The sequence below is a fragment of the Pseudomonas sp. TNT3 genome (genome assembly GCF_010095445.2).
GTDB lineage: Bacteria > Pseudomonadota > Gammaproteobacteria > Pseudomonadales > Pseudomonadaceae > Aquipseudomonas.
The window spans coordinates 56952-112516 of record NZ_WFGV02000014.1; the positions used below are offsets into that span (position 1 = coordinate 56952).

Genomic DNA, 55565 nt, shown 5'->3' on the forward strand with positions numbered 1-55565 from the left:
TTGCATGTAACGGTTTAAGCGCGATCTGTTGATCTTGCAGGCACAAAAAAGCCCGACTCAATGGTCGGGCTTTTTCATTCCTGAAGCTGTGCTTATTTAGCACGGCCTTTGTAGGAACCGCCATCGCGGGTATCGATTTCGATCTTGTCACCGATTTCGATGAAGTCAGCAACTTGCAGCTCAGTACCGTTGCTCAGCTTGGCAGGCTTCATCACCTTGCCGGACGTGTCGCCACGAGCCGAACCTTCGGTGTAGTCAACGACGCGCACGATAGTGGTCGGCAGCTCTACGGATACCAGACGCTCTTCGAAGAAGATCGCTTCGCAAACATCGGTCATGCCTTCTTCAACGAAAGGCAGAACGGCTTCGATGTCTTCAGCGTTCAGCTCGTACATGGTGTAGTCAGTGGTGTCCATGAACGTGTAGGTGTCGCCGCTGATGAAGGACAGGGTCGCTTCTTTGCGGTCGAGGATCACGTCGTCCAGCTTGTCGTCAGCGCTGTAAACGATCTCGGTCTTGTAACCGGTCAGCAGGTTTTTCAGCTTGGTCTTCATGATCGCGCTGTTACGACCAGACTTGGTGAATTCAGCTTTCTGAACCAACCATGGATCGTTTTCGAGACGGATCACGGTACCGGGTTTCAGTTCTTTACCAGTTTTCATTGCGAATATCCGAATTTGGATGGGATTTACAAAAATCTAGGCCGCGTATCATATCCAATTTACATAAAACTGTACCAGCGCTGCGGCAAGATCATCCTGCAAGGCCTGTTCCAGACACCACGCTTGCGCATGTTTTTCCAGCTCCGGCCCGTGTTTACGGGTGGATTGCCAGTGGTCGGTCATTTTCTCACCGGCATTCCAGGCGCGCCAAAGGCCGCTGATCGCGTCGCTGGCAGGTGCCGACAGGCCCTTTGTGTACAACGTGAGGAACGCTTCGAGCTTGTCGAGGTGAATATCCTCGTCTTGCCGGTAGATGTGCCAGAGCAATGGCCGCCCCGCCCACTGGGCGCGGACGAACGAATCCTCGCCCCGCACGGCATTGAAGTCGCAGCACCACAGCAACAGGTCGTATTGATCCTGCCGGACGAATGGCAGCACTTGCACCGTCAACGCATCGCGCACGTGCACGGCACCGGCCATCAACCCCTCGACACCGAGCCAGCGCTCCACATCACCGAGAATCCGCCCTTCAGGTACCAGCAGATGCGTGGGCATCGGATCGGTCGCCATGGCGTCGAGCCAACTTGCGAGCCCGGTATTTTCGTAGGCGAACAACGAGATCAACTGCGCTCCCGGCAAGCGATCAATCCCCAAGCCCTGCAGAAAGGTTCGCTGTGCTTCAGCATTCTGTTGAAACTGCTGACGCCGCTCCAGCAAACCGCTTTCACGCAGCAAACCGCCGGTCCCCTTGCGGAACCCCGGAAAGAAAAAGAACTTCTGCACGTTCTTGTATTTGACCGACGGCAAGCCGTGACAACCAACGACCCAGTCTTCAGCACTCAGATAATCAAGGTTCAACCACAGCGGCGGTTGTCCCCGAGTGGCCATGGCATCCATGTAAGGGCTCGGCAATTGGCAGGCAAAAGCGGCAATGACCACATCGGCGGATTCGGCAGGTTGCCAGTCGACGGGCCAATGTCTGACCTCGACACCTTGTTGCCATTGTTGCGAACGCGTGATGTCGATGTCAGGACACAGGCGCTCGAAGGCGCGCAGATCATCAACCCATAAACGCACAGCCACATCGTGCTCGGCCACCAGCTGTCGAGCCAGGCGCCAGGTCACACCGATGTCGCCAAAGTTATCGACCACGGTGCAAAAAATATCCCAGCGGGTTTTCATTTCAGGCATTCCAGGCTCCCGTTGGCAAAGGCGGCGATTGTCCGCATAAATGACTCCGTGCAGAAGAGCCGACGCCGATTAATCTTCATGCGACAATCGCCGCTCGCCCGCCATCATCGCCAGGAGGCAGCCATGCCCTACCGTCCCGCCACCCGCCGCCCGATTTCGATACAGCTCAACGTGCTGAAACTGAGCGGCAGTATCGCCCTGGGATTATGGTTGGGATTTATCGCCATAGCGCTGACCTGCTGGCTTGCCTCGCGCCTGTTTTTTCCGGAGCAACTGACGCCTGTCACCTCCGCTGTCGAGCACTGGGTCAAACCGCCCGCGCCAGAGCATGTGGAACTGCAGCCACGGCCGGACATTCCTCCACAGAGCCCACTGTTCGAACAGTACGAAGAAAACCTGCGCAAAAACGAGCAGCAGCAACGGCTCGATCAGGCGCGTGGCAGCAGCCGTAACCTGGCCAATCCGAAATGCCAGTTCTGGCTGCAACAAGATCAGAACGCGCCCAGCGAAAAAAGCCGCGCCAACGTCCAGCAATTTTGCGATTGAACATGAACAAGAAGATCGTCCACCAACTGATTCTCGACAAGCTGCGCGTCGACCTCGACATCGCCGAGCGTGCCGCGCAAACCGCCTACGAAACTGCGACTCACGAAGAAAACATTGCTGAAAACAAGTACGACACGCTGGGCCTGGAAGCGTCTTATCTTGCTGCGGGCCAAGCGAAGCGCGTTGAGGAAATCAGGCATTCACTGACGCTGTGCCAGAACCTGGCGTTGCGCCCCTATGACGATCAACGGGGCATTGAAGTCGGTGCGCTGCTGGGACTGGAAGACGAGAAAGGTCGTGAGCAGTGGTTGTTTCTGGCGCCCGACGCAGCTGGATTGAAAGTCGATCTTGTGGGGCAACTGATCACGGTTATCACCCCTCGCTCGCCCTTGGGCAAAAGCCTGCTGGGCAAGTTCGAAGGCGATGATGTGGAGATTCTGGTGGCGGGTGCTCGGCAACAGTTTTCTGTTACCGAGGTGGTGTAGGCAGCAAACCCTATTAATGAACCGGCAGTTCGACGCCGTCGAACAGCTCTTCCAGTTCCTGCTTGTTGTGGCACTGAATGGCTTTGGCCATGACTTCGCGCGTCAGGTGCGGGGCGAATTTCTCGATGAAGTCGCACATGAAGCCGCGCAGGAACGTGCCACGACGGAAACCGATCTTGGTAATGCTGGATTCGAAAAGGTCGCTGGCATCAAGCATCACCAGATCGCTGTCGAGTTTGGCGTCGACCGCCATTTTCGCCACGATGCCGACACCCAGGCCCAAGCGCACGTAAGTCTTGATGACGTCGGCGTCAGCGGCGGTGAACACCACTTTTGGCGTCAGGCCACGATGGCTGAAGGCTTCATCGAGCTTCGAGCGGCCGGTGAAACCGAACACGTAGGTGACGATCGGGTACTCGGCCAACGCTTCAAGCGTAAGTTTCGATACTTTGGTCAGCGGATGCCCCTGAGGCACGACGACGCAGCGATTCCAGCGGTAGCACGGCATCATCACCAAATCACCGAACAACTCCAGGGCCTCGGTGGCGATGGCGAAATCCACGGTACCGTCAGCGGCCATTTCGGCGATCTGCATCGGCGAACCCTGGTGCATGTGCAGGGCCACATCTGGGTATTGTTTGATGAAATTGCTGATCACCGGCGGCAGTGCATAACGCGCCTGGGTGTGAGTGGTGGCGATCGACAGGGTGCCTTTCTTCTCGTTGGAGAATTCCTGGGCAATCTGCTTGATGCTTTCAACTTTGCGAAGGATCTCGCCAGCGGTGGTGATAATGCGTTCGCCGGCCGGGGTGACGCGGGTCAGGTGCTTGCCACTGCGGGCGAAAACTTCGACGCCCAGTTCATCTTCCAGCAGTCGGATCTGTTTACTGATGCCCGGTTGCGAGGTGTAAAGGCTTTGGGCTGTGGCAGAAACGTTGAGGTCGTGGTGCGCCACTTCCCAGATGTAGCGCAGTTGTTGAAGCTTCATATGTATCCCTCAAAGCAGGTAGACGCCACGGGCATCAGCGACGGTATATAACTATATTAATGGTTTGAAGAATAAATCTAGAACTTTTTCATCAAAGTGCCAGTATTCCTGTACTAGCGATCCCCTTGACGACGACGCTCAACCAGCGGCACCAGATAGACCGGCACCCTCGACAGCTGTAATACGCGTGCAGCGGTCCTGCCCAGAGGTGTCTCCGCGCCGGCGCCATGGCTATGACTACCTACGATCAGCAAATCCACAGAGAGTTTCTGTGCCTGGTCGAGAATCACTTGGGAAGGATCCCCCTGTATCACCCGTACCGCTTTGATTCGCGCCAGGTCCTGATCCCCCTCATCCCCCAATTCTTCGCGAAAGCTGTCGAGCACCCGCTGCTCGATATTGGCGATCACCGTGTTCAGGCCCTGACTGTGAAAATCGCTTAATGCCTGTTCATCAAGGTAGCTTTGCAGCACCGACTCGGCGAACAATCCCATCGGCTCTACCGCATGCACCACATACAGGTCAGCATCGAATGTGCGCGCCATCGCCAAGGCATGGTGCATCACCAACGGTGCGTACAGGCCGAGGTCAGTGGCATACAGCATCGACCGAATCATATGACCTCCTCGAGTGCCAACATGGCGGAGATTGATTCAGCTTAGCAGTGCCTTGGCGAGTACGACGTCCGGTGTAACGCGTTGAACCGTGGGCTTAAACCTTTTGCTCGTTGCTTATGCCGTGAGGCACGTGACCGGTGGCGACCACTTCACGGGCCAACTCGCAGTGGCCGGCCTGATCGTCGAAAAACACGTCAGCGGCAAACGCTTCGAGAAACGCCGACTTGGTCAGCCCACCGAGGAACAGTGATTCGTCGAGACGGATATCCCACTCACGCAGCGTGCGGATCACCCTTTCATGGGCCGGTGCCGAGCGCGCCGTGACCAGCGCCGTGCGGATCGGGCAAGCATCGTCCGGGAACTCGCGCTGTAACAGGTTCAGGGCCGCCAGGAAGCCTTTGAACGGCCCACCGCGCAAGGGCTCGCGGGCCGATTCGCGCTCGCTGGCCTGAAAGGCTTCAAGGCCACCGGATTGATAGACACGTTCCGATTCATCGGAAAACAGCACCGCATCACCGTCGAAGGCGATGCGCAGTTCGTCGCTGGCCGCTCGGCTGGCACCGCCCGACAGAATCGTCGCCGCCGCAAAACCGGCGTCCAGCGCACTGCGCACATCTTCGGCATGGGTCGACAGAAACAGGTCACACCCAAAGGCTTTGAGATACGGATAGGGACTGCGCCCGCCGACAAACGCCGCACGGGAAATCGCCAGGCCGTAGTGGTGGATCGAGTTGAACACTCTTAATCCGGTATCGGCACTGTTGCGCGACACCAGAATCACTTCGACCCGGGCGCGACCAAGATGGGTGTTGAGGTTGAGGAGTTTTTGCACCAGCGGGAATGCATCACCGGGCTCGAGAATCTCGTCTTCGTGCTCGATCTGATATTGCCGGTAGGCTTCGACGCCGCTGGACAGATAGACCTTGTGGCTTTCGCTCAGGTCGAACAGCGCCCGCGAAGAAATCGCCAGCACCAGTTTATCGTCGATAGTTTTCGCCATGCCCTTCCCCTCTGGTGGATCGACTCAACGGTTACGTCGATCGATGAAGCTCAAACTCTGGAACAAGGCTTCGATGCGTGGCATCTCGCAACCGGCCGCCTTCGCTGCCGCCAAGGGCCGGGCATAGATTGCGGCCAACTCCAGCGGTCGTTTATGCACAAAGTCGTGGTACATGCTCGGCCAGTAGTCGGGCATCTTTTCGGTCATCATGAACAGGTGTTCGGCATAGCCTTGCGGTACCTGGTGGCCACAGGCGATAGCGCCCTGAACCACTTCGGCCATCAGCGCCTTTATCAGCTCGCGGCTATCGGTATCGGCCATCAGAGGCGTCGTGCCTGCCCCGAGCAGGACCGACAGACCGTTATAGGGAATGTTCCAGACGAGCTTCTGCCAACGGGCCTGGTGCAGATTCGGCATTGGCTGGGAGTCGATGCCGGCGGCGCGAAACAGGTCGGCGCCCTCCTCCGAGATCGCCGAACGCGACTGCTCCGAAGTGGCAGGACCACTGTGATAGCCAATGTGCACGGCGCCAAGCGCCTGATGAGTGATGACACCTGGGCTTTCGCGATGGACGCAGATGTAACACAGCCCGCCGAGTACGTGCAGCGAGTCGGGGAGGCATTCGCGCAGGCTGTCTTCCACATCAAGGCCGTTTTGCAACACCAGCACCTTGGCATTCGGCGCTGCGGCCTGAATGATTGCTGGCGCCAGATCGGCGTTGCTGGTGGTTTTGGCGCCCACCAGTAACCAGTCGCAGGGTGGCAAATCGGCGGCTGAGGAGTAGGCCTGAACCGGATTGAGCGTCAGCGCGCCATGTTGCGCGCTGTTGACCTGCAACCCGTGTTCCGTCACGGCGGAAAACTCACTGCGTAACAGAAAGTGCACATCGAAACCGGCACGGGCCAGCATCACTCCGTAAAACCCGCCGATCGCACCGGTACCGATAATGCCGATTGTCGGTTTGGCAACTGCCCCCATCATGGCAACTCCTCTGCTGTTCTCGTCAGCGCCTGAGCCACGGCGTCGTTCAGCTCAGTGGTCGTCAGGCGCGATTGCAATGCACCGAAAAACTCACCGTCGCGCACCACAAACAGCGACGGTAAATGAAAGACCTGATAACGCTCCACCAAGCCGCCATTGTTGCCGGCATCAATCCAGCACAGTCGATCGACCGCCAGATACAGTTTCGGCAATTGCGCTCGGGCGAAACGACAGCTGGCGCAGCCCACACTGGTAAAAATCACCAGCGAAACTCCGCTCATCGCCAGCAGCCGTTGGTCAGCATCGAAATCGGTCAGTTCCGATTCGACCACTATACTGGGGGAAACAATGTCAGCTGGCCGACACATGGAGTCCGTGTTCATGGGACGTTTTCTTCCTCACCCTGACGATGTGCCCGTCGAATTAACGTTGCTCAAGCATGAATGTATATCGCGGCAACGGCTGCACACTATCAGCCTCGGGGGCATGGCTTGCAATTACCACCGTGCCTGGCGCCACGGCACGGCGCTTGAGGTGCGCATGCCGACCTTGAACCCCGACCTGCGCTATCTGGGTTACGTCGCCTGGTGCCTGCGGCGCAAGCGCGGCTATCTGGTGGGGATTGCCTTTGTCGATGAGCAGATGCTGTTCAGCGCCCGGATGGGTGAGCAGGTGTGTCAGATCGAGCGATATTGCCGCCTGCATGACGCCCAAAGTGGCCTGCAGGAATCGCAAGCCCTGGCCCTCGAATGGGTCCAGCAGCACGCTGACGAGTTTTCCCACGACACCGTTCACAAGGCATTCGCCCAGGCTGTAGTCGATTAGCGGACATTATCAATTAGTGGAGAATGCCCCTAAAACCGGCGTCTGCCCATTGTCGAGCCACGGTGTAACGCGCTAAGGTTCCGCTCCCCGACGCGCTTAATTTGCTGTGCTCCGCCGCGCGGGTTCGCTGGCGGCCGGCACCCGTGACCTGACGAGTAAACGATGGCTGATTTACCGATCAACGACCTAAACGTCGCTTCCAACGAGACGCTGATCACTCCTGATCAGCTCAAGCGTGATATCCCCCTGAGCGACGCTGCCCTGCGCACCGTCACCAAGGGTCGCGAAGTCATTCGCAACATTCTTGACGGCACCGATCACCGCCTGTTTGTTGTCATCGGGCCTTGCTCGATCCACGACATCAAGGCTGCCCACGAATACGCCGAGCGCCTGAAGGTCCTCGCCGCTGAAGTGTCGGATACCTTGTATCTGGTCATGCGCGTGTATTTCGAGAAGCCACGCACCACCGTCGGCTGGAAAGGTTTGATCAACGACCCGTACCTCGACGACTCTTTCAAGATTCAGGATGGCCTGCACATCGGCCGTCAGCTGTTGCTGGACCTGGCGGAAATGGGCCTGCCTACCGCGACTGAAGCCCTCGACCCGATTTCCCCGCAGTACTTGCAGGACCTGATCAGCTGGTCGGCCATCGGCGCGCGCACCACCGAATCCCAGACTCACCGTGAAATGGCTTCCGGCCTGTCCTCGGCGGTCGGCTTCAAGAATGGTACCGATGGCGGCCTGACCGTAGCGATCAACGCGCTGCAGTCGGTTTCCAGCCCGCACCGTTTCCTGGGTATCAACCAGGAAGGTGGCGTATCGATCGTGACCACCAAAGGCAATGCCTACGGCCACGTCGTGCTGCGCGGTGGCAATGGCAAGCCGAACTACGATTCGGTCAGCGTCGCGCTCTGCGAGCAAGCGCTGAACAAAGCGAAGATCAAGCCGAACATCATGGTCGATTGCAGCCACGCCAACTCCAACAAGGACCCGGCCCTGCAACCGCTGGTGATGGAAAACGTCGCTAACCAGATCCTCGAAGGCAACCAGTCGATCATCGGTCTGATGGTTGAAAGTCATCTGAACTGGGGTTGCCAGGCGATTCCCAAAGACCTCGCCGACCTGCAATACGGTGTGTCGATCACCGATGCCTGCATCGACTGGTCCGCCACCGAAACCACCTTGCGCAGCATGCATGCCAAGCTCAAGGATGTACTGCCGAAACGCGATCGCGGTTGATCGCCACTTCTGCACGCAAAAAACGCAGACAAAAAAACGCCGGGCTAAACCCGGCGTTTTTTTATGCGTTCGATTCTTGAAACGTCATTGACTCAGCTTGGCCGCATGCCGCTGGTGACGCTCCATGTAGCGCTCCACGTAGGAGCACGACGGAATGACGGTGTAGCCCATTTCCTCGGCGTACTGCAGCGCCTGCTCGGTCAATGCCGCAGCAATGCCACGACCCCGTAGCGCGTTCGGCACAAAGGTACGATAAATATCCAGGGTCTGTTTTCCCAGATCCATATAGGTCAGGTAGGCACGATGACCGTCCACAGTGGTCTCGAACTGATGACCAGCCTGGTCATGGTGGATGGACAACGCCTCGCTCATCACTACTCCTCGCGGGTCTTGAATTCTGACCCCTACCTTACCGATGTTTTTCCGGCGAAGGAACATCTACGCCACCCCGTGCCGAATGGACACCGAGAAGAGCTGCACCAATCTCGCGCAACCGGGCACGTCTAAATAGTAGGCACCAATGGCAAAAATGCTCAAGGTGCGCTCGTCATCACGCAGGTTGGCGGGTGCGGCTCCGGGTGGTGCAGCGACTTCTCGAAACCACAGATTTTGCAGGATCGATGGCCTGAACATTGCCGGATGTTGAGACTTAAGACGAGCGCCCCTTCTTAAAGTCACCTGAACTAGCAGAAAGAGTTGAGAAGCGCTGCTCAATTCGCGAACAAAAGTGTAGACGAAATGATATAGACAGACTTTACCCAAGACCGAAAACAGGTTTCGCGAACGGGAACTTTTTTTGGGCGGATCGCTCAGATCGGGGCTTGCAGCTGGATATTTTTTAAACAGCGCAGTTAAAAGTTGCTCGAAAAAGAATCAACGCCTACAATTTTTTTTGCTTCTTGCTTCACGTCAGTTTACTTACTACAAGTAATGGGTAGTATGTACGCCGGCTATTTCCTCACTCTGAGGAGACAGCTACTTAATAGAAAGTCCTTGAAGGGGAACACGATGAACAACGTTCTGAAATTCTCTGCTCTGGCCTTGGCCGCAGTTCTGGCTACCGGTTGCAGCAGCGCATCGAAAGAAACCGAAGCACGTCTGACTGCAACTGAAGACGCAGCAGCTCGCTCCCAGGCTCGTGCAGACGAAGCTTACCGTAAAGCTGATGAAGCTCTGGCTGCTGCTCAAAAAGCACAACAGACTGCTGACGAAGCTAACGAGCGCGCTCTGCGCATGCTCGACAAAGCTAGCCGCAAGTAATAGTCCTTCGGGATTGTTATCAAGCCGACCCATTTATGGGTCGGCTTTTTTATTGCCCGCAGTTTTCTACGGGCAATAAAAAACCCGCCAACGTGGCTAACGTCGGCGGGTCCTTTTAGCCGTTACTGCTGCAAATCAACCGGTGTACTTGTCACCATTGGCGCAGCACCATTGGGCACAGCGATTTCCACTGGCAAGCCATCTTCAGCGGCGACCACATCACGTACCACATCCCAGTTCATGCGCAGGTTGTTGGTGATGTCCTCACGCTTGAGCATCGCGTTGATCACGGCCGTGTGCTTGTCGACGACCGACGGGTTGCCGTTATCGTCCAGCGGCGTGTGCGCCTCAAGGTAGACCTTGCCGCTGCTTACACCGAACTTGTACGGATCATTGATGATGCGTACCGACGTACCCACCGGCACCATGCCCGCCATTTCCAGCACATTGTTGTTAAACATGCGGAAGCAACCGTGACTGGTACGCATGCCGATACCAAACTTCTTGTTCGAACCATGGATCAGGTAACCAGGCGTGCCCAGATTGAATTTGAACGGCCCCAGGGGGTTGTCCGGGCCTGCCGGCACCACGTTTGGCAAAGGATCACCGTCTGCCAGGTGTTCGGCCTTGATCGACGCTGGAGGGGTCCATGTCGGGTTAGGCGTCTTGGCGGTGATGGTCGTGTGAGCGATAGGCGAGCCCCAGCCCTCACGACCGATCCCCAGCGGGAAGGTGTAAACCACGTCCCGGCCTTTCGGGTAGTAGTAAAGACGGTATTCAGCCAGGTTGATCACGATGCCCTCACGAGGTCCTGGTGGCAGGATGAAACGTGTTGGCAAAATGATTTCGGTACCGGCACCCGGCAACCAGGCGTCGACACCCGGGTTGGCCGCGACCATTTCCGAATAGCCCAGATCGTAGGTGGTACCAAGGTCGGCGAAGGTGTCTTCGTACTTGGCCTTGATCACTTGCACCTGGCCGATGATGTCTTCACCAGGTGGTGGGAGAGGCAACTCCAATGCTGCAACGGGACCCGCCGCACACAGAGCGGCTAGAGTCAGGCAGCGGGTGACGGCGGGAAAGCGCGGCAACATCCGGAAAATCCTTCGCATGATCGACATGGGTATAAAAACGGGATTGTACACCGGCGTTTCGGTATTCGGGGAGACGCGCCGATAGAGCGCGTCAATGCTGGAAACTTTATGGATTGCAGGACGTTTCGAACGTGCACCGCTTTCAGCGGGAGTCGGCCTTCCCCTGCAAGGAAACTGATCGACGGCTGGCTGAAGATTAAAGCTCGAACCGCAATTCCGGCCAGATCGGCGAGGTACCGCGTTTTTGCGACTCAAGAATGGCGCGACACAGCGAGCACAGGCGCTGATCCTGAAACACCCGGCGGTCAACACTCGACCAGCGAGGCTGGGCCGGCAACAGACTGCCGCATAACGTTCGGTCTGCGGAACCGCCCAACTCCAGCTGCCGGGTCACCAGATGTACGCGTACTTCCTGGCAGGCGAACAGATCCAGCTGTTCGTCAGGCTCGATCAGTTGATAGGCGAAAAGTGACCAGGCGGGACGCGGCATCGGGGGCTCCAAATAGGGGGCGCCACCTTAGCCGAAACATCGCGACTAGAAAAGCGTCAAAGCAGCGGTTTCAGTGCCGGCCAGACATTTTCCAGTAACTTGTCCTGCGCCCCTGCCGCCGGGTGCAGACCGTCGGCTTGCATCAGGTCCGGATGACCGCCTACGCCATCAAGAAACAACGGTACCAAGGGGATTTTTTTCTCGGTGGCCACATTGCCGTAGACCTCGGCAAATGCCTTGGTGTATCGAGCACCATAATTGGGCGGCAACTGCATGCCGAGCAGCAACACTTTCGCTCCACTGGCGCGGGAGCTGTCGATCATCGACGCAAGATTTTGTTGCAATTGCGTTGGCAGCATCCCGCGCAAGCCGTCATTGCCCCCCAACTCGAGGATCACCAGTTCGGGTTTATGCTCTGCAAGCAGCGCTGGCAGGCGTGCCTGGCCTCCGGCACTGGTGTCGCCACTGATGGACGCATTGACCACCTTATCGTCGAAACCTTCGCGCTTGAGCCGCTGCTCAAGCAACGACACCCACCCCAACCGGGTATCCAGGCCGAAACCGGCGCTGATACTATCGCCAACGATCAGGACTGTACCCGCCGCTGCGTTCTGGGCCATGCACATCAAGGCCAGGCCAGCACTCAAAAACCACACTCGCATCGGATTCTCCATGGGCGCAAGCATTCTCACCGCGAAGAACCTCAGCAAAGTGGTACCCAGCGCGGAAGGTGAACTGACTATCCTGCACGAACTCAGCCTGGAACTGAACAAGGGCGATAGCCTGGCTATCGTCGGCGCCTCGGGTTCCGGCAAATCCACCCTCCTCGGCTTGCTCGCGGGCCTCGATCTGCCGAGCAGCGGCGAAGTCACGCTCGCGGGCCAGGCCCTGAGCGATCTCGATGAAGACCAGCGCGCACGTATCCGCGCCGAACATGTGGGCTTTGTCTTTCAATCATTCCAGCTGCTCGATAGCCTCAACGCCCTGGAAAACGTCATGCTGCCGCTGGAGCTCGACGGCCGTAAAGACGCCCGCGAGCGTGCCACGGAACTGCTGCAACGGGTCGGCCTGGGCCAACGTTTGACCCATTCTCCAAGACAACTCTCCGGAGGCGAGCAGCAGCGAGTGGCCATTGCCCGCGCGTTTGCCGCCGAACCCGATGTGTTGTTCGCCGACGAACCCACAGGCAACCTCGACAGCCATACGGGCGAGCGGATCAGCGATCTGTTGTTCGAACTCAACAAGGAACGCGGCACGACCCTGGTGCTGGTGACGCACGACGAACGCCTGGCACATCGCTGCCGGCGCCTGATCCGACTTGAAGCCGGCCTGCTGGTCGCCCCTCTGGAGCCTTGATGGCACGCCTGCCGTTTTTGCGTTTGTTCAGCCTCGCCATTCGCCAACTGCTGCGCGACGCCCGCGCGGGTGAGTTGCGCGTGTTGTTCTTTGCCTTGCTGGTGGCAGTGGCGGCGAGTACCGCCATCGGTTACTTCGGTGCCCGTCTCAACGGCGCCATGATGCTGCGCGCCACGGAATTCCTCGGTGCCGACCTTCTGCTCGAAGGCAGTTCACCGGCAAGACCCGAACAAATCAAAAGCGGTACGGAGCTGGGGCTCGAACACGCTCAGGTCGTCGAGTTCTCCAGCGTCATTGCCACTGACAACGGCATTCAACTGTCGAGTATCAAAGCCGCCGATGACGCCTACCCCCTGCGCGGAGAACTGAAAAGCGCCCCTGCGCCTTTCGCCCTGGAAGAATCCGGTGGCGGGCCTGAATCCGGGGAAGCCTGGGTCGAAGCACGGCTGTTGACGGCGCTGGACCTCAAGATCGGTGACAGCATCGACGTCGGCATGAAAACCCTGAAACTGGCGCGAGTACTGACTTACGAGCCCGATCGGGCCGGCAACTTCTATAGCCTCACGCCACGGGTGATGATCAACCTCAGCGACCTCGCGGCGACCGGGGTGGTGCAACCCGGTAGCCGGGTCAGCTACCGGGAACTCTGGCGTGGCAAAGCCGAAGCGCTGGAAACCTATCGTCAACTGATCAAACCCGGGTTGGCCGCAAACCAGCGACTGCAGGATGCCCGCGATGGCAACCGGCAGATCGGCGGCGCGCTGGGCAAGGCCGAGCGTTACCTGAACATGGCCAGTCTCGTGGCGGTGCTGCTATCCGGTGTAGCGGTCGCCTTGTCGGCGACTCGTTTTGCTACTCGCCGTTTCGACGCCAGTGCGTTGCTGCGCTGCCTCGGTCTGTCCCGCCGGGAAACCATGGTGCTGTTCAGTTTGCAGCTGACTGTGCTGGGACTGCTCGCGAGCATCAGCGGTGCCGTTATCGGCTGGCTGGCGCAGCTCGGACTCTTTGCGCTGTTGCATGATCTGTTGCCGAGCGATGTGCCACCGGGCGGCCTGTTTCCAGCCATCGCCGGTATCGGCACCGGGCTGGTGGCACTGGCCGGTTTTGCCCTGCCACCCTTGGCCGCCCTCGGCCGTGTTCCGCCATTGCGGGTCCTGCGTCGGGACATGCTGCCCATTCCGTCCAGCACCTGGATGGTTTACGGCGCAGCCTTGGGTGCACTGGGATTGATCATGTGGCGACTGAGCCTGGATCTGGTGTTGACCTTTGCCCTCCTCGGTGGCGGCGTCATTGCCGCCGTGGTCCTGGGCGGATTGCTGTTACTGCTGCTCAAAAGCCTGCGCCGCATGCTTGCCCGCGCGTCGTTGCCGTGGCGCCTGGGGTTGGGGCAATTGCTGCGCCATCCACTCGCGGCTGCGGGACAATCCCTGGCCTTCGGCCTGATTCTGCTGTCCATGGCATTGATCGCATTGCTGCGCGGTGAATTGCTCGACACCTGGCAGAACCAGCTGCCCAAAAACGCTCCCAACTATTTTGCGCTGAATATCCTGCCGGCGGACAAGCAGGCATTTACGGATCGCCTGATCGAACTGTCCGCACAAGCGGCGCCGCTATACCCCGTGGTGCCAGGGCGTCTGATAAGCATCAATGGCGAGCCGGCTCAGGAAATCGTCAGCAAGGACTCTGCCGGTGACCGGGCGATCCAGCGGGATCTGAGCCTGACGTGGGCAGCGGATCTGCCCCCAGGCAACACACTCACGGCGGGCAATTGGTGGACAGAACAGGCTCCCGACGAAATCCCCGGCGTGTCTGTTGAAGGCAAGGTTGCCGAAAGTCTGAAGCTCAAGCTGGGCGATCATCTGGTCTTTACCGTCGGCGGGGTCAATCGCGAAGCGAAAGTCACCAGTTTGCGGGACATCAACTGGGACAATTTCCAGCCCAACTTCTTCATGATCTTCCAGCCCGGCACATTGAAAGATTTACCGGCGACCTACCTGACCAGCTTCTATCTGGCAGCCGGTCATGATCAGCAAATCGTGGACCTCTCCCGCAGCTTTCCCGCGGTGACCATCCTGCAAGTCGAAGCCCTGCTGGAACAACTGCGCAGCATCCTCGCCCAGGTCACCCTGGCGGTGGAGTATGTCCTGTTGTTTGTATTGGCGGCGGGCATGGCGGTGCTGTTTTCCGGGTTGCAAGCCACTCTGGATGAACGTATTCGCCAAGGCGCCTTGTTGCGCGCGCTGGGGGCGGAGCGCAAATTGCTTGTCAAGGCCCGAAGGATCGAGTTCGGTCTGCTGGGTGCCGTCAGTGGATTACTGGCGGCGCTGGGATCGGAACTCGTTAGCCTGGTGCTGTACCGCTACGCATTCGACCTGCCTTGGCATCCGCACCCATGGTTGCTGATCCTGCCATTGATCGGTGCCGTGTTGATCGGCGGTGCCGGGGTTTTCGGCACACGTCGAGCCTTGAACGCGAGCCCACTGACCGTACTGCGCGAGGGATGATGTAATTCACCTCGCGTCACCTCATGACCCCTGACACCGCGCGATCACTTCTGGAAAGTGAAGCGCGACCAGGTTTGGTGATTAACTGCGGCTACTGCGGATAAGAAACCTGGTTGATCCACCACAACATTTCACCGTTCGGCGTCTGCACAACGGCCTCATCGCCCACTTCCTTCTTCAATAACGCACGTGCCATCGGAGAGTCGATCGAGATGTAATCGTTGCGACCGTAGATTTCGTCATAGCCGACGACCCGAAATTTCTTGATGTCCCCCGCTTCGTTTTCAATCTCGACCCAAGCCCCGAAAAAAACTCTTCCTTCCTGCTCAGGCGAGTACTCGACCACCCGCACATCTTCAAGCCGCTTGCGAAGGTATCTGACCCTGCGATCAATTTCCCGCAGCAGCTTCTTGTTGTACTGATAGTCGGCATTTTCACTGCGATCACCCAGTGACGCTGCCCAGGTCACCTTGCGAGTGGTGTCCGGACGCTTTTCTCGCCAAAGAAAATCGAGCTCCTTTTTCAGGGCCTCATGACCTTCCTTTGTGATGATGTTGGTACTCAAGTCGGGCGTCTCCTTGGGCGATCACGAACTGGCGGGGAGTTGCGCCAGGCTTTCCACTAACCTGAAAGGCAGCGTGCACTGCGAGATTCTATCGTCTGTACGACACGCCACGAAGGAATCGTTTACGACTCAACCAGATAGCTCAGGAAACTCAATCGATTCTATTTATAGGTACAAAGTATCGGTGGTTTTATGACGCTTTTCCGAGCAATCAAAATTTAACCAGCTAACATCTTGTTACAAAGGACAAAAAATTGGCATTTTATCGTCATGCATATTGCCTTTTCCATCCGGATATTTTTTGTGGGAGGACGCCATGATCGTGCAGCAGCTGCTTCAGAAAAGCCAAACGAAGATTCGTAAGAACGGGTTATCCAACGCGATTCACCAGCTGTTGTTGAAGACGGTCAACGCCTTCATGCTGTTCAAGATACTGCGCGGCGTGACGCTGCAAAAAGTCGACAGTAAATTCCTCGACTACCCCTCGAACTTCAAGCCGATGTTTCTCAGTGAACAGATGATGCGCCACTACGCGCGCGATCCAGTAAACGAGATGCCCGAGAGCTTCATTGAAGAGTCCATAGCCAAGGGCGATCAGTGCTTTGGCATCTTCGATGGCGCGGTACTGGCCTCCTACGGCTGGTACTCGCGGCAACCCACGCATATCGATCCGCCAGAGCTGTTCCTGCACTTCGACTCGTCCTTCGTGTACATGTACAAGGGCTTCACCCATCATGACTATCGCGGTCAGCGCCTGCATGCGATCGGTATGAATCTTGCGCTCAAGCACTACCTTGAGGAAGGTCACAAGGGCCTGGTCTCCTATGTCGAGTCGAGCAATTTCGATTCGTTGAAGTCCATCTACCGCTTGGGCTACATGAACGTTGGCTCGATCTATCTGATCCGCCTGTTCGGCCGTTACCGGAGCTTCACCAGCAAAGGCTGCGAGCCCTACGATCTGGCCTTGAAAGGGCTTGTCTGATCAGTCGAGCGAACGAAACCTATCTACGATGCCGGCGCCAGCCGGCACGCTCGCTATCGGTCTGCGCTGAGATTCAGCGACGGGTGATGAGCCCCTGGCGAGCCACACGGGTCAGCTGCTTGATAACTTCCACTGCATCCTCAAGGCTTGGCGACTGAATCACCGCCAGGTCGAAGCTGTCAGTGGCGAATCGAGCAAGTGATTCACCGTCTTCGACAAACTGGATCAGGAAAGCAGCTGGACCGCCGGTGCGGCGAGGCCATCCATCGAGATAACGCAAAAGCGTCGGTTGATGTTTTCCGCCAAGCAGGATTTTTGGATTGCGCTGGGTGAGATGTGCCGTGATCGGCGCGGGACGTATAACGGGGTTTAGTGCATTCATCGTGTCGTGTCTCTGCCTCAAAAGTCTGCATGGCAGGTGAGAGGCAACACCGAACCAGCGCTTTAGCGGTATTTCGAAGCCTGTTTCAAGCTTCTATCGGCAACTGAATGAGTCACCTGGCGCCCCGCAAGTAGCTGTTTAAATCGGCGCATGAGCAGCATCCTAGAGAAGCCGACGCAGGAGTGTCAAGAATATCGAGCAACAAAAAAGGCCTGCGCAATGCAGGCCTTTTGGTTGAACCAGAGCGGTCAGCCTGCGATAGCGCGGTCCACCGACAGCTTGCCGGCACCTTCGATCAGTACCGCGATGCTGCCACCCAACAAGGCCAGGGCAAATTCATAACCGTTATTGGCCATGAACAGACCGTGGCTGATATGCACGGTAAAGATTGCCACCAGGGAAAGGAACGCCAACCCCAGTGCCGCAGGGCGAACCAACAGCCCGATGATCAGGGCAAGACCGGCGAAAAACTCGGTACCGCCGGCCAGTGTCGCCATCACGTAGCCCGGAGTCAGGCCGAGGCTTTCCATGTATTGCGCAGTGCCGGCCAACCCGTACCCACCAAACGCGCCGAACAGTTTCTGGGAGCCGTGTGCGGCAAAGATAATGCCGACGAAGATCCGCAGGACCGTCAGGCCGTAGCCGGCGCGGGTAAACAGTACCTTGTTGATCAGTGTGCTCATGCTGTGTCATCCATTTTTTGGTTTGTGTGTTGGTTGGCCGCTATCTTAATCGGAAAAATTAATGTTAAAAGCGCAAATACTCCACCATAACAATCAGTTTAGTCGATCATTTACGTGAGGCAACTTTTTGCCCCGGAGGCTCCAACGATTCCCGCTCCCGATCGAACGCCAGGTAATACTTGTTCACGCTATTAACATAGCTGACAGGGCCCATTCCCACCTGCTCCATGGCAATGCGCTCAACCTGAAAGAACCACTGATTGGGGTTCAAGCCGCGTCGTCGTGCTTCAGCGCGCATGCCTTGAACCCGTTCCGGTCCAATGTTGTAAGCCGCCAGCACGAACGCCATGCGCTCACGCTCATTGAGTTTGGGACTGGAGAAGAACTTGCGACGAATCATCGCCAGGTACTTCGCCCCAGCCTGCACGTTGGCGTCGAGCTCCTGGATATTATTGACGCCCACCCGCTGGGCTGCGGAGGGTGTGATCTGCATCAGACCGGTAGGGCCGCTGCCACTGCGAGCGTTGGGTTGCAACGCGGATTCCTTGAACGCCAGCGCCGCCAGATTGAGCCAGTCCATGCCTTGGGCATCGGCATGTTTCTGCAGCACCGGTCGTAGCTTCTCCAGCCGCTGGCGATTGGCCTTGGCGAGCGGATAGTGCACCTGATAGAGGCGTCGATAGATACGCAGGAAAGCCACATCCTGATCCGAAGGTTTCCTGTAGGTCAGCAGAAAGCGATCAATGCTCGCCCGCAACATCGACGCATCGCGGCGCACGAACCAGAACTCCTCGCCTGGATCGCTGATCAGAACCTGCCGGTCAAATCGCAGTTTCGGCAAGATCTTGCCCCACCGCTCGGCGATAGGTTGCTCGACGATGGTCAGGTGAAAAATTCCGCCCTGAACCATTTCCAGCACGTCCTCGACCGCCAGGCTGGGATCGACCCACTCGATCTTCACCGGTGGCAGTTTGTGCAGGGCGAGTTTCTGGTTGATCTGACTGACCGCGTCCCCGGCAGCGCTGCCTGTGGGCAGCGCCAGGGTTTTACCGGACAGTTGCTCAAGGCGGGTGTAACGGCGCTCACCTTTGATACCGACCAACACCAGCGGAACATTGCTGGCAATCGGCTCACTGGTACTGACGGCATGACCGGGTTGCAGATCAAGGAGCTCACCTGGCGCCACCAGATCACCCTCTCCGCGCTGTAAGGCACCGATCAGTTGATCTTTGCCTTTGGGGATAATCTTGAAAGTGATTTCCTGGCCGTCACGGGCGTGACCGTTGAGGTATTGCTCGAAGGCGCGCAGGCGATGGTATTCGACACCGATGGGCTGGCCCTGGACTTCGCCGGAGCTGTTACGGCTTTGATTGACCAGCACCCGAAGTACGCGACTGCTGCGAATTTCCGCCAAATCACGCACTTTGGCCGACGGCACCACTTGCGAAGGTCCGGCCAGACGCGCATCCGCCGGCATCGGCAGCAGCAAAGCACCACACAGCAGTAACAAAAGCGAGGGACGTATCATCCACTCTCCGAAAAGAATACTGGCCGATTTCAAGATTTCGCGAAATCGAACGACAGAAACAGAGCTGACAAGCGCGTGAAACTGGCGTCGCGGTGGCAACCTCACCAGCCCGACGTGCCGCGCGGCATCAAAAGACAGCTTCAACTCGTTGTAGTTCTTGGCTTTTCTTATAAATCTACAGCTCTGATATGCTTTCCGGCCTTTGGTCCGAGGTAGCACCATGCAACTCATCGATATCGGCGTCAACCTGACCAACCCCAGTTTTGCCGGCAAACACCAGGCGGTACTCGACCGCGCGTACGCCGCTGGCGTGTGCCAACTGGTACTGACCGGGACCAGCGTAGAAGGCAGCGAACAGGCGCTGGAGCTGTGCCAGCAACTGGATGAGAGCACTCAACGGCTGTTTGCCACCGCCGGCATTCACCCTCACTCCGCCAGCGACTGGAACGCCGACAGCGCCCAGCGTCTGCGCAGTCTGCTCAGGGAGCCCAACGTTGTGGCCGTGGGCGAATGCGGGCTGGATTTCAATCGCGATTTCTCCCCCCGCCCACAACAGGAAAAAGTCTTGGAAGAACATCTGGCGATGGCGGTCGAGCTGCAATTACCGGTGTTCCTCCACGAACGTGATGCGAGTCAGCGCTTGCTGGAAATCCTGCGTGACTACCGCGATCAGTTGCCTGCCGCCGTTGTGCATTGCTTCACCGGAGAAAAGAAAGCGCTGTTCAGTTACCTCGACCTGGATTTGCACATCGGCATTACGGGATGGATTTGCGACGAGCGCCGCGGCACTCACCTTCATCCGCTGGTCAAGGAGATCAAACGCGGGCGGCTGATGCTGGAAAGTGATGCACCGTATCTGTTGCCGCGCACTTTGCGACCCAAGCCAAAAAATGGCCGAAACGAACCGGCTTACCTGACCGAAGTGTTGCGCGAAGTGGCATTGCATCGAGGGGAAAGTGAGGAAGACCTGGCGGCCCACAGCACCGCATGCGCGCGTGCCTTCTATGGACTTCCGACGGTCGACTGACAATATACAAATCTGCGGGAGCATAGCTTGTTCGCGAAAGCTGTCATGGCGAATGACACGACCGCATCGCGAGCAAGCTTTGCTCCCACAGCGAAGATCCAGTGTGAGAGCCTGCTCCCACTCTGATCCTCATTGCGCTAAAACAGAAATCAGTGACTGCTACGCATCATTTCTTTCGGTACGTATTTACCGATCTCGAACTTGCCGATCGCGGCACGGTGCACTTCGTCCGGGCCATCAGCCAGTCGTAAGGTGCGCTGCATCGCATACATGTAGGCCAGCGGGAAATCGTTGGACACCCCTGCCCCGCCATGAATCTGGATCGCCCGGTCGATCACCCGCAACGCTACGTTGGGGGCGACAACCTTGATTTGCGCAATCTCGCTCTTCGCCACCTTGTTACCGACGGTGTCCATCATGTACGCCGCTTTCAACGTCAGTAGGCGCGCCATGTCGATTTCCATCCGCGAGTCGGCAATCTTGTCGATGTTGCCACCCAGACGCGCCAGTGGTTTGCCGAACGCGGTACGGCTCACCGAGCGTTTGCACATCAGTTCCAGCGCCCGCTCTGCCATGCCGATCGAACGCATGCAGTGGTGAATTCGGCCAGGGCCGAGACGGCCTTGTGCGATTTCGAAACCCCGACCTTCGCCCAGCAGGACGTTCTCGTAAGGCACCCGGACATTCTCGAACAGGACTTCTGCGTGACCATGCGGTGCATCGTCATAGCCGAATACCGGCAGCGGACGCACAATCTTCACGCCGGGAGCGTCCACCGGCACGAGAATCATCGAGTGCTGGGCATGACGCGGCGCATCGGGATTGCTCAAGCCCATGAAGATCAGGATTTTGCAGCGTGGATCGCAGGCACCTGAGGTCCACCATTTCTTGCCATTGATGACCCACTCGTCACCATCACGCACAGCACGAGCGGCCATGTTGGTGGCGTCAGAGGAAGCGACGTCCGGCTCGGTCATGGCGAACGCCGAGCGGATTTCACCGCGTAGCAGGGGTTCGAGCCAGCGTTGTTTCTGCTCTTCGTTGGCGTAACGCACCAGCACTTCCATGTTTCCCGTGTCGGGTGCCGAGCAGTTGAAGGGCTCAGGGCCGAGCAGCGAGCGCCCCATGATTTCTGCCAGTGGTGCGTATTCCAGGTTGGTCAGGCCGGCGCCGAGCTCGGACTCAGGCAGAAACAAATTCCACAGGCCTTCGGCCTTGGCCTTGAGTTTGAGTTCTTCCATGATCGCCGTCGGCTGCCAGCGATCGCCCTCGGCGACCTGGCGTTCGAACACAGCTTCAGCAGGATAAACGTAGGTATCCATGAACGCGGTCACGCGCTCACGCAGTTCTTGCACCTTGGGCGAATAAGCGAAATCCATGGGCAGCTCTACCTTTTAACGGGGGTTTCGAGGAGTTGTTCAGGTCATGCAATCGATGCTAGAACAGCTACGAATATTTACCTAGCCTATTCTCGGCGTGTATTAACATTCATCACCGATATATGATCGACTGATCGAGCCACCCTTTCTATAACAAGAGCAGAGAGCCCAGCGCCATGAATCTGAGCAAGGTCGACCTCAACCTTTTCATCGTCTTCGACGCGATCTACACCGAAGCAAACCTGACCCGCGCGGGGCAAATCGTCGGCATTACTCAACCTGCTGTTTCCAACGCCCTCGCCCGCCTGCGCGAAACCTTCAACGATCCGTTGTTCGTGCGCACCGCCCAGGGCATGGTACCGACCCCCATGGCACAGAACATCATTGGCCCCGTGCGCAATGCGCTTTCCCTGCTGAGGGTCTCGGTGCAGGAAAGCCGCATTTTCAACCCGCTGCAGGCGGCCAAGACCTATCGAATCAGCATGACCGACCTCACCGAGGCGGTGATTTTGCCTCCGCTTTTCCAGCGCCTGCGTCGCCTGGCCCCGACGGTAATCATCGAGAGCTTTTTGTCCAAGCGTCGCGAGACCACCAAGGAGCTGGCGGCCGGTCGTCTGGACTTCGCCGTCGACGCTCCGCTCAATACCGACCCGCAGGTACGTCACGTCAAGCTGATGGAAGACCGGTACGTGTGCGCCATGCGCAAGGGCCATCCCTTGGTGGGGAAGGAAAAATTCACCCTGGATGATTACCTGTCCCAGACCCACATCCATATTTCCAGCCGCCGCAGTGGACTGGGGCATGTCGACCTGGCGCTGGGCAAAATGGGGATCCAGCGCAAGATCGCCCTGCGCTCCCAGCATTACCTGATGGCTTCACAAGTCTTGCAACAGACTGACATGGTGATGACCGTGCCGGAGCGCTTCGCCCGCCGCAATGACTTGCACGCCTTCACGTTGCCGGTGAACGACGTACCCCCGGTGGAAACCCATCTGTACTGGCATGAAAGCACCGACCAGGATCCAGCCAACCGCTGGATGCGCGAGCAGATGATCGAGTTGTGCCAGCAGGTGACGGCGCATGAGAAGAAGCTGGACAAGGCATAGACCGTTGTAACGTAGCAGCCTCATTGCTTAATACGGAAAGTGCGTTCGCCATCAAGGCGGACGCGCCTGCTCGCGATGAGGCCTGCAAGGTCATCCAGAATTCACGCCCCTTGACGTAAACGTCAACCTGACATTAGCTTAGCGCAATGACCTTTTTTCGAGCGCGCCCATGAGCAGCCAGACCTACAGCATTTCCGACCTTGCCCGCGAACTGGACATCACCACCCGGGCCATTCGCTTTTATGAAGAGCAAGGCTTGCTGAGCCCCGAGCGGCGCGGGCAGGAACGTATTTATTCGCCCCGGGACAAAGTCAGCCTGAAGCTGATCCTGCGGGGCAAGCGCATTGGCTTTTCGTTGGCAGAATGCCGCGAGTTGATCGAACTTTACGACCCCTCCGGCGGCAATCAGAAGCAGCTGCAAACCATGTTGAACAAGATTGCCGAACGCCGCGACCAGCTGGAACAGCAGATGCTCGACATTGAGCAGATGAAGCTGGAGCTGGATACAGCGCAAGAGCGTTGTGTGCAGGCGCTGGAGCAGACGATGAAGAGCCAGGAAGCGGTCCAATAACCCCACCCATCCACACCGTGGGAGCAAAGCTTGCTCGCGATGAGGGTATGACCTTCAACCTTGATGTCGACTGACAGGCCGCCATCGCGAGCAAGCGTTGCTCCCACGGGGTCATTCGAAAATTCAGACACCACAGGTCGATTCCCATGTCCCTTCCCACCCATGTACGCCTGGTCGAAGTCGGCCCTCGCGATGGTCTGCAAAACGAAGCCCGACCGATCAGCGTCGCCGACAAGGTGCAACTGGTCGATGCACTGACCGCCGCAGGTCTGGGCTATATAGAAGTCGGCAGCTTCGTGTCGCCCAAATGGGTGCCGCAGATGGCCGGTTCCGCTGACGTGTTCGCGCAAATCCAGCGCAAGCCCGGTGTTACCTACGGTGCATTGGCCCCCAACCTCAGAGGGTTTGAAGACGCGATTGCCGCCGGGGTAAAGGAAGTGGCTGTATTCGCAGCAGCGTCCGAAGCGTTTTCCCAGCGCAACATCAACTGCTCGATCAGTGAAAGCCTGGAGCGCTTTGTGCCGATCATGGACGCCGCGCGGCAACACGGCGTGAGCGTGCGAGGTTACGTTTCTTGCGTGTTGGGCTGCCCATACGAAGGCAACGTTGAACCGGCACAAGTGGCCCGTGTAGCCAGGGAGCTCTACGCCATGGGCTGCTACGAAGTGTCCCTGGGCGACACCATCGGCACCGGAACCGCTGGCGCGACCCGCAAGATGTTCGAGGTGGTGTCGGCTGACGTGCCACGAGAAAAACTCGCTGGGCATTTCCACGACACTTATGGCCAGGCCATGGCCAATATCTACGCCAGCCTGCTGGAAGGCATCGCGGTGTTCGACAGTTCCATCGCAGGGCTCGGTGGCTGTCCATATGCCAAAGGCGCCAGCGGTAACGTGGCGACTGAAGATGTGGTTTACCTGCTCAATGGCCTTGGCATCGAGACCGGCATCGACCTGGACGCATTGATCCTGGCTGGGCAACAGATCAGTGCGGTGCTCGGGCGTCCATCCGGCTCACGCGTGGCAAAGGCTCGTAGCGCGCAGTGAGTCCTGGGTGTGTCCGGGTGTTACCGGTGCTTCGGAAATGTGGGCGGAAACGAGTAACACGGAAACAAAATGTCTGGCTTGAGCTAAGTGAAAAATTCGGCAAATCTTCAAGACGTTGATTTTAAAGGGTTTTTAAAAGTTGGCACGCCTCCTGCTATCTCTATGGCATAACAAGAATAAAAAGCGGCAAACCAATAAAAATAAGATGAAACGTATCTGACATAACAAGAACAACACGGCAGAAACGTAGCTAACAGATTTTTTTGGAGAAGGTGTTCTTTTCAGGGTGCTTTTCGGAGTAACCCGCAACCGGGCAGAGAACAATAAAACTACCTTCAGGTAGCTCCCGAACTGGTTGGATCGCTTGGCGAAAAAGCAGATCAGCGCTCAAAAAAATACGTTTGCTCTTGATCCCGGATGGGGGTCGAAAAAAACAGCGGTAAAGGGTCACGGTTTCCAAAAACAATAAATGACCGCCCCTCAATAATAAAAAAAGAGCACACGCAACGACAAATTAAAGGGGAGCTTAGGCTCCCCTTTGTGCTTTCTGGCATTTGGATTTCTGCTCAACATCGCCCTCTGACACAACACAAATCCCCGGTAGGAGCTGGCGCAGCCTGCGATCTTTTGATCTTCAAAAAAGCAAGACCAAAAGATCGCAGGCTGCGCCAGCTCCTACGGTAGCGCTTTGAGCTCCTCGATACTGATCTCACGCATCCGAAACTTCTGGATCTTCCCGGTCACCGTCATCGGAAACTCTTCCACGAACTTGAAGTACCGCGGTGTCTTGAAGTGCGCGATGCGCTCCTTGCACCACACTTGCAGCTCCTGCTCGGTAGCGCTGTGGCCCGGATGGAATTTGATCCAGGCAACAATCTCCTCACCGTACCGCGAGCATGGAATCCCGATCACTTGCACATCGGCCACCGCCGGATGGGTAAAGAAGAACTCCTCCAGCTCGCGCGGGTAAACATTCTCGCCCCCACGGATGATCATGTCCTTGTTACGCCCGGCAATGCAGACGTAACCCTCCTCGTTCATGCTCGCCAGGTCCCCGGTATGCATCCAGCCAGCCTGATCAATGGCCTCGGCGGTGCCTTGCGGATTGTTCCAATAGCCGAGCATCACGCTGTAACCGCGAGTGCATAGCTCGCCAATGGTGCCTCGCGGGACCAGGTTACCGGCCTCGTCGATAATTTTGCTTTCCAGTTGCGGCTGGGTACGGCCGACTGTGGTGACGCGCAATTCGAGTTCGTCCGACGGACCGGTCTGCAAGGACACCGGACTTGTTTCCGTCATGCCATAGGCAATCTGCACTTCGCTCATGTGCATTTCGCTGATGACCCGGCGCATCACCTCAATGGGGCAGGTCGCCCCGGCCATGATCCCGGTACGCAGACTCGACAGATCGAATTCGGCGCGCTGCGGCTGATCAAGCATGGCAATGAACATGGTGGGCACGCCATACAGCGCGGTGGCTTTTTCTTCGGCGACCGTACTCAGCGTCAACAGCGGATCAAATGCATCGTTGGGGTAGATCATGGTGCTGCCGTGAGTGATGCAACCGAGGTTGCCCATCACCATGCCAAAGCAATGGTAGAGCGGCACCGGAATGACCAGTCGATCATCAGCGGTCAGGCCAAGGCTTTCACCGACCATGTAGCCGTTGTTGAGAATGTTGTAATGACTGAGGGTCGCGCCCTTGGGGAAGCCCGTGGTGCCGGAGGTGTACTGGATGTTGACGGACTGGTCGAAATGCAGGCTTTCCTGGCGTTCGTGCAGCTGCTGCACCAATACGCTTGCGGCCAGATCCGCCAGTTGCGACCAAGGCAGAAAGCCGGAAGGCGGCTGTGCATCGAGGCTGATGACGCCGCGTAATTCAGGCAGGCGTTCGCTCTGCAATTTCCCGATGGATTGCTCTGCCAGTTCGGGCACCAGGCCCTGAAGCATGGCGTGGTAATCAGAGGTTTTGAATGCACCCGCGCAGACCAGCCACTGGCAACCCGACTGCTTGAGCACGTACTCGAGTTCAGAGCTGCGATACGCGGGATTGATATTGACCAGGATCACACCAATTTTCGCGCTGGCGAACTGGCTGATGCACCACTGCGCACAGTTCGGCGCCCAGATGCCGAGACGGTCACCTGCCTGCAATCCTAGCGCCAGAAGCGCCCTGGCGTGCAGGTCGACGGCTTCGGACAATTGCTGCCATGTGTAGCGCAACTTCTGATGGCGCACGACCAACGCTTCCCCATTCGGGTACTTCGCGACGGTGCTGTCAAACGCCTGACCTATGGTCATCGCCAGCAAGGCTTTGTCCTGAGAACCGCGGGTATAGCTGCGCTGCGGGCTTGCACTGGGTTGATCCATGACGACCCCTATTGTCTTTATTAATGGGCGTTACGGCGGCCACGATGGGAGGTCCGCTGTTCTATCTTGAACTGGCTCTACTCTCGCTCAAGTTGACGTTAACGTAAAGGGTGATTGACAGCCATTCGTCACAGGCTTACGTTAACGTAAAGGTGAGAGCTGATTCGGCGCCCTCCCAGCCCTACAAAAAAGCCAAAAGGTGACCCATGAGCTACCCATCCCTGAACTTTGCCCTCGGTGAGACCATCGACATGCTGCGCGATCAGGTCCAGTCCTTCGTCGCCAAAGAGATCGCCCCGCGCGCTGCTCAGATCGACATCGACAACCTGTTCCCTGCCGACCTGTGGCGCAAATTTGGCGACATGGGCCTGCTCGGCGTGACTGTGCCGGAAGAGTACGGCGGTGCTGGCCTGGGTTACCTGGCTCATGTGGTGATCATGGAAGAAATCAGCCGGGGTTCGGCTTCGGTGGCGCTCTCCTACGGCGCGCACTCCAACCTCTGCGTCAACCAGATCAACCGCAACGGCACTCACGAACAGAAAACCAAATACCTGCCGAAGCTGATCAGCGGCGAGCACATCGGCGCCCTGGCCATGAGCGAACCGAATGCCGGTTCCGACGTGGTCTCGATGAAACTGCGTGCCGACAATCGCGGTGATCACTACGTGCTCAATGGCAGCAAAACCTGGATCACCAACGGCCCAGACGCCAACACTTACGTGATCTACGCCAAGACCGACCTGGAAAAAGGCCCTCACGGCATTACCGCATTCATCGTCGAACGCGACTCGAAAGGCTTCAGCCGCAGCAACAAATTCGACAAGCTCGGCATGCGCGGCTCGAACACCTGCGAGCTGTTCTTCGATGACGTCGAAGTGCCGGAAGAAAACATCCTCGACGTGCTCAACGGCGGCGTGAAAGTGCTGATGAGTGGCCTCGACTACGAACGCGTTGTGCTCTCCGGTGGCCCGACCGGGATCATGCAATCCTGCATGGACCTGATCGTTCCTTATATCCACGACCGTAAACAGTTCGGCCAGAGCATCGGCGAATTCCAGCTGATCCAGGGCAAAGTCGCCGACATGTACACCCAACTCAACGCTAGCCGCGCCTACCTGTACGCCGTGGCCCAGGCCTGCGAGCGCGGGGAAACCACCCGTAAAGACGCCGCGGGCGTGATCCTCTACAGCGCCGAACGCGCCACGCAAATGGCCCTCGACGCGATCCAGATTCTCGGTGGCAACGGTTACATCAACGAATTCCCGGCCGGTCGCCTGTTGCGTGACGCCAAACTGTACGAAATCGGCGCCGGTACCAGTGAGATCCGTCGCATGTTGATCGGTCGTGAACTGTTTAACGAAACCCGCTAACCGGAGTTGCCCATGGCTATCCTGCATACCCAGCTCAACCCCCGTTCAGCGGAGTTCGCGGCCAACAGCGCGGCGATGCTCAAACAGGTCGACGCCTTGCACACCCTGCTCGCTCAAGTGCAGCAAGGGGGCGGCACCAAGGCTCAAGAACGCCACACCTCGCGGGGCAAATTGCTGCCCCGTGAACGCATCAACCGACTGCTCGATCCGGGCTCACCATTTCTCGAAATCAGCCAACTGGCGGCCTACGAGGTTTACGGCGAAGACGTTCCCGCCGCTGGCGTGATTGCCGGGATCGGCCGGGTGGAAGGCGTCGAATGCATGATCGTCGCGAACGACGCCACCGTTAAAGGTGGCTCGTATTACCCGCTGACCGTGAAAAAACATCTGCGCGCCCAGACCATTGCCCAGCAGAATCGCCTGCCGTGCATCTACCTGGTGGACTCGGGCGGCGCGAACTTGCCGCGTCAGGATGAAGTGTTTCCCGATCGCGAACACTTCGGTCGCATCTTCTTCAACCAGGCCAACATGAGCGCCATGGGCATTCCGCAGATCGCGGTGGTCATGGGTTCCTGCACTGCAGGCGGCGCTTATGTGCCGGCGATGGCCGATGAAGCAATCATGGTACGCAACCAGGCCACTATCTTCCTCGCCGGCCCGCCGCTGGTGAAGGCGGCGACGGGTGAAGTGGTCAGCGCCGAGGATCTGGGTGGCGCTGATGTGCACTGCAAGATTTCCGGGGTGGCCGACCACTATGCCGAGAGCGATGAACACGCCCTGGCCATTGCCCGGCGCAGCATCGCCAACCTCAACTGGCGCAAGCTGGGCGAAGTGCAACAACGTACGCCGATCGCACCGCTCTACAACAGTGACGAGCTGTACGGCGTGGTGTCGGCGGATGCCAAACAGCCCTTCGATGTGCGCGAGGTGATCGCACGGTTGGTGGACGGTTCGGTGTTCGACGAATTCAAGGCGTTGTTCGGGACGACCCTGGTGTGCGGTTTTGCGTACCTGCACGGTTATCCGATCGCCATTCTCGCCAACAACGGCATCCTCTTCGCCGAGGCCGCACAGAAAGGCGCGCACTTTATCGAACTGGCCTGCCAGCGCGGTATTCCACTGCTGTTCCTGCAGAACATCACCGGTTTCATGGTCGGTCAGAAATACGAGGCCGGCGGCATCGCCAAGCACGGCGCCAAACTGGTGACCGCCGTGGCCTGCGCCAAAGTGCCGAAATTCACCGTGATCATCGGCGGCAGCTTTGGCGCCGGTAACTACGGCATGTGCGGACGCGCCTACGACCCACGCTTCCTGTGGATGTGGCCGAATGCGCGCATTGGCGTAATGGGTGCCGAACAGGCCGCGGGTGTGCTGGTGCAGGTCAAGCGCGAGCAGGCTGAACGCAGCGGCCAGGCGTTCAGCGCCGAGCAGGAAGCCGAGATCAAGCAACCCATCCTTGATCAGTACGAAGAACAGGGGCACCCCTATTACTCCAGCGCCCGGCTCTGGGACGACGGTGTCATCGACCCGGCCCAGACCCGTAACGTATTGGCCCTGGCCTTGTCCGCATCGTTGAACGCACCCATCGAACCGAGCCGCTTCGGCGTGTTCCGGATGTGATTTTCTGTGGGAGCGGGTTTGTGTGGCGAGGGGATTTATCCCCGTTCGATTGCGCAGCAATCGTAGACCGCAGACAAATTCGCTCCCGCAAGGACCGTGGAGACGGACCCCTATGAACGACTTCAATACCCTGGAACTGCAAACCGATCCTCGGGGTTTCGCCACCTTGTGGCTCAACCGTGAAGAAAAGAACAACGCGTTCAATGCCGAGATGATCCGCGAATTGATCCTCGCGCTGGACACCGTGTCGAGCGATACCAGCCTGCGATTTTTACTGCTGCGCGGACGCGGCAAGCATTTCAGCGCCGGTGCTGATCTGGCGTGGATGCAGCAATCGGCCGAACTCGACTACCACACCAACCTCGACGACGCCCGAGAACTGGCAGAGTTGATGTACAACCTCGGCAAACTGAAAATCCCGACACTGGCGGTGGTGCAAGGCGCTGCATTCGGCGGCGCCCTGGGCCTGATCAGTTGCTGCGACATGGCGATTGGCGCCGATGACGCGCAATTCTGCCTGTCGGAAGTACGCATCGGCCTGGCACCAGCCGTGATCAGTCCATTCGTGGTGCAAGCCATCGGCGAACGGGCGGCACGTCGCTATGCCCTGACCGCCGAACGTTTTGGCGGCCAACGGGCACGGGAAATCGGTTTGTTGTCGGAGAGTTATCCGCTGGCAGACCTGGAGCAGAAAGTCGAACAGTGGATCGACAACCTGCTCCTCAACAGCCCGGCCGCGATGCGCGTCAGCAAAGACTTGCTGCGTGAAGTCGGCAACGGTGCACTGACCCCGGCGCTGCGTCGCTATACAGAAAACGCCATCGCCCGCATCCGCGTCAGCCCCGAAGGCCAGGAAGGTCTGCGGGCTTTCTTGCAAAAACGTCCGCCGAGCTGGCAAGCCGCAATCACCCCCAAGGAGCCACGCTGATGAGCACACCTGTTATCACCACCGTGCTGGTCGCCAACCGCGGTGAAATCGCTTGTCGGGTGATGCGTACTGCCAAGGCGCTGGGCCTGACCACCGTGGCTGTGCACAGCGCTATCGACCGCGAAGCCCGACACAGCCGCGAAGCGGACATCCGCATCGACCTGGGTGGGAGCAAAGCCGCCGACAGCTACCTGCAAATCGACAAGCTGATCGCAGCCGCCAAGGCCAGCGGCGCCCAGGCGATTCACCCCGGTTATGGCTTTCTCTCGGAAAATGCCGGCTTCGCTCGCGCTATCGAAAGCGCCGGTCTGGTCTTCCTCGGCCCACCCGCCTCGGCGATTGACGCCATGGGGAGCAAGTCCGCTGCCAAAGCCCTGATGGAAACCGCTGGCGTTCCGCTGGTGCCCGGTTATCACGGCGAAGCACAGGACCTGGATACTTTTCGCGATGCCTGTGAGCGAATCGGCTACCCGGTGTTGCTCAAGGCGACGGCGGGTGGTGGCGGCAAAGGCATGAAAGTGGTCGAGGACGTCAGCCAACTGGCGGAAGCCCTCGCCTCGGCCCAACGTGAAGCCCAATCCTCGTTTGGCGACTCGCGCATGCTGGTCGAAAAGTACCTGCTCAAACCGCGCCATGTGGAAATCCAGGTCTTCGCCGACCAGCACGGCAACTGCCTGTACCTCAACGAGCGCGACTGCTCGATTCAGCGTCGGCATCAAAAAGTCGTTGAAGAAGCACCCGCTCCCGGCCTGAGCCCGGAACTGCGTCGCGCCATGGGCGAAGCGGCTGTGCGTTCCGCCCAGGCAATCGGATACGTCGGCGCCGGTACCGTGGAATTCCTGCTGGATGCGCGTGGTGAGTTCTTCTTCATGGAGATGAACACGCGCCTGCAAGTGGAACACCCGGTGACCGAGGCCATCACCGGCCTCGACCTGGTGGCCTGGCAAATTCGAGTGGCGCGGGGTGAAGCGCTGCCGATGACTCAAGAGCAGGTTCCACTGATCGGCCACGCGATTGAAGTGCGGCTGTACGCAGAAGACCCGGGCAATGATTTTCTACCCGCCACCGGGCGTCTGGAGTTGTATCGCGAATCTGCCGAAGGTCCCGGTCGTCGTGTCGACAGTGGCGTGGAAGAAGGCGATGAGATCTCGCCCTTCTACGATCCGATGCTCGGCAAATTGATTGCCTGGGGTGAAGACCGTGAGCAGGCGCGGTTGCGCTTGCTGAGCATGCTCGATGAGTTTGCGATCGGTGGTCTCAAGACCAACATCAATTTTCTGCGTCGCATCATCGGCCATCCCGCCTTTGCAGCGGCAGAACTGGATACCGGGTTTATCCCGCGCTATCAGGAACAGCTGCTGCCGGCACCCGCCGACCTCAGTGATGAGTTCTGGCAAGCGGCCGGGCAAGCATTTGCCCAAAGCCTGAAACCTTCTACGCGCACTGATGACCCGAGTTCGCCATGGAGCAGCAGCACAGGCCTGCGTTGCGGATTGCCGAAAGAGATTACTTTGCACCTGAGCTGTGAAGGACAGGACCGGGCGCTGACGTTAGGCGATACGCGCTCGGCGCAGCTTCGGGGTGAGCAACTGCTGACCGAGCACAACGGCATGCGCCTGCAGCATCGGGCGATCCGCCGGGACGGCATCGTCTACTTGCAATGGGAGGGTGAATTGCGTCGCATCGAGTCCTACGACCCGATCAGTGCCGTCGAGGCCAGCCATAGCCATCAGGGCGGGCTCACCGCGCCCATGAACGGCAGCATCGTGCGGGTCCTGGTGGAAGCCGGGCAAACGGTGGAAGCCGGCGCGCAACTGGTGGTGCTTGAAGCCATGAAGATGGAACACAGCATCCGTGCCCCCCACGCGGGCGTGATCAAGGCGCTTTATTGCCAGGAAGGCGAGATGGTCAGCGAAGGCAGTGCATTGGTCGAGCTGGAAGACGCGTGAAATGAAGATCGGTCCTACGCATTGCCAGGACCGATCCGATTAGAATTTGAAAGTTGCCTGTACGACCACGCCGATCATTCGGCAGTCATCGGTAAACAGCATTTTCGGGTACGTGGGATTGAGCGGGACCAGGTAACGCTGACCGCCCTCTTCAACCAGCTTGCGAAAGGTCGCGCTGGCGCTGCTCGGCCACCGGGCGATCACCAGTTTGCCGGGGATCGCTTCGACGTTAGGGTCCACCAGAATCAACATGTCCTCGCCGATACTGAGACCGCTGGGTGCTGTCATGGCGTCGCCCTCGACCCTCAGCCAGAACGCCCCCTCTCGAGCATGGTAATCGGACAGCTCGAAACGCCTCTCGCCGTACACCGGCAACTCACCATCACGCACGTGTCCCGTTTCCCGCCAGTCACTGACCGGGTAGCGAAAGTAAGGGTTATATTTCTGCGTAAGAGACAGCTCGTCATCTTCTGAAGCCTCGGTTTCTCTGATGACCATCGCCACCTCGAGAAACTCCAACCCCAGTGCCTGCAAGACCCGATTCATGTCTTCAATGCTGGGCTGGCGGCGTTTTTTCAGCCAGTGCCCCACTCCACCCTGGGACATCCCGAGACGTTCAGCGAGTATCTCTTGAGTGATGTTGAGGTCACTCATCTTGGCCTTGACCAATTCAATCCATTTATCCATGTTCGGCACGATACGGCGGCTCCTGCCTTGCTGCAAAACACAACTTGTATTATTTCAGTTCTTGTAACAAATACATAACGTATTAGGATTTATTCAGGGATCTGAACCTACTACGGAGTCTACAAACACCATGACCTTACCCGGCATCGAAGCCCCCGGCATGCTCGACACAACCCTGAACTCTCCGCAAGGCAGCGCCGCTGCGCAGCGGGCACTGGACTATTACTTGAAACCCGCTGTTCTGGATGAGGTGACTGAAGAACGCTTTTTCGATGTAAACCGCAGCATCAGCGGCGAAGAAGCTCTGGTCCACGCTTCGGACTTGATGCGGTGTGCGGCTGCGATTGCCTACGAATCCGCCAGCAATCTGCAAGGCGCCAGCCGCGATCTTGCGTTCTCGACGGTCCACATGATCGACATGGCAAGGGCCATGGTTGACCGTGCTCTCAAGTCTGATCAGATCAAATAAAAAGGAAAGACACGGACGACGACGGGAAAGAATATTCCCATCGGGCAGGTAAAATCATTTGACTTGCAAACGAGAATGATTATTATTGCATCAGCTGATCGCGAGGTCAGTCGATGGACCAAGAGGCCTTAGGTCGGTCTCCTGGACTATCTCCTCATCAGGCTAATCACGGTTTTTGACCCGGCTTTTTGCCGGGTCTTTTTTTTGCCGGTTAAACCGGCTTATGGCTTCAGGCTAATGAAGTCTTTACGTGTTACAAATTCGATGGCGCGGATGATATCAAAAGAATATCCGTTGGCAAGAGAAGCCCGGCTACATTGGCCCAAACTAATGAAAATTAGCACTTGAGAATCAATCGCACAGTCTCTAAGCTGCGTCGGCGTCAAGGAAGACGCCCCCCGTTTCACCCCTCTCCAGCAGCACCAAAACCGCTTACGTTCACAGGCTCATAAGCCGCTGTTTTACCTGCGATTCCCACGCGCACCTCAAAATACCTCATCAAAAACTGTTTCTATTGGCCCAACAACCGATAGACAGTTGGACGCGTGCGGCCAATGATGAAAGCGACAGGCCTCTTATAAAAACAAAGGAGTGTCGTGAACCGCCTATGAACATCCTCTACGACGAACGCGTCGACGGTGTCCTGCCCGACGTTGATAAAAGCGCGCTGTTGCACGCACTGCAAACGCGACTGCCGAATCTGGAGATCCTGCATCAGCAGGAAGAACTCAAACCTTACGAGTGCGACGGGCTGTCAGCCTATCGCACCACGCCTTTACTGGTCGTTCTGCCGCGTCACCTGGACGAAGTACAAGCTGTACTTCAGGTCTGCCATGAACGACGCGTGTCGGTCGTCGCCCGTGGCGCCGGAACCGGTTTGTCCGGAGGTGCATTGCCCCTGGAAAAAGGCGTATTGCTGGTGATGGCGCGCTTCAACAACATTCTGCAGATCGACCCTGCCGCCCGCACCGCACGGGTTCAACCGGGTGTGCGCAATCTGGCCATCTCCCAGGCGGCTGCCCCTTATGGACTTTATTACGCGCCGGACCCTTCCTCACAGATCGCCTGTTCCATCGGCGGCAACGTTGCGGAAAACGCCGGTGGCGTGCATTGCCTGAAGTACGGTTTAACTGTGCACAACGTGCTCAAGGTCGAGATCCTGACGGTCGACGGTGAACACCTGACGCTGGGCTCGAATGCACTCGACTCCCCGGGTTTCGATCTGCTGGCGTTGTTCACCGGTTCCGAAGGCATGCTCGGGGTCATCACCGAAGTCACGGTCAAATTGCTGCCCAAGCCGCAGACCGCCAAAGTGCTGCTGGCGGCGTTCGACTCCGTCGAGAAAGCCGGTCGCGCGGTCGCAGACATCATCGCCGCGGGCATCATTCCCGGCGGACTGGAGATGATGGATAACCTGGCGATTCGTGCCGCCGAAGATTTCATTCACGCCGGTTATCCAGTCGATGCCCAGGCCATTCTTCTGTGTGAACTCGACGGCGTTGAAGCGGACGTGCACGAGGATTGCGACCGCGTGCGCCAGGTGCTGGAACAGGCCGGGGCCACCGAAGTGAGGCTCGCCAAAGACGAGGCCGAACGGGTGCGCTTCTGGGCCGGACGCAAGAATGCGTTCCCGGCGGTGGGTCGACTGTCTCCGGACTACTACTGCATGGACGGCACCATTCCCCGCCGTGAGTTGCCGGGCGTGCTGCAGGCGATTGCAGCGTTGTCGGCCGAATACGATCTGCGCGTGGCCAACGTGTTCCATGCCGGTGACGGCAACATGCATCCGCTGATCCTGTTCGATGCCAATCAACCGGGCGAGCTTGATCGCGCCGAAGCCCTGGGCGGCAAGATCCTGGAGTTGTGCGTGAAAGTCGGTGGGAGCATTACCGGCGAGCATGGCGTGGGTCGGGAGAAAATCAATCAGATGTGCGCGCAGTTCAACAGCGATGAATTGACCGTGTTCCATGCCGTCAAGGCCGCGTTCGATCCGAGCGGTTTGCTCAATCCTGGCAAGAACATTCCAACCCTGCACCGCTGCGCCGAGTTCGGCGCCATGCACGTTCACATGGGGCAGTTGCCCTTCCCCGAACTGGAGCGATTCTGATGCGCAGCGAACAGGATTTCGATGACAGCCGCGCGCTGCTGGAACAGGTCAATCAGGCGCTGCAGAACGCCACACCATTGCGCATTCAAGGCTCAAACAGCAAAGCGTTCCTGGGGCGCATCGTCGCCGGTGAAGTCCTCGACACGCGCACCCACCGGGGCATTGTCAGCTATGACCCGACTGAACTGGTCATCACCGCACGGTGCGGCACGCCTTTGTCGCAGCTCACTGAAGCATTGGACGCCGCGCAACAGATGCTGCCCTGCGAACCGCCTTCCTTTGGCGAAGGCGCGACGGTGGGCGGCATGATCGCCAGCGGGTTGTCGGGACCAAGGCGGCCATGGTCAGGTTCGGTCAGGGATTTTGTCCTGGGCACTCGCGTCATCACCGGCCATGGCAAGCATTTGCGCTTTGGTGGCGAGGTGATGAAGAACGTGGCCGGTTACGACCTGTCGCGGCTGATGGCCGGCAGCTTTGGCGCCCTTGGGGTGATCAGCGAAGTCTCGCTCAAAGTCCTGCCGAAACCGCGCCAATGCTTGAGCATCAGCCTGGAAATGGACAGTGACCGCGCCTTGCTGCGCCTGGCGGAATGGGGCCAACAACCCTTGCCGATCAGCGCCGCGTGCCACGACGGTCAGCGTCTGCACTTGCGACTGGAAGGCGGCGAAGGTTCGGTGGCGGCGGCGCATGACCGCTTGGGCGGTGAGCCGCTGGATTCTTCCTATTGGGCGGATCTCAATGAACAGCGCTTGAGCTTTTTCGATGAGGTCCAGCCGCTCTGGCGACTGTCCGTCCCCCACAACACGCCCCGGCTTTCCCTGCCGGGCACGCAAATCATCGACTGGGGCGGTGCGCAACGCTGGCTCAAATCCGACGGCGACGCGGCGTTCATTCGCCAGGTTGTCGAGGAAGTCGGCGGGCATGTGACCTGCTACAGCCATGGCCTGATCGGCAGCCCGTTCCAACCGTTGACGGCATCATTGATGCGTTACCACCGGAATCTCAAGCAACAACTCGATCCTCGGGGAATCTTCAACCCCGCACGCCTGTATGCGGAGCTTTGAGCCATGCAGACCACCTTGAGCGAACACGCCCGCCAGCTACCCCGTGCCGAAGAAGCAGAAAGTATCCTGCGCTCGTGCGTGCACTGCGGGTTCTGCAATGCCACCTGCCCGACGTATCAATTGCTCGGCGATGAACTGGATGGCCCCCGGGGCCGCATCTACCTGATCAAGCAAGTGCTGGAAGGTAACGAGGTCACGCAGAAAACCCAACAGCACCTTGATCGCTGCCTGTCCTGCCGCAACTGCGAAACCACCTGCCCGTCCGGCGTCGACTATCACAACCTGCTGGATATCGGCCGTGCGGTGGTCGATGCAGCGGTGCCGCGCCCACTCGGCCAACGGCTGCTGCGCGAGGGACTGCGTGGTGTCGTGCCCAATCCGGGTCTGTTCAAGGGGCTGGTCAACAGTGGTCAGGTGTTCCGCGCCCTGCTGCCCGACAGCCTGCGAGTCAAATTGCCGCGCAACATGGCACCCGCCAAACCACGTCCGACTACGCGCCACGCTCGGCAGGTTCTGATACTCGAAGGCTGCGTTCAGCCCGGCCTGTCGCCCAATACCAATGCGGCGACATCGCGGGTCCTGGATCGATTGGGCATCAGCATCACGCCAGCGCGGGAGGCCGGATGCTGCGGTGCGGTGGACTATCACCTGGATGCTCAGTCCGCGGGGCTGGACCGCGCCCGACGCAACATCGATGCCTGGTGGCCGAGCATCGAAAACGGCGCCGAAGCCATCGTGCAAACCGCCAGCGGTTGTGGTGCCTTCATCAAGGACTACGGGCATTTGCTCGAAAACGATCCGGCGTATGCCGACAAGGCGAAAAAAGTCAGTGACCTGGCCAAGGATCTGGTTGAAGTACTAAGCGATGAGCCGCTGGAAAAACTCGCTGTACACAGTGAACAACGCCTGGCTTTCCATTGCCCCTGCACGTTGCAGCACGCACAAAAACTCGGCGGCGCCGTTGAAGCGGTCCTGCTTCGACTAGGCTTCAACCTTACCGCCGTGCCCGACAGCCATTTGTGCTGCGGTTCGGCAGGCACGTATTCGATCACCCAACCTGAACTGTCCAGACAATTGCGCGATAACAAACTCAATGCCCTGGAGAGCGGCCACCCTGACGTCATCGTCACGGCCAATATCGGCTGTCAGTCCCACCTGGATGGTGCAGGTCGAACCCCCGTTCGGCACTGGATCGAACTGGTCGAAGCCGCGTTGCCTTGACCGACCACTGGAGATTCACATGAAAAGCAAAGCCGTGTTGAGCCAGACCGAAGTCAGCCAGATCCTCACCGCCGCCCGCACTGAAGCCCAGAACAATCAATGGGCCGTGACCATTGTCGTCGTCGACGACGGCGGTCATCCCCTGGCGCTCGAACGCCTCGACGGGTGCGCCCCGATAGGCGCCTACATCGCCACCCAAAAGGCTCGCACCTCCGCTCTGGGCCGGCGCGAATCAACCGACTATGAGGAGATGGTCAACGGTGGGCGCTTTGCGTTTTTGTCCGCCCCCCTGCTCACTTCACTGGAGGGGGGCGTGCCGATCATTGTCGATGGCCAGGTCATCGGCGCGGTGGGGGTGTCCGGCGTGAAAGCCGAACATGATGCACAAGTGGCCAGAGCGGGCGCCCACTGCATCAGATGATCGGGGGGATTTTTTCTACCCGCCTGAGCGCTTCCCAGCGTGTAAAGTACCTGCCATAAAAATCATATTCAGGAATCGACGATGGCCGTGGCTAAATCCTCTTTTGACATCAGCGCAAACTTCGACAGCGGCAACATTGAAGTGCTGGATATCAGCAATCCGCTTCACGCGCTCCTGGCCATCAGGCCAGACACGCGCAGCCCGCATTTCCAGTGGTTCCACTTCAAGGCCAGTGGCCTGCACGTCGGTCAGGAGCACTGGTTTCGCCTGAGCAATGCCAGCAAATCTTCCTACAACAAAGCCTGGGATGGTTACCAGACCGTCGCCTCCTACGACCACGTCAACTGGTTCCGGGTGCCGACCATCTTCGAAGGCGACTGCTTGCGCTTCAGCCTCGAAACCACCGCCACCCATGCCTGGTTCGCTTACTTCGAACCCTACAGCCGTGGCCGCCATGACTGGTTGATCGAGCAGGCGCTGACCAAGGCCGGCACCGAACTGCTGGCCACCGGCAAGAGCGTCGAAGGCCGGGACATTCAGCTGCTGCGCAAAGGCACCGGTGCCGAGGGCCGACGCAAGGTCTGGATGATTGCCCAGCAACACCCGGGCGAGCACATGGCCGAATGGTTCATGGAAGGCGTGATCGAGCGTCTGGAGCATCACGACGATCCCGTGTTGAACACACTGCTGGCCAGCGCCGACCTTTATCTGGTCCCGAACATGAACCCGGACGGCGCCTTCCATGGCCACCTGCGCACCAATGCAATGGGCCAGGACCTGAACCGCGCGTGGCAGAGCGCCAGCCAGGAGATGAGCCCGGAAGTGCTGTTCGTTCAGCAGCAGATGGAAAAACATGGCGTCGACCTGTTCCTCGACATCCATGGTGATGAAGAAATCCCTTACGTGTTCACCGCTGGTTGCGAAGGCAATCCCGGTTATACGCCAAGGATCGAGCAGCTCGAAACCCGCTTCCGCGATCATCTGAAGCATTTGACCAAAGACTTCCAGACCAAACACGGCTACACCCGGGACAAGCCGGGCGAGGCCAACATGACCCTGGCGTGCAACAGCGTCGGCGAAAAATTCGACTGCCTGTCGCTGACCCTGGAAATGCCCTTCAAGGACAACAATGATGCGCCTAACCCGATTACGGGTTGGTCGGGGAAACGTTCGAAGCAGTTGGGCAAGGATGTGTTGACCACCGTGGCGGACATGGTCGATACCCTGCGCTGATCCTGTTTACACATTGAAAGATCAAAAGATCGCAGGCTGCGATCTTTTTCCGTTCAATCGGCAGCGATTCGCACACAATCCTCCGGCCCCAGCAACCGCCCATCCTCGGCACGCAGCTCCAGGGGCCGCAGCGGCAGACCGTGTTCGCGGTCAACCAGCCGCGAATGCGCCTCCCCTTCCTCAAAGAAAAACGCCTCCCCCCACTGCCGCAATCCGATGATCAGCGGGAATAAGCCCTTGCCCTTCTCAGTCAGCACATATTCCTGATAAGCGCTGCCATCCGAGGCCGGCACCAGATCGAAAATTCCGTGGGCCACCAGTGCGCGCAAACGCACCGACAGAATGTTCTTGGCCATGCCCAAACTGCGCTGAAACTCACCGAACCGGCAAATGCCGTCAAAGGCATCGCGCACGATCAGCAACGACCAGCCATCGCCGATGGCTTCCACGGATCGTGCGACCGGGCATTCGGCGTCTTCCTCGCTTATACGTCTAACCATGTCCGAATCCACTGAAACAAATGTGGTTGCAATATAAAACCAGATCCCCTACCGTACAACTGGTTTTAAATTGAAACCACACTGGGAGTTCGGCATGAAGCCTGATCATCATGTACTCAGCAGCGCCGTGGTGCTGCTGTTCGCTGTCGCCTGCGGACTGGCAGTCGGTAACGTTTACTTCGCACAACCCCTGCTCGATGCCATGGCCGCCGCGTTTGCGATGGACCCGGCAACCATTGGCATCGTCGTCACACTGACCCAGGTCGGGTACGGCGCGGGTCTGTTGCTGTTGGTACCACTCGGGGATCTGCTCAATCGCAGACGGCTGATCCTCACGCAAACACTGCTGTCGGCCCTGGCCTTGTTGATGATTGCGTGCGCGTCGAACAGCACCTGGCTGTTGATCGGGATGACGTTGACCGGGTTACTGGCGGTGGTGACGCAGGTCCTGGTGGCTTACGCCGCGACATTGGCACTCCCGGCGCAGCGAGGGCGCGTGGTGGGCGTGGTCACCAGCGGCATCGTCGTCGGCATTTTGCTGGCCCGTACAGTGGCCGGCGGCATGGCGGATCTGGCGGGGTGGCGCTCGGTGTATCTGTTGTCGGCAGGCTTGACCCTGGCCATGGCGCTGCTGTTGTTTCGCGTGCTGCCCAAGCACGAGGACAGGCAGCCCGACAGTTCTTACGGCGCGCTGCTCGGCTCGGTTTTCACCTTGTTCAAGGAAGAGCCCGTACTTCGTCAACGGGCGATTCTAGCGCTGCTGACCTTCGCCAGCGCCATGGTGTTATGGACGCCAATGGTGCTACCGCTAAGCGCCCCGCCGCTGTCGCTGTCCCATACTCAAATCGGATTGTTTGGCCTGGCGGGTGCCGCCGGTGCGCTGGCAGCCGCTCGCGCCGGGCACCTGGCTGATCGGGGTTGGGGCCAATGGACCAGCGGCTGTTCCCTGTTGTTGATGTTGGCTTCCTGGCTGCCGATTGCCTTTACTCAATCTTCGTTATGGGCTTTGTTGCTGGGCGTAATCACGCTGGACCTGGGTTTACAGGCCGTGCACGTCACCAGCCAGAGCATGATCTACAGCGTGCGCCCGGAAGCCCAAAGCCGACTCACCGCCGGTTACATGCTGTTCTATTCGATAGGCAGCGCCTTGGGCTCGATCGGCTCGACGGCGATGTATGCCTGGGGTGGCTGGCTCGGGGTGTGTTTGCTGGGTGCAGGGATCAACGCTGTGGCGTTGATCTATTGGTGGAGCACGCTCGCCCCCAGAAGCAAACGTGCAGAAGTGGCGTTACCCTAACCATGCAGGAGCTGCCGCAGGCTGCGATCTTTTGATTTTGATCTCATAACAAGATCAAAAGATCGCAGCCTGCGGCAGCGCCTGCAAAAGTGTGTATCTCCTCAGATTCGACGTGGCTAAGAAATCAAACGCGATCCTTGCCCCGCAGCATGCTGTCCAGCACATCGTCGCGGCGCACCCAACCGTGGAACAACGCTGCCGCCAAATGCAGCAGTACGGTCAGAAACAGCAGATACGCCAAGTAACCGTGAGCCTTGCGCAAGATCGCAAACACCTGGGCGTTGGCCGGCACGATCGACGGCAATTGCAACGAGCTGCTGAGCATCACCGGGTCACCCGCCGCCGAGATCATGGCCCAGCCCAGCAATGGCAAGATCAGCATCAAGGCGTACAGCAACACATGAGATGCCTTGGCCGCCAACACCTGCCATCCCGGCAAATCCGCGGGCAATGGCGGCTGCCGGGTGGAAAACCGCACCACCAGGCGCACGATGACCAGCAGCAGAATGGCGATGCCCAAGGGTTTGTGCAGATGGATCAGCCACTCATGACGCTCTGACACCGAGGCGACCATGCCCGCGCCAATAAACAGCATGGCGATGACCATCAGTGCCATCAGCCAATGCAGCAGCCGCGCCAACGGTGCGAAATGGTTCGGTTGAGTGCTCATTGTTGAGCCTCCTGTTTGGCGGCGGGCAACTGGCTGACTTCGCTGGTGCGTCGCAGATAGGAACTGGCGTACCCGGCGGAACGAGCGGCGAGCAATGGATCGTCCGAACCTTCGATGCCGGCAGGCAATACGAGCGGGTCATAGTTGATGTCGCGGCATTCGCCATTGAGCTGCGGCTGGGTGCTTTCGAGCACCAGCGTGCCCGCGTTCAGCACTTTGCGCCCGTCAGGCCAGGGCTTGCTGGCATCGTTCACCGGGTCACCCGGGTCAGCCAGCGTGATGTTCAGCTGCCAGCGCAACGGTCCTGCGGCGATTCGCTGGACCAGGTCTTTCTCCAGGAAATCCCCACCCGCCGGTGCCGTCGCACCCGCTGCATCCTGCGCCACCGGCACCATGCTCCAGCGCACGGCCTGACGTTGCCCGGCGGAATTGACCAGGTAGAACGCATTGACGCTGTTATAGGTTTCCGTCACGTAGCTGGCGGAAGGCTTGGCCGTTTTAACCCATGTCAGGAAAGGTATGGCTTCCGGGTGTGAAGCGAAAAACGCCGGGACTGCCGCCGGGTCCGGTTTGCCAGTGGCCGGGACGGGAGACTGGGCTTGTTGAAATTGGTAGAACGCTTCAGGGGTACCCACCGGGAACACCGGCATGCTGTTCATCCCGGTGCGCCACTGCTGGCCGTTGGCCTGGGTGAAGCGCAGGGCCATGCTGCGGATCGGCACGCTGTTGTCCGGGGCATACGGGTTGCCGGCCGGCAAGGCAAAACGACCCACCACAGGGGTGCGCTCTTCATTGAACACCTGCGCAGTGGAGTAATTGCGCGCCTCGCTGCTGCTCTCGAAATGGCCGATCACACACACGCCTTTGGAATGGTTTCGCCGGAACCCCGGATGCACGCCGTTGTTGGTTTCCAGAACATTGATCAACTTTTTCGGCGTTAGCCGCTGTGGATCAAACGTGCCGTTGACGTAGGCAAAAGCCCCGGCCACGACCGCGACGACCACGGCGATACCGGCCAGACGAAACACCAGGCTTGCAGCACTGAGCGGTGGTCGAGTGGGCGGTGATGAGCGATCTACCATGAATGACTCCAGGGCCATCGGCCACAAGTGAGAAGAATCAAGCAGACGAACGCCCGGGCGGTTTATTCCATGGCCCGGTATTTATTTGTTCAGGCGTGGAATAACCTCCAATGCCGGACGTCTCCCATTCACAGAGCGTAGTGACTGGTTAGAAATTCATGAGCGATATCGACGAACAACTGAGTGAAATCATTCCCAGACTGCGGCGGTTTGCGCTTTCGCTCACGCGCAACCCCAGCAGCGCCGATGACCTGGTGCAGGCCAGCCTGGAGCGGGCATTGTCGCGCTGGAACGACAAACGCCCCGAAGGAGATCTGCGCGCCTGGTTGTTTTCGATTTTGTATCGACAGTTTCTCGATGCGCATCGGCGCACCCGGCGATACGCGCGAATGCTCGAATTCTTCACCGGCCGTGATGACTCGCAGCCATCGGCGGAACGCACCGTGATCGCCCAATCCACCCTTCAGGCCTTCGACCAACTCACCACTGAACAACGCGCGCTGCTGCTCTGGGTGTCGGTAGAAGGCCTGAGTTATAAGGAGGTCGCCGAGATTCTCGGCGTGCCCATTGGCACCGTGATGTCCCGTCTGTCCCGCGCCCGCCAAGCGTTGCGCCACCTCAGCGAGGGTGAAATCATCCGCCCTGCTTTGCGGAGACTTAAATGATCAGCATGCCCCCAAGCGAGCGTGACCTGCACGCTTACATCGACCACCAGCTCAGCGACGATGACCGTCGTCTGGTGGAGACTTTTCTGGCAAGCAATGCCGAAGTGGCAGCCACTGTGCGTGCCTGGCAGCGGGACGCTCAGCAACTGCGGGCAGGTTTGAGCGGCTTGTTGCAGCAACCGGTCAATCCGCAACTCACACCCTCAATGATTCGCCAGCGAGTCAAACGACAATCGCGCCGTCATCTGGCGAGCGCCGCTGTGCTGCTGATTGCCGTCAGTGTCGGCGGGTTCAGTGGCTGGCAGGCCCGCGAGATGACCCTAGTCAGTGCCCAGGCACCCATGACCGATGCCCTGCAGGCGTACCGTCTGTTTGCGCAGCAAGGCATTTTGCCGGCGGATTTCAAGGTCAGCGACGATGGCGATGTACAAGGTTGGCTTGACCGCTATTTCACCCGGGCCAACCGCCTGCCGAACCTTGCGAGCGCAGGGTTCAAACCGGTCAGCGGACGGTTGCTCAGCACCGAACAGGGACCCGCGGCGATGGTGGTCTACGAAAACCCCGAGGGGCAGAAAATCAGCTTTTACGTACGCCCACCTGGCCCCAAAAACCTCTTCCTGCCCAGGGGCAGTCGCCACGACGGCGAGCTGCAGGCCGAGTACTGGTCGGGCGCCGGCTACAACTATGCAATGGTCAGCCCGAGCGACACCTCGGCGGCGCAGATGCTCAAGCAGACCGTACAGTTCTGAACCCGCCCCAACCGACAGGGTCGCGAGCGTGGTATGCATCCGCAGATTTCTGTCCAATGGCTCGCGGCAAGGCTCGGAGTGACTGGAAGGAAAAATCTCTATTTGGTTAAACTGTGCCGTCGCCGCTTGGGGCGACGGCCTGACCATCACAGAGTGCTATCACAGTGGCCGTTCGACCACCTAACCGTCCGCGACTCACACCACGCTGGCCTGTACTGCGCCGCTTGCTGGGCAAAGCCTCGAATGCGTCCACCAGCAACGCCAGCGGTCGGCTCGTTCACGACTACTTCCGCCACAGGGCGCACGCCCAGGGTTACACCCTCAGCCACAGTCAGCAGCGCGTAATCGACTGCATGGCACAGCACGCCTCGGCGTTGCTGGGCGCTTCGGCGAAAACCCTTCCCGGACTTTACCTGCATGGCGCCGTCGGGCGTGGCAAGAGCTGGTTGCTCGACGGATTTTTCCAGGCCATCCCGATCGCGGAAAAACGCCGGCTGCACTTCCATGAGTTCTTCGCTCAGCTGCATCAGGGCATGTTCAGTCATCGTGATCGGCCCGACGCCCTGGACCTCACCCTCGATGAACTGCTGAGCGATTGCCGGGTACTGTGTTTTGACGAATTTCACGTCCATGACATCGGCGATGCGATGCTCATCACGCGACTGTTCAAAGCGCTTTTCCAGCGGGGCATCCTGCTGCTGGTCACCTCCAATTACCCTCCGGAAGGTTTGCTGCCAAACCCGCTTTACCACGCGCGGTTCAAACCGGTGATCGACCTGATCAACGCGCGCATGCAGGTCATGGAAGTCGGTGGGCCGCACGATTACCGCAGCCAGGCAAGAACCCACGCTCAACAGCTTTTCACTCAAGGTCAGTACCTTTGGCCAGACACGACACGGCAGCGTCAGGCACTGAACCTGCCCGATAGTGATACGCCGCCGATCAAGCTGCCCGTCGGAACCCGACACCTTCAAGCCCGATACTGCAAAGGGCGCACGGTCGGTTTTACCTTTGCCGATCTGTGTGACCAGCCCACGGCGGTGATGGACTATCTGGAGCTGTGCCGACGGTTTGATCACTGGATCATCGTCGCGCTGCCCAGCCTGGCCGATGCGTCCATTGCGGCGCAGCAGCGGTTCATCAATCTGGTTGACGTTTTGTACGATCAGGACAAGCACCTGACCTTGCTTGGCCAGCAGTCGTTGCGTGAAAGCCTGGAGGGAGAGGCGATTGATCTGGCGCGGACGCGTAGTCGGTTGGGGCAGTTGGTGGAGGTCAAGGGTATCGTTTGATCTGTATTCTTTGGTGTGGCTGGTGCCGTCATCGCTAGCAGGCTAGCTCCCACCGTTGACCGCGTCCGCCCAGACAACTCGATCACTGTGGGAGCTAGCCTGCTAGCGATAACGGCCTGACAAGCGCCACATTTTTCCCGCTATCATGTCGCCCATCTTCAGGCCTCTACGCCCTTCCCTCGATCAATAGCGAACCCCGTTCATGGACACCCTTGCCCAACTGCGCGCCGGAACACTGGCAGGCGCTACCCGACTGGACCTCGCCTGCGGCCTGACGGAGTTCCCCCGGGAAATCTTCGACCTGGCGGATACCTTGGAGGTGCTCAACCTCAGCGGCAATGCCCTGAGCCAACTGCCGGATGATCTGCACCGCCTGACACGTTTGCGCGTGCTGTTCTGCTCGGACAATGCGTTCACGGAACTGCCCGCCTGCGTGGGCCGTTGCGCCGCGCTGACCATGGTCGGTTTCAAGGCCAACCACATTGAACAGGTGCCGGGCGCCGCATTGCCACCGTTGTTGCGCTGGCTGATCCTGACCGACAACTGCATCAGCGAATTACCGACCGAGCTGGGTGAACGCCCATACCTGCAAAAACTCATGCTGGCGGGTAACCGCTTGCAGCAGTTGCCCGAAAGCCTGCGCCAGTGCCATCGACTCGAACTGATCCGCATCGCTGCCAACCAGCTCGAAGTGCTTCCCGACTGGCTGCTCACGCTGCCCCGCCTGACGTGGCTGGCCTTCGCCGGCAACCCGCTGGAGACCGAAGCCGACGCGGCGGCCCTTGAAGCAACCCCGAGCATCCCCTGGTCATCGCTGCGCCTGGAGCAGCCGCTTGGCGAAGGGGCTTCGGGGGTGATTCATCGAGCCACGCTGCAGCCTGCGAACACATCTGCCACCCAGGTCGCGGTCAAGCTCTACAAGGGCGAGATGACCAGTGATGGCTCGCCGTTGCACGAAATGAACGCCTGCATCACCGCTGGAATCCACCCGAACCTGATTCGGGTCGAAGGACGAATCACCGGGCATCCACAGGCGCAAGCCGGGTTGGTGATGGAGCTGATCGAGCCGAGTTTCCGCAATCTCGCCGGGCTGCCGAGCCTTGAGTCCTGCACCCGTGATGTGTATGCCGACGATGCCCGTTTCAGCGCGGACGTTGCCTTGCGTATCGCCAAGGGCGTTGCGTCGGTGGCCGAACACCTGCATCGACACGGCATCACTCACGGCGACCTCTATGGCCACAATATTCTTTGCAATGATCAAGGTGATTGTCTGCTGGGAGACTTTGGTGCAGCGTCTTTTCACGCGACCACGGACAATCCCGATAGCCGGGCATTGCAACGGATTGAAGTGCGCGCGTTCGGGGTTCTGCTAGGGGAGTTGCTGGAGCGGATCGACTCAGGACTGAGCGATGAAAGCCGTGGGCAGCTGGAGGATTTACAGCAGCGTTGCTGTCAGCCGGACGTGCTGGCTCGACCTGGGTTCAGTGACGTTGTACGGGAGTTAAGGTGACCCCATAACCTGTGGCGAGGGAGCAAGTTCCCCCGCCACATTTGTCATTGCATACAGCTCAAATCAACCCGCCAACCCGACAAACATGTCCTGCACGTCATCATGGTTATCCAGGCCTTCGAGGAAGGCTTCGACTTCGGCCATTTGCTCGTCGCTCAAACCGCTGACCGGGTTCTTCGGCTGATAGCCCAGTTTTGCCGACAACACCGTGAAGCCCTGCTCCGGCAACGCTTTCTGCACCGCATCAAGGTCCGCCGGCTCGGTCAGGAACAAGGTGGTCCCCTCTTCTTCGCCTAGCTCGAAATCCTGGGCACCCGCTTCAATAGCGGCCATTTCCGGATCGGCGTCAGGGCTGTCCGGGGACGCCTCGATCATGCCGACATGGTTGAAGTCCCAGGACACCGAACCCGAAGCGCCCAGTTGGCCCTTGCGGAACGCAACGCGGATTTCGGCGACCGTGCGGTTGATGTTATCGGTCACGCATTCAACGATCAGGGGCACTTGGTGCGGCGCGAACCCTTCATACGTTACGCGATGGTACTGCACCGTCTCGCCGAGCTGGCCCGAACCTTTCTTGATCGCCCGCTCCAGGGTTTCACGGGGCATCGAAGCTTTTTTGGCCTGTTCAACCACCAGGCGCAAGTGCGCGTTGGTTGTCACATCGGCACCGTTACGCGCAGCGATGGTGATTTCTTTCACCAGTTTGCCGAAAATCTTCCCTTTGGCGTTAGATGCCGCTTCTTTGTGTTTAACCTTCCACTGTGCGCCCATTACTCACTCTCTTATCTGTGGCGCCGAGACATCTATTGGCCGACGCTTTGCGCAAGTTTATACGGCCTAAAGTTGGCAATCGACCAAAAATTCCACCTTCACCGACAGACAGATCGGCTTCTTCACCGAGGGTTGTAGGGCGATTCTGAAAAGTCGATTGCCGCATCCCTAATCTGCTGCGGTTTCGTACCCTCTGCATCCGTACTCACAGCACAAGCGCGCCCTATGCATAACGACAAGGAAAGCCCCTTCACGCTCACTCTCCTGGAGGGCGATCTGACGCTTCAGGCATTGCGGTTCAAGGGTTCTGAAGGACTCAACCAGCTCTATCGTTTCGAGATTGAGGTGATTGCCATGGCACCGGCCATGGACTTCGGCAGGCTGCTGCGAAAGCCGGTTTTTCTCGATCTGGGGAACGGCGACGGGATTCATGGCAGTGTCCACAGCGCCACACGCGAGCATCATGGATCGCTTCAGATCGGCTACACGCTGACAGTGGTTCCCTACCTTCAAAGGCTGGAATCAGACACCTGCCGCCGGGTGTTTCATCACCTCGACGTACCGACCATCCTGCGTCAATTACTGGAGCAAAATGAACTGCCCGAAGAGAGCTATCGCATCGAGCTGAACGGCCAGTACCCACCCCGACCTTTTTGCATTCAGTACGAGGAAAGTGATCTGGCCCTGTTGAAGCGACTATGCGAAGAAGAAGGCATCCACTTTCACTTCGAACATCACCGGAACGGTCACGTGCTGGTGCTGGCCGATGACGGCCTGAGCTTCCCTCAGGACCCGCAATTGTCGCCTTTCCAAAATGAAGTGGATGACTTAAACGCGGCGTCGGCAATTACGCGTTTGTATCAGCGCCACGATGCCCTGCACACGCACGCACAACGGCAGGCGAAAAATCGCGGTATACCCGACACGCTCGGCGATGCCGCCAACCACGCCTTCGCCAAGGCATCGCGAACTGCCGTTCTGTCCACTCCCGAGCAGGTTCATCACCAGCAATGCAGCCAACGGGAACTGGAGCGCCTGCGCTGCACACCGCAGCAAATCCACGGTGAAAGCACACAGCCTGCATTGCGCAGCGCACGGATTGTCCAGGTCTCAGAGCATCCCATCATGAGCTTCAACGATCAGTGGCTGCTCACCGAGGTCCGGCACCACGGGCAGCATCCCTCGATTCTGGCCCAAGACAGCATTGCCGCGAGTTACCACAATCAATTCACCGCCATTCCCTGGTCAACGGTTTTCCGGCCGCCAGTCACGCGCACTAAAACCCGCATTCCCGGGTATCAGCCCGCGCGCGTACTTGGCTGTCCAGGACAACCCGCCACACGGGATGATCAAGGCCGCGTTCAGGTCAGGTTGTGGCCAACGTCCGAACCCGACCCGGAAGAGCCCGACGGCATGTGGGTGCCCATCGTCTGCGCGACACCGGACGCTCACTCGAACCTTGTCGGACTGCCGAAAGCCGGTACTGACGTATTCGTCAGTTTTCTCGACAGCGACCCGGATCGCCCGGTGATGTGGGCTGGCAGCAGACAATCCCGACAGAGCAAGCCCGAGCCGCGACACGGCGGCAATACCGGCCTGTTGTTTGATTGGTTGATCAATCGTTGAGTCAAACATTGCATCTGGATGGTACAGGGATGGCGGTCAACTCATCCCGGGCGCCAACTCGAAAAACGCCTGTATCAACCGCAAATTGCGACGCCGCTCCATGCACCCGATCATGTGCCGATTACCCAGCCCGTCACCGATAATCGAGACCGCCACCACCCGCGGGTCGTGGCTCACCTCCACCGAAGACACCACGCCAACCCCCAACTGCGCGGCCACCGCTTCCGTTACCGCCTCACGGCTGTCCAGCTCCAGCAGTACGCGCGGATTAACCTTTGCTTGAGCACAGGCGTCATCAAACGTGGTCCGGGTCACCGAGCCCGGCTCACGCAACACCATGATCACCTGATCCAATTCCTTGATGTGCACGGCCTTGGAACGCTGCGCCCATGGATGCCCCGCCGGCACCAGCGCGCAGATTCGCGATTCGCTCAACGCCTGCAAGTGCAACCCCTTGCGCGGCTCAACCTCGGTCAGCACGGCCACGTCGGCATGCTCTGACAACAGCGCCGTCAGGGTTTCCTGAGCATTACCCAAGCGCAGGTTCACCGTGACGCCCGGATACCTCGCACGCAAGCTGGCCAGCATCGGCATGACCAGGTGCGGCCCGTCCGCGGCCACCTCCAGACGCCCGGTCAGCAGTTGTCGATTTGCCTCCAGCATCACCTGCGCCTCTTCAGCAAGACCAAACATCGCCCGGGTGATGGCGGCGAGCTTTATCCCCTCCTCCGTCAGCTCCACCCGTCGCGCCGTGCGCCGCAACAAAGTGATCTGGTAATGCTCTTCCAGCGCCTTGATGTGCCCGGTGACCGCAGGCTGGCTGATGAACAACCGCGCAGCAGCCCGGGTAAAACTGCCTTCGCGGGCCACGGCATCGAACGCGCGGAGCTGGAACAAGTTCATGAATAATTCTCACTGATGGCTGGCATAACAATAAACAATTTGATTGATAGCACGGCAAATTGCAATTTAAGCCCCGTAGCTTTACCCCATCGATTACGAGGACACGAGATTGAGTACTGCCGAACCCATCCTGCTCACCCCTGGCCCACTGACCACGTCGGCCCGCACTCGCCAGGCCATGATGGTCGACTGGGGTTCATGGGATGACCGGTTCAATCAACTGACCGCCAGCGTGTGCGAGCAACTGCTGGCAATCATCAATGGCGCCGAAAGCCATCACTGTGTGCCTCTGCAAGGCAGCGGGACTTTCGCGGTCGAAGCGGCGATCGGCACTCTGGTGCCCCGTGACGGCAAGGTCCTGGTGCTGATCAACGGTGCCTACGGCAAACGCCTGGCGAAAATCTGTGAAGTACTGGGTCGCTCGTTCAGCACCTTCGAAACCGCCGAAGACGAACCGACCACCGCCGCCGACGTGGATCGCCTGCTTCACGCCGATTCCAGCATTACTCACATCGCGCTGATCCACTGCGAAACCAGCACCGGCATCCTCAACCCGCTGCCCGACATCGCCCAGGTCGTTGCGCAGCACGGCAAACGCCTGATCATCGACGCCATGAGTTCCTTCGCAGGCCTGCCGATCGATGCGCAGCAGGTGCCCTTTGACGCGTTGATCGCCGCCTCGGGCAAATGCCTCGAGGGCGTACCGGGTATGGGGTTCGTATTCGCTCGCAAAGAATCCCTGGCAAATGCCGCCGGCAATTCCCACTCCCTGGCGATGGACCTGTACGACCAGCACGCCTACATGGCCAAGACCGGCCAATGGCGCTTCACTCCGCCGACTCACGTGGTCGCCGCGCTGCACGAAGCCCTCTTGCAATACAACGAAGAAGGCGGCTTGCCGGCCCGGCATCAACGCTATGCGAACAATTGCCAGGTGCTGCTGGATGACATGGCCCGTCTGGGCTTGCGCAGCTTCCTGCCGGCCGCGATCCAGGCGCCGATCATCGTGACGTTCCACGCGCCGAAAGACCCGCGCTACCAGTTCAAGGAGTTCTACGAGCGTGTGAAAGCCAAGGGTTTCATTCTTTATCCCGGAAAGCTGACCCAGGTTGAAACGTTCCGCGTCGGTTGCATCGGCCACGTTAATCAGGCCGAGATGCACGCGGCCGTGGCGGCGGTCGGTGAAGTGTTGCGTGAGATGGAAGTTTTAGAAATTTGACTCCCGACCCTGTAGCAGCTGCCGAACGCAGCCTCGCAGGCTCGACAGCTGCTGCAGGGATTATCTTTTTTCCAACGACAGGATTTGATTACCATGAACTACGCAAACCCAACCAAGCTCCAGGCCGCGATCCTCGACTGGGCCGGCACCGTGGTCGATTTCGGTTCTTTCGCGCCGACGCAGATTTTTGTCGAGGCCTTCGCCGAGTTCGACGTCCAGGTGTCGATCGAAGAAGCCCGCGGTCCGATGGGCATGGGCAAGTGGGATCACATCCGCACCCTGTGCAACCAACCGCAAGTGGCAGAGCGTTATCGCGCGGTGTTCGGCCGCACGCCAACCGACGATGACGTCACCGCCATCTACAAACGCTTCATGCCTTTGCAGATTGAAAAGATCGCTGAGCACTCGGCATTGATTCCGGGCGCGCTGGACACCATCGCCCTCCTGCGCCAACAAGGGATCAAGATCGGTTCCTGCTCCGGTTACCCGAAACAGGTCATGGACAAAGTGGTCGAACTGGCGGCCACAAACGGCTACATCGCCGACCACGTTGTGGCCACCGATGAAGTTCCGAACGGTCGTCCATGGCCGGCACAGGCACTGGCCAATGTCATCGCCCTGGGGATCGACGATGTCGCGGCCTGCGTGAAAATCGATGACACGGTGCCGGGCATTCTTGAAGGTCGTCGCGCCGGCATGTGGACCGTGGCACTGATCTGCTCGGGTAACGCATTGGGCCTGGATTATGAAGGTTTTCGCGCCCTCGGCAGCGACCAGCTGGACAGCGAGCGCACGCGTATCCACGGGATGTTCGAAGGCTCTCGTCCTCACTACATGATCGATACCATTGCCGATTTGCCGGAGGTGATCGCCGATATCAACAAGCGCCTGGCGAACGGTGAAATGCCACAAAGCAGCTGATCAACTCGCACGGGGGATTTCAAAGCGCCAGTTCTTTAGCGGAACTGGCGCTTTTTTTTGGTCAATCTGTTGAGCCAGGGCATTGAAAGGTCGATAGCCTCAGGCAAACCCGATGAAACAGGCTTACAGTTAAAGCACGCCGTCGAATGAGAACGGTGACGCTGGAACCGACCTGTGAGGAACACCCGTATGCCCTGGACAAACTCCGAATCACGCTACAGCACCGTATCGATCACGTTGCATTGGTTGATGCTGGTGCTGTTGGCACTGGTGTATGCCTGCATTGAATTTCGCGGGATCTTTCCCAAGGGCAGTGGCGGCCGGACGCTGATCACTGAATCGCATTTCCTGCTTGGCCTGACGGTATTTGTGTTGGTCTGGCTACGCCTGTTCGCGCGCAGCCTCGGCCCGGCGCCGAAAATCTTCCCGGCATCGCCTCAGTGGCAGACGGTATTGGCCAGACTGATGCACTGGGCGCTCTACATTTTCATGATTGCCATGCCGATTCTGGGATGGCTGGTGACCAGCGCCAAGGGCCATCAGGTGATGTTCTACGGCTTCGACCTGCCAATGCTGTTGTCGGAAGACAAGGCGCTGGCGAAACAGATCGAAGGCTGGCACGTGCTGGGCGGAACGATCGGCTACTGGCTGATCGGCCTGCATGCGTTGGCGGGGATTTATCACCATTACGTGGTGCGCGATAACACCCTTCTGCGGATGATGCCCAAACGCGGCTGAATGGCGCAAAAAAAACAGCCTCCTGTAGCAGCTGGCGAACCCCTGCGTTCGGCTGCGGTGTGGCGAGGGGATTTATCCCCGCTGGGTCGCGCAGCGGCCCCAAAATCTTCACGACTGCTGCGCAGCCGAACGCAGGCTTCGCCAGCTGCTACATTGATTGGAAGCCACGGCGCCCCTGCAAGCCGCCGGTGTGGACGAAGATCAGGCGGGTACCTTTCTTGAACCGTCCGGCTGCCACCTGCTGCTTGAGCGCCAGCAGTGCCTTGCCGGTGTACAGCGGTTCGAGGGGAACACCGCTGGCCTGTTCCGCCTGCTCAATGAACTCGAGCAACAGCGGATCGACTTTGGCAAAGCCGCCACGGCTCGCATCGAGCAGTTCGTACAGGGGCTGTCGCAAGCCCGCTTCTTGCACAATTGATTGGACCTGCTGCGCCACGCCATGATCATCGGGCACCGCCAGTGCGCCATACACCGGATGCTCTCCCGCTTCCGCCAATACCAATCCGGCCAGGGTGGTTCCGGTACCGCAGGCCAGCCACCAACCGTCGTAATCACGCCATCCCACACTGCGCAATTGATCGTGGACGGCAGCCTTGAGCTGCATGCAACCTCGCGCGCCCAGAAGCCCACCGCCGCCTTCGGGAACCGCTTGAAAATCCGCATACTGCGCCTGCCAGGGCAACCAGAAACCCGGCGTGTTCCGCGCTCGATAACCGCCATAACCCAGCCAATGCAATTGCATGCCGAACGCGTGAAGGTCTTCGACCGTAGGAGTGTCCTGAGGGTGACCGCGCAACAGGCCGACAGTGGGAAACCCAAAGCGCTTACCAGCGGCGGCGAGCGCGTGCAGGTGGTTGGAATGCGCACCACCGAGACTGATGATGCCTTTGGCTGCGCACTGGTCGGCCGCCTTCAGATGCTCGATAAGCTTGAACCACTTGTTGCCGCTGATCAGCGGATCTATCTGGTCAAGACGCAGAATCGCCAATTCGATACCGGCGTGGGTAAGCCAGTCGAGATTCACGAGTTCAAGGGGAATCGGGGGAAGCCAGCTGGACGAGGGAAAAAGCATTGGCTGTGCGCGATCTGGAAAAGAATCGAGTCTATCAGTCACCGCAGGCCTTGTAGCAGCTGGCGCAGGCTGCGCCAGCTGCTACAAGGATTTTCGAAAGTTACAACTCGGCAGCCAACCGCGAACCCTGATTGATCGCGCGCTTGGCATCGAGCTCTGCCGCCACGTCCGCACCACCGATCAAATGCACATTCTGCCCCGCGGCAGTCAAGCCGTCCTGCAACTCGCGCAATGGATCCTGACCGGCACAGATCACGATATTGTCCACGGCCAGCACCTGCGGCTCACCGGTTTCACCAATGCGGATATGCAAGCCTTCATCGTCGATCTTCAGGTATTCGACGCTGTTGAGCATTTGCACCTGTTTGTTTTTAAGACCTGTACGGTGAATCCAGCCAGTGGTTTTACCCAGGCCGTCGCCCACCTTGGATTTCTTGCGTTGCAGCAGGAACACTTCGCGGGCCGGAGCATGTGGCTCGGCCTTGATGCCGGCGACGCCGCCGCGCGCTTCCAGATGGGTGTCGATGCCCCATTCTTTCCAGAATGCTTCACGATCAAGGCTGGTGGACACGCCCTGATGCACGAGGAATTCCGACACGTCAAA

At 58.8% G+C, this 55565-nt stretch carries 57 protein-coding genes (2 of these 57 cut by a window edge); 32 read left to right on the top strand and 25 right to left on the bottom strand.

Annotated features, from left to right (window positions below):
* A protein-coding gene (locus GBC55_RS11085; RefSeq protein WP_123406683.1) for an organic hydroperoxide resistance protein crosses the window boundary here: on the top strand, nucleotides 1-18 show its 3' portion. 402 nt of this gene lie to the left of the window's left edge; the window shows 18 of its 420 coding nt (coding positions 403-420); its start codon lies beyond the left edge, outside the window; its stop codon occupies nucleotides 16-18.
* Between the two features lie 74 nt (nucleotides 19-92).
* Here the strand turns inward: GBC55_RS11085 and GBC55_RS11090 are convergent, their stop codons facing one another.
* Both GBC55_RS11090 and earP read right to left on the bottom strand, forming a co-directional pair.
* Entirely contained in the window at nucleotides 93-662 is a 570-nt protein-coding gene (locus tag GBC55_RS11090) for an elongation factor P (protein ID WP_162437515.1), read from the bottom strand.
* Nucleotides 663-710: 48 nt separating this feature from the next.
* A complete protein-coding gene (earP, locus tag GBC55_RS11095) occupies nucleotides 711-1853 on the bottom strand; it encodes an elongation factor P maturation arginine rhamnosyltransferase EarP (protein WP_162437516.1) in 1143 nt (380 codons plus the stop codon).
* 123 nt (nucleotides 1854-1976) lie between these two features.
* Between earP and GBC55_RS11100 the strand changes: the two genes are divergently transcribed.
* The gene (locus tag GBC55_RS11100; protein ID WP_162437517.1) at nucleotides 1977-2399 is read left to right on the top strand and encodes a hypothetical protein; all 423 of its coding nucleotides are present in this window, start codon (nucleotides 1977-1979) and stop codon (nucleotides 2397-2399) included.
* A 2-nt stretch (nucleotides 2400-2401) separates the two neighbouring features.
* A complete protein-coding gene (locus GBC55_RS11105) occupies nucleotides 2402-2884 on the top strand; it encodes a GreA/GreB family elongation factor (RefSeq protein ID WP_162437518.1) in 483 nt (160 codons plus the stop codon).
* 13 nt (nucleotides 2885-2897) lie between these two features.
* Here the strand turns inward: GBC55_RS11105 and cysB are convergent, their stop codons facing one another.
* The 5 genes from cysB to GBC55_RS11130 form a co-directional block, all read right to left on the bottom strand.
* Complete coding sequence (gene cysB / locus GBC55_RS11110) at nucleotides 2898-3872, bottom strand: HTH-type transcriptional regulator CysB (RefSeq protein ID WP_010461327.1); 975 nt, start codon at nucleotides 3870-3872, stop codon at nucleotides 2898-2900.
* Between the two features lie 113 nt (nucleotides 3873-3985).
* A complete protein-coding gene (locus GBC55_RS11115) occupies nucleotides 3986-4489 on the bottom strand; it encodes a universal stress protein (RefSeq protein ID WP_162437519.1) in 504 nt (167 codons plus the stop codon).
* A 94-nt stretch (nucleotides 4490-4583) separates the two neighbouring features.
* Nucleotides 4584-5489 (bottom strand): 5'-nucleotidase, encoded by a 906-nt coding sequence (locus tag GBC55_RS11120; RefSeq protein ID WP_162437520.1) that lies wholly within the window; start codon nucleotides 5487-5489, stop codon nucleotides 4584-4586.
* A gap of 24 nt (nucleotides 5490-5513) precedes the next feature.
* Entirely contained in the window at nucleotides 5514-6470 is a 957-nt protein-coding gene (locus GBC55_RS11125) for a putative 2-dehydropantoate 2-reductase (protein ID WP_162437521.1), read from the bottom strand.
* Entirely contained in the window at nucleotides 6467-6853 is a 387-nt protein-coding gene (locus GBC55_RS11130; protein WP_162437522.1) for a thioredoxin family protein, read from the bottom strand. Before GBC55_RS11130 ends, GBC55_RS11125 begins: the two co-directional genes overlap by 4 nt.
* Between GBC55_RS11130 and GBC55_RS11135 the strand changes: the two genes are divergently transcribed.
* Nucleotides 6852-7295 (top strand): PilZ domain-containing protein, encoded by a 444-nt coding sequence (locus GBC55_RS11135; RefSeq protein ID WP_162437523.1) that lies wholly within the window; start codon nucleotides 6852-6854, stop codon nucleotides 7293-7295. The genes GBC55_RS11130 and GBC55_RS11135 overlap by 2 nt on opposite strands.
* A 162-nt stretch (nucleotides 7296-7457) precedes the next feature.
* The gene (locus GBC55_RS11140; RefSeq protein ID WP_162437524.1) at nucleotides 7458-8534 is read left to right on the top strand and encodes a 3-deoxy-7-phosphoheptulonate synthase; all 1077 of its coding nucleotides are present in this window, start codon (nucleotides 7458-7460) and stop codon (nucleotides 8532-8534) included.
* A gap of 84 nt (nucleotides 8535-8618) precedes the next feature.
* On the opposite strand, the gene GBC55_RS11145 is transcribed toward GBC55_RS11140, so the two are convergent.
* Nucleotides 8619-8906, bottom strand: coding sequence for a GNAT family N-acetyltransferase (locus tag GBC55_RS11145; protein WP_162437525.1), 288 nt, complete (start codon nucleotides 8904-8906; stop codon nucleotides 8619-8621).
* Nucleotides 8907-9542: 636 nt separating this feature from the next.
* Here GBC55_RS11145 and oprI point away from each other — a divergent pair.
* A complete protein-coding gene (gene oprI / locus GBC55_RS11150) occupies nucleotides 9543-9794 on the top strand; it encodes an outer membrane lipoprotei OprI (RefSeq protein WP_003199355.1) in 252 nt (83 codons plus the stop codon).
* Nucleotides 9795-9916: 122 nt separating this feature from the next.
* Here oprI and GBC55_RS11155 read toward each other — a convergent pair whose 3' ends face one another.
* The 3 genes from GBC55_RS11155 to GBC55_RS11165 form a co-directional block, all read right to left on the bottom strand.
* Nucleotides 9917-10888: a L,D-transpeptidase family protein gene (locus GBC55_RS11155; RefSeq protein ID WP_162437526.1), complete on the bottom strand. Its 972-nt coding sequence runs from the start codon at nucleotides 10886-10888 to the stop codon at nucleotides 9917-9919.
* Nucleotides 10889-11084: 196 nt separating this feature from the next.
* Nucleotides 11085-11378, bottom strand: a complete 294-nt coding sequence (locus tag GBC55_RS11160) for a hypothetical protein (RefSeq protein ID WP_003226812.1) — start codon at nucleotides 11376-11378, stop codon at nucleotides 11085-11087.
* A 56-nt stretch (nucleotides 11379-11434) separates the two neighbouring features.
* On the bottom strand, nucleotides 11435-12040 hold the full coding sequence (locus GBC55_RS11165) for an arylesterase (RefSeq protein ID WP_162437527.1): 606 nt from the start codon (nucleotides 12038-12040) through the stop codon (nucleotides 11435-11437).
* 10 nt (nucleotides 12041-12050) lie between these two features.
* On the opposite strand from GBC55_RS11165, the gene GBC55_RS11170 reads away from it, so the two are divergent.
* Both GBC55_RS11170 and GBC55_RS11175 read left to right on the top strand, forming a co-directional pair.
* Nucleotides 12051-12734, top strand: coding sequence for an ABC transporter ATP-binding protein (locus tag GBC55_RS11170; RefSeq protein WP_162437528.1), 684 nt, complete (start codon nucleotides 12051-12053; stop codon nucleotides 12732-12734).
* Entirely contained in the window at nucleotides 12734-15238 is a 2505-nt protein-coding gene (locus GBC55_RS11175; protein ID WP_162437529.1) for an ABC transporter permease, read from the top strand. The genes GBC55_RS11170 and GBC55_RS11175 overlap by 1 nt, the downstream gene beginning before the upstream one ends.
* 91 nt (nucleotides 15239-15329) lie before the next feature.
* Here the strand turns inward: GBC55_RS11175 and greB are convergent, their stop codons facing one another.
* On the bottom strand, nucleotides 15330-15803 hold the full coding sequence (gene greB / locus GBC55_RS11180) for a transcription elongation factor GreB (protein ID WP_162437530.1): 474 nt from the start codon (nucleotides 15801-15803) through the stop codon (nucleotides 15330-15332).
* A gap of 316 nt (nucleotides 15804-16119) precedes the next feature.
* Between greB and GBC55_RS11185 the strand changes: the two genes are divergently transcribed.
* Complete coding sequence (locus tag GBC55_RS11185) at nucleotides 16120-16785, top strand: GNAT family acetyltransferase (protein ID WP_162437531.1); 666 nt, start codon at nucleotides 16120-16122, stop codon at nucleotides 16783-16785.
* Between the two features lie 73 nt (nucleotides 16786-16858).
* On the opposite strand, the gene GBC55_RS11190 is transcribed toward GBC55_RS11185, so the two are convergent.
* The 3 genes from GBC55_RS11190 to GBC55_RS11200 form a co-directional block, all read right to left on the bottom strand.
* Nucleotides 16859-17167: a class I SAM-dependent methyltransferase gene (locus tag GBC55_RS11190; protein ID WP_162437532.1), complete on the bottom strand. Its 309-nt coding sequence runs from the start codon at nucleotides 17165-17167 to the stop codon at nucleotides 16859-16861.
* A 248-nt stretch (nucleotides 17168-17415) separates the two neighbouring features.
* The gene (locus GBC55_RS11195) at nucleotides 17416-17850 is read right to left on the bottom strand and encodes a DoxX family protein (RefSeq protein WP_150712628.1); all 435 of its coding nucleotides are present in this window, start codon (nucleotides 17848-17850) and stop codon (nucleotides 17416-17418) included.
* Between the two features lie 106 nt (nucleotides 17851-17956).
* A complete protein-coding gene (locus GBC55_RS11200) occupies nucleotides 17957-19378 on the bottom strand; it encodes a transglycosylase SLT domain-containing protein (RefSeq protein ID WP_162437533.1) in 1422 nt (473 codons plus the stop codon).
* 220 nt (nucleotides 19379-19598) lie between these two features.
* Here GBC55_RS11200 and GBC55_RS11205 point away from each other — a divergent pair, with 220 nt between their 5' ends.
* Nucleotides 19599-20405, top strand: a complete 807-nt coding sequence (locus GBC55_RS11205; RefSeq protein ID WP_162437534.1) for a TatD family hydrolase — start codon at nucleotides 19599-19601, stop codon at nucleotides 20403-20405.
* Between the two features lie 149 nt (nucleotides 20406-20554).
* Here GBC55_RS11205 and GBC55_RS11210 read toward each other — a convergent pair whose 3' ends face one another.
* Nucleotides 20555-21784 (bottom strand): acyl-CoA dehydrogenase, encoded by a 1230-nt coding sequence (locus tag GBC55_RS11210; protein WP_162437535.1) that lies wholly within the window; start codon nucleotides 21782-21784, stop codon nucleotides 20555-20557.
* Between the two features lie 176 nt (nucleotides 21785-21960).
* Between GBC55_RS11210 and GBC55_RS11215 the strand changes: the two genes are divergently transcribed.
* The 3 genes from GBC55_RS11215 to GBC55_RS11225 all read left to right on the top strand — a co-directional run bounded on the left by GBC55_RS11215 (nucleotide 21961) and on the right by GBC55_RS11225 (nucleotide 24507).
* The gene (locus GBC55_RS11215) at nucleotides 21961-22890 is read left to right on the top strand and encodes a LysR family transcriptional regulator (RefSeq protein WP_162437536.1); all 930 of its coding nucleotides are present in this window, start codon (nucleotides 21961-21963) and stop codon (nucleotides 22888-22890) included.
* 169 nt (nucleotides 22891-23059) lie between these two features.
* A complete protein-coding gene (locus tag GBC55_RS11220) occupies nucleotides 23060-23461 on the top strand; it encodes a MerR family DNA-binding transcriptional regulator (RefSeq protein WP_162437537.1) in 402 nt (133 codons plus the stop codon).
* A gap of 146 nt (nucleotides 23462-23607) precedes the next feature.
* Complete coding sequence (locus tag GBC55_RS11225) at nucleotides 23608-24507, top strand: hydroxymethylglutaryl-CoA lyase (RefSeq protein WP_162437538.1); 900 nt, start codon at nucleotides 23608-23610, stop codon at nucleotides 24505-24507.
* Between the two features lie 675 nt (nucleotides 24508-25182).
* Here the strand turns inward: GBC55_RS11225 and GBC55_RS11230 are convergent.
* On the bottom strand, nucleotides 25183-26877 hold the full coding sequence (locus GBC55_RS11230; protein ID WP_162437539.1) for an AMP-binding protein: 1695 nt from the start codon (nucleotides 26875-26877) through the stop codon (nucleotides 25183-25185).
* A gap of 206 nt (nucleotides 26878-27083) precedes the next feature.
* On the opposite strand from GBC55_RS11230, the gene GBC55_RS11235 reads away from it, so the two are divergent.
* The 4 genes from GBC55_RS11235 to GBC55_RS11250 all read left to right on the top strand — a co-directional run bounded on the left by GBC55_RS11235 (nucleotide 27084) and on the right by GBC55_RS11250 (nucleotide 32744).
* Entirely contained in the window at nucleotides 27084-28247 is a 1164-nt protein-coding gene (locus GBC55_RS11235; protein WP_162437540.1) for an isovaleryl-CoA dehydrogenase, read from the top strand.
* Nucleotides 28248-28259: 12 nt separating this feature from the next.
* Nucleotides 28260-29867, top strand: coding sequence for a carboxyl transferase domain-containing protein (locus tag GBC55_RS11240; RefSeq protein WP_162437541.1), 1608 nt, complete (start codon nucleotides 28260-28262; stop codon nucleotides 29865-29867).
* 112 nt (nucleotides 29868-29979) lie between these two features.
* Nucleotides 29980-30795 (top strand): gamma-carboxygeranoyl-CoA hydratase, encoded by an 816-nt coding sequence (locus tag GBC55_RS11245; protein ID WP_162437542.1) that lies wholly within the window; start codon nucleotides 29980-29982, stop codon nucleotides 30793-30795.
* Nucleotides 30795-32744, top strand: a complete 1950-nt coding sequence (locus GBC55_RS11250) for an acetyl/propionyl/methylcrotonyl-CoA carboxylase subunit alpha (RefSeq protein WP_162437543.1) — start codon at nucleotides 30795-30797, stop codon at nucleotides 32742-32744. Before GBC55_RS11245 ends, GBC55_RS11250 begins: the two co-directional genes overlap by 1 nt.
* Before the next feature lie 39 nt (nucleotides 32745-32783).
* Here the strand turns inward: GBC55_RS11250 and GBC55_RS11255 are convergent, their stop codons facing one another.
* Complete coding sequence (locus tag GBC55_RS11255; protein ID WP_194692410.1) at nucleotides 32784-33431, bottom strand: S24 family peptidase; 648 nt, start codon at nucleotides 33429-33431, stop codon at nucleotides 32784-32786.
* Between the two features lie 130 nt (nucleotides 33432-33561).
* Between GBC55_RS11255 and GBC55_RS11260 the strand changes: the two genes are divergently transcribed.
* From GBC55_RS11260 to GBC55_RS11285, 6 genes are all read left to right on the top strand, one after another.
* A complete protein-coding gene (locus GBC55_RS11260) occupies nucleotides 33562-33900 on the top strand; it encodes a DUF3077 domain-containing protein (protein WP_162437545.1) in 339 nt (112 codons plus the stop codon).
* A gap of 607 nt (nucleotides 33901-34507) precedes the next feature.
* Complete coding sequence (gene glcD, locus GBC55_RS11265; RefSeq protein WP_162437546.1) at nucleotides 34508-36007, top strand: glycolate oxidase subunit GlcD; 1500 nt, start codon at nucleotides 34508-34510, stop codon at nucleotides 36005-36007.
* A complete protein-coding gene (gene glcE / locus GBC55_RS11270) occupies nucleotides 36007-37071 on the top strand; it encodes a glycolate oxidase subunit GlcE (protein ID WP_162437547.1) in 1065 nt (354 codons plus the stop codon). The genes glcD and glcE overlap by 1 nt, the downstream gene beginning before the upstream one ends.
* Before the next feature lie 3 nt (nucleotides 37072-37074).
* On the top strand, nucleotides 37075-38292 hold the full coding sequence (gene glcF, locus GBC55_RS11275; protein ID WP_162437548.1) for a glycolate oxidase subunit GlcF: 1218 nt from the start codon (nucleotides 37075-37077) through the stop codon (nucleotides 38290-38292).
* A gap of 19 nt (nucleotides 38293-38311) precedes the next feature.
* Nucleotides 38312-38713 carry a heme-binding protein gene (locus tag GBC55_RS11280; RefSeq protein WP_162437549.1) on the top strand — a complete coding sequence of 134 codons (402 nt, stop codon included), beginning with the start codon at nucleotides 38312-38314 and terminating at the stop codon, nucleotides 38711-38713.
* An 81-nt stretch (nucleotides 38714-38794) separates the two neighbouring features.
* A complete protein-coding gene (locus tag GBC55_RS11285; RefSeq protein ID WP_162437550.1) occupies nucleotides 38795-39946 on the top strand; it encodes a carboxypeptidase family protein in 1152 nt (383 codons plus the stop codon).
* 53 nt (nucleotides 39947-39999) lie between these two features.
* Here the strand turns inward: GBC55_RS11285 and GBC55_RS11290 are convergent, their stop codons facing one another.
* Complete coding sequence (locus GBC55_RS11290) at nucleotides 40000-40446, bottom strand: helix-turn-helix domain-containing protein (RefSeq protein ID WP_162437551.1); 447 nt, start codon at nucleotides 40444-40446, stop codon at nucleotides 40000-40002.
* Between the two features lie 94 nt (nucleotides 40447-40540).
* Between GBC55_RS11290 and GBC55_RS11295 the strand changes: the two genes are divergently transcribed.
* The gene (locus GBC55_RS11295; RefSeq protein WP_162437552.1) at nucleotides 40541-41743 is read left to right on the top strand and encodes an MFS transporter; all 1203 of its coding nucleotides are present in this window, start codon (nucleotides 40541-40543) and stop codon (nucleotides 41741-41743) included.
* A 124-nt stretch (nucleotides 41744-41867) separates the two neighbouring features.
* Here GBC55_RS11295 and GBC55_RS11300 read toward each other — a convergent pair whose 3' ends face one another.
* Together GBC55_RS11300 and GBC55_RS11305 are read right to left on the bottom strand one after the other, a co-directional pair.
* The gene (locus tag GBC55_RS11300; RefSeq protein WP_162437553.1) at nucleotides 41868-42413 is read right to left on the bottom strand and encodes a cytochrome b; all 546 of its coding nucleotides are present in this window, start codon (nucleotides 42411-42413) and stop codon (nucleotides 41868-41870) included.
* The gene (locus GBC55_RS11305; protein ID WP_162437554.1) at nucleotides 42410-43495 is read right to left on the bottom strand and encodes a catalase family peroxidase; all 1086 of its coding nucleotides are present in this window, start codon (nucleotides 43493-43495) and stop codon (nucleotides 42410-42412) included. Before GBC55_RS11305 ends, GBC55_RS11300 begins: the two co-directional genes overlap by 4 nt.
* Nucleotides 43496-43653: 158 nt before the next feature.
* On the opposite strand from GBC55_RS11305, the gene GBC55_RS11310 reads away from it, so the two are divergent.
* From GBC55_RS11310 to GBC55_RS11325, 4 genes are all read left to right on the top strand, one after another.
* Nucleotides 43654-44160 (top strand): sigma-70 family RNA polymerase sigma factor, encoded by a 507-nt coding sequence (locus GBC55_RS11310; protein WP_162437555.1) that lies wholly within the window; start codon nucleotides 43654-43656, stop codon nucleotides 44158-44160.
* Nucleotides 44157-44909: an anti-sigma factor gene (locus GBC55_RS11315; RefSeq protein WP_162437556.1), complete on the top strand. Its 753-nt coding sequence runs from the start codon at nucleotides 44157-44159 to the stop codon at nucleotides 44907-44909. The genes GBC55_RS11310 and GBC55_RS11315 overlap by 4 nt, the downstream gene beginning before the upstream one ends.
* A gap of 164 nt (nucleotides 44910-45073) precedes the next feature.
* Nucleotides 45074-46201, top strand: a complete 1128-nt coding sequence (gene zapE / locus GBC55_RS11320; protein ID WP_162437557.1) for a cell division protein ZapE — start codon at nucleotides 45074-45076, stop codon at nucleotides 46199-46201.
* A 202-nt stretch (nucleotides 46202-46403) separates the two neighbouring features.
* Nucleotides 46404-47711 carry a leucine-rich repeat-containing protein kinase family protein gene (locus GBC55_RS11325; RefSeq protein ID WP_162437558.1) on the top strand — a complete coding sequence of 436 codons (1308 nt, stop codon included), beginning with the start codon at nucleotides 46404-46406 and terminating at the stop codon, nucleotides 47709-47711.
* 63 nt (nucleotides 47712-47774) lie between these two features.
* Here GBC55_RS11325 and GBC55_RS11330 read toward each other — a convergent pair whose 3' ends face one another.
* On the bottom strand, nucleotides 47775-48482 hold the full coding sequence (locus GBC55_RS11330; protein WP_162437559.1) for a YebC/PmpR family DNA-binding transcriptional regulator: 708 nt from the start codon (nucleotides 48480-48482) through the stop codon (nucleotides 47775-47777).
* A 225-nt stretch (nucleotides 48483-48707) separates the two neighbouring features.
* Between GBC55_RS11330 and tssI the strand changes: the two genes are divergently transcribed.
* Nucleotides 48708-50108 (top strand): type VI secretion system tip protein TssI/VgrG, encoded by a 1401-nt coding sequence (gene tssI, locus GBC55_RS11335; RefSeq protein ID WP_162437560.1) that lies wholly within the window; start codon nucleotides 48708-48710, stop codon nucleotides 50106-50108.
* Between the two features lie 36 nt (nucleotides 50109-50144).
* On the opposite strand, the gene GBC55_RS11340 is transcribed toward tssI, so the two are convergent.
* Nucleotides 50145-51011, bottom strand: coding sequence for a LysR substrate-binding domain-containing protein (locus GBC55_RS11340; protein WP_162437561.1), 867 nt, complete (start codon nucleotides 51009-51011; stop codon nucleotides 50145-50147).
* Nucleotides 51012-51120: 109 nt separating this feature from the next.
* On the opposite strand from GBC55_RS11340, the gene GBC55_RS11345 reads away from it, so the two are divergent.
* From GBC55_RS11345 to GBC55_RS11355, 3 genes are all read left to right on the top strand, one after another.
* Nucleotides 51121-52230, top strand: coding sequence for a 2-aminoethylphosphonate--pyruvate transaminase (locus GBC55_RS11345; protein ID WP_162437562.1), 1110 nt, complete (start codon nucleotides 51121-51123; stop codon nucleotides 52228-52230).
* Nucleotides 52231-52323: 93 nt separating this feature from the next.
* Nucleotides 52324-53151, top strand: coding sequence for a phosphonoacetaldehyde hydrolase (gene phnX / locus GBC55_RS11350; protein ID WP_162437563.1), 828 nt, complete (start codon nucleotides 52324-52326; stop codon nucleotides 53149-53151).
* Nucleotides 53152-53340: 189 nt separating this feature from the next.
* Nucleotides 53341-53889 (top strand): cytochrome b, encoded by a 549-nt coding sequence (locus tag GBC55_RS11355; RefSeq protein WP_162437564.1) that lies wholly within the window; start codon nucleotides 53341-53343, stop codon nucleotides 53887-53889.
* 148 nt (nucleotides 53890-54037) lie between these two features.
* On the opposite strand, the gene GBC55_RS11360 is transcribed toward GBC55_RS11355, so the two are convergent.
* Together GBC55_RS11360 and GBC55_RS11365 are read right to left on the bottom strand one after the other, a co-directional pair.
* Nucleotides 54038-54961, bottom strand: coding sequence for a pyridoxal-phosphate dependent enzyme (locus GBC55_RS11360; protein ID WP_162437565.1), 924 nt, complete (start codon nucleotides 54959-54961; stop codon nucleotides 54038-54040).
* 100 nt (nucleotides 54962-55061) lie between these two features.
* Nucleotides 55062-55565, bottom strand: the 3' end of a protein-coding gene (locus tag GBC55_RS11365; RefSeq protein WP_162437566.1) for an NADPH-dependent 2,4-dienoyl-CoA reductase. The gene runs 1536 nt beyond the window's last position; 504 of the gene's 2040 nt are visible here — the last part of the coding sequence; its start codon lies off the right edge, out of view; its stop codon occupies nucleotides 55062-55064.

Excerpts from the sequence above, each read along its gene's own strand:
- GBC55_RS11260 (WP_162437545.1), top strand. The coding sequence starts at position 33,562 with ATGACCTTACCCGGCATCGAAGCCCCCGGCATGCTCGACACAACCCTG.
- GBC55_RS11165 (WP_162437527.1), bottom strand. The coding sequence starts at position 12,040 with ATGCGAGTGTGGTTTTTGAGTGCTGGCCTGGCCTTGATGTGCATGGCC.
- GBC55_RS11280 (WP_162437549.1), top strand. The coding sequence starts at position 38,312 with ATGAAAAGCAAAGCCGTGTTGAGCCAGACCGAAGTCAGCCAGATCCTC.
- GBC55_RS11225 (WP_162437538.1), top strand. The coding sequence starts at position 23,608 with ATGTCCCTTCCCACCCATGTACGCCTGGTCGAAGTCGGCCCTCGCGAT.
- glcD (WP_162437546.1), top strand. The coding sequence starts at position 34,508 with ATGAACATCCTCTACGACGAACGCGTCGACGGTGTCCTGCCCGACGTT.
- GBC55_RS11185 (WP_162437531.1), top strand. The coding sequence starts at position 16,120 with ATGATCGTGCAGCAGCTGCTTCAGAAAAGCCAAACGAAGATTCGTAAG.
- GBC55_RS11205 (WP_162437534.1), top strand. The coding sequence starts at position 19,599 with ATGCAACTCATCGATATCGGCGTCAACCTGACCAACCCCAGTTTTGCC.
- earP (WP_162437516.1), bottom strand. The coding sequence starts at position 1,853 with ATGCCTGAAATGAAAACCCGCTGGGATATTTTTTGCACCGTGGTCGAT.
- GBC55_RS11090 (WP_162437515.1), bottom strand. The coding sequence starts at position 662 with ATGAAAACTGGTAAAGAACTGAAACCCGGTACCGTGATCCGTCTCGAA.
- GBC55_RS11310 (WP_162437555.1), top strand. The coding sequence starts at position 43,654 with ATGAGCGATATCGACGAACAACTGAGTGAAATCATTCCCAGACTGCGG.
- GBC55_RS11155 (WP_162437526.1), bottom strand. The coding sequence starts at position 10,888 with ATGTTGCCGCGCTTTCCCGCCGTCACCCGCTGCCTGACTCTAGCCGCT.
- GBC55_RS11220 (WP_162437537.1), top strand. The coding sequence starts at position 23,060 with ATGAGCAGCCAGACCTACAGCATTTCCGACCTTGCCCGCGAACTGGAC.
- GBC55_RS11195 (WP_150712628.1), bottom strand. The coding sequence starts at position 17,850 with ATGAGCACACTGATCAACAAGGTACTGTTTACCCGCGCCGGCTACGGC.
- oprI (WP_003199355.1), top strand. The coding sequence starts at position 9,543 with ATGAACAACGTTCTGAAATTCTCTGCTCTGGCCTTGGCCGCAGTTCTG.
- GBC55_RS11360 (WP_162437565.1), bottom strand. The coding sequence starts at position 54,961 with ATGCTTTTTCCCTCGTCCAGCTGGCTTCCCCCGATTCCCCTTGAACTC.
- cysB (WP_010461327.1), bottom strand. The coding sequence starts at position 3,872 with ATGAAGCTTCAACAACTGCGCTACATCTGGGAAGTGGCGCACCACGAC.
- GBC55_RS11125 (WP_162437521.1), bottom strand. The coding sequence starts at position 6,470 with ATGATGGGGGCAGTTGCCAAACCGACAATCGGCATTATCGGTACCGGT.
- GBC55_RS11325 (WP_162437558.1), top strand. The coding sequence starts at position 46,404 with ATGGACACCCTTGCCCAACTGCGCGCCGGAACACTGGCAGGCGCTACC.
- GBC55_RS11245 (WP_162437542.1), top strand. The coding sequence starts at position 29,980 with ATGAACGACTTCAATACCCTGGAACTGCAAACCGATCCTCGGGGTTTC.
- GBC55_RS11305 (WP_162437554.1), bottom strand. The coding sequence starts at position 43,495 with ATGGTAGATCGCTCATCACCGCCCACTCGACCACCGCTCAGTGCTGCA.
- GBC55_RS11210 (WP_162437535.1), bottom strand. The coding sequence starts at position 21,784 with ATGGATTTCGCTTATTCGCCCAAGGTGCAAGAACTGCGTGAGCGCGTG.
- GBC55_RS11315 (WP_162437556.1), top strand. The coding sequence starts at position 44,157 with ATGATCAGCATGCCCCCAAGCGAGCGTGACCTGCACGCTTACATCGAC.
- GBC55_RS11295 (WP_162437552.1), top strand. The coding sequence starts at position 40,541 with ATGAAGCCTGATCATCATGTACTCAGCAGCGCCGTGGTGCTGCTGTTC.
- GBC55_RS11100 (WP_162437517.1), top strand. The coding sequence starts at position 1,977 with ATGCCCTACCGTCCCGCCACCCGCCGCCCGATTTCGATACAGCTCAAC.
- glcF (WP_162437548.1), top strand. The coding sequence starts at position 37,075 with ATGCAGACCACCTTGAGCGAACACGCCCGCCAGCTACCCCGTGCCGAA.
- GBC55_RS11240 (WP_162437541.1), top strand. The coding sequence starts at position 28,260 with ATGGCTATCCTGCATACCCAGCTCAACCCCCGTTCAGCGGAGTTCGCG.
- GBC55_RS11120 (WP_162437520.1), bottom strand. The coding sequence starts at position 5,489 with ATGGCGAAAACTATCGACGATAAACTGGTGCTGGCGATTTCTTCGCGG.
- GBC55_RS11175 (WP_162437529.1), top strand. The coding sequence starts at position 12,734 with ATGGCACGCCTGCCGTTTTTGCGTTTGTTCAGCCTCGCCATTCGCCAA.
- GBC55_RS11285 (WP_162437550.1), top strand. The coding sequence starts at position 38,795 with ATGGCCGTGGCTAAATCCTCTTTTGACATCAGCGCAAACTTCGACAGC.
- GBC55_RS11230 (WP_162437539.1), bottom strand. The coding sequence starts at position 26,877 with ATGGATCAACCCAGTGCAAGCCCGCAGCGCAGCTATACCCGCGGTTCT.
- phnX (WP_162437563.1), top strand. The coding sequence starts at position 52,324 with ATGAACTACGCAAACCCAACCAAGCTCCAGGCCGCGATCCTCGACTGG.
- GBC55_RS11115 (WP_162437519.1), bottom strand. The coding sequence starts at position 4,489 with ATGATTCGGTCGATGCTGTATGCCACTGACCTCGGCCTGTACGCACCG.
- GBC55_RS11355 (WP_162437564.1), top strand. The coding sequence starts at position 53,341 with ATGCCCTGGACAAACTCCGAATCACGCTACAGCACCGTATCGATCACG.
- GBC55_RS11145 (WP_162437525.1), bottom strand. The coding sequence starts at position 8,906 with ATGAGCGAGGCGTTGTCCATCCACCATGACCAGGCTGGTCATCAGTTC.
- GBC55_RS11170 (WP_162437528.1), top strand. The coding sequence starts at position 12,051 with ATGGGCGCAAGCATTCTCACCGCGAAGAACCTCAGCAAAGTGGTACCC.
- GBC55_RS11130 (WP_162437522.1), bottom strand. The coding sequence starts at position 6,853 with ATGAACACGGACTCCATGTGTCGGCCAGCTGACATTGTTTCCCCCAGT.
- GBC55_RS11330 (WP_162437559.1), bottom strand. The coding sequence starts at position 48,482 with ATGGGCGCACAGTGGAAGGTTAAACACAAAGAAGCGGCATCTAACGCC.
- GBC55_RS11255 (WP_194692410.1), bottom strand. The coding sequence starts at position 33,431 with ATGGATAAATGGATTGAATTGGTCAAGGCCAAGATGAGTGACCTCAAC.
- GBC55_RS11190 (WP_162437532.1), bottom strand. The coding sequence starts at position 17,167 with ATGAATGCACTAAACCCCGTTATACGTCCCGCGCCGATCACGGCACAT.
- GBC55_RS11105 (WP_162437518.1), top strand. The coding sequence starts at position 2,402 with ATGAACAAGAAGATCGTCCACCAACTGATTCTCGACAAGCTGCGCGTC.
- GBC55_RS11290 (WP_162437551.1), bottom strand. The coding sequence starts at position 40,446 with ATGGTTAGACGTATAAGCGAGGAAGACGCCGAATGCCCGGTCGCACGA.
- GBC55_RS11135 (WP_162437523.1), top strand. The coding sequence starts at position 6,852 with ATGGGACGTTTTCTTCCTCACCCTGACGATGTGCCCGTCGAATTAACG.
- GBC55_RS11160 (WP_003226812.1), bottom strand. The coding sequence starts at position 11,378 with ATGCCGCGTCCCGCCTGGTCACTTTTCGCCTATCAACTGATCGAGCCT.
- GBC55_RS11235 (WP_162437540.1), top strand. The coding sequence starts at position 27,084 with ATGAGCTACCCATCCCTGAACTTTGCCCTCGGTGAGACCATCGACATG.
- GBC55_RS11340 (WP_162437561.1), bottom strand. The coding sequence starts at position 51,011 with ATGAACTTGTTCCAGCTCCGCGCGTTCGATGCCGTGGCCCGCGAAGGC.
- GBC55_RS11300 (WP_162437553.1), bottom strand. The coding sequence starts at position 42,413 with ATGAGCACTCAACCGAACCATTTCGCACCGTTGGCGCGGCTGCTGCAT.
- GBC55_RS11140 (WP_162437524.1), top strand. The coding sequence starts at position 7,458 with ATGGCTGATTTACCGATCAACGACCTAAACGTCGCTTCCAACGAGACG.
- GBC55_RS11215 (WP_162437536.1), top strand. The coding sequence starts at position 21,961 with ATGAATCTGAGCAAGGTCGACCTCAACCTTTTCATCGTCTTCGACGCG.
- tssI (WP_162437560.1), top strand. The coding sequence starts at position 48,708 with ATGCATAACGACAAGGAAAGCCCCTTCACGCTCACTCTCCTGGAGGGC.
- glcE (WP_162437547.1), top strand. The coding sequence starts at position 36,007 with ATGCGCAGCGAACAGGATTTCGATGACAGCCGCGCGCTGCTGGAACAG.
- GBC55_RS11200 (WP_162437533.1), bottom strand. The coding sequence starts at position 19,378 with ATGATACGTCCCTCGCTTTTGTTACTGCTGTGTGGTGCTTTGCTGCTG.
- GBC55_RS11250 (WP_162437543.1), top strand. The coding sequence starts at position 30,795 with ATGAGCACACCTGTTATCACCACCGTGCTGGTCGCCAACCGCGGTGAA.